61 protein-coding genes (1 of these 61 only partly in view) are annotated in these 54,965 nt (G+C 47.6%); 41 read left to right on the forward strand and 20 right to left on the reverse strand.

From position 1 onward, the window contains the following. The 12 genes in view from QZZ54_RS10950 to QZZ54_RS11005 are tightly spaced (at most 35 nt apart) and all read left to right on the forward strand, a layout consistent with a single transcriptional unit that may run on beyond the window. Positions 1-374, forward strand: partial view of an AMP-binding protein gene (locus QZZ54_RS10950; RefSeq protein ID WP_290702686.1) — the 3' end only. Its footprint begins 1,336 nt before the window's first position; only the last 374 of its 1,710 coding nucleotides appear in the window; the start codon falls outside the window, past its left edge; the stop codon is at positions 372-374. Continuing rightward, positions 352-1,119, forward strand: a complete 768-nt coding sequence (locus QZZ54_RS10955; RefSeq protein ID WP_290702688.1) for a glycosyltransferase family 2 protein — start codon at positions 352-354, stop codon at positions 1,117-1,119. The genes QZZ54_RS10950 and QZZ54_RS10955 overlap by 23 nt, the downstream gene beginning before the upstream one ends. Beyond that, a complete protein-coding gene (locus QZZ54_RS10960) occupies positions 1,112-2,056 on the forward strand; it encodes a lipid A biosynthesis acyltransferase (protein ID WP_290702690.1) in 945 nt (314 codons plus the stop codon). The genes QZZ54_RS10955 and QZZ54_RS10960 overlap by 8 nt, the downstream gene beginning before the upstream one ends. 35 nt (positions 2,057-2,091) lie before the next feature. Further along, positions 2,092-2,499, forward strand: a complete 408-nt coding sequence (locus QZZ54_RS10965; protein WP_290702692.1) for an acyl-CoA thioesterase — start codon at positions 2,092-2,094, stop codon at positions 2,497-2,499. Then, positions 2,496-3,056, forward strand: a complete 561-nt coding sequence (locus tag QZZ54_RS10970; RefSeq protein WP_290702694.1) for an outer membrane lipoprotein carrier protein LolA — start codon at positions 2,496-2,498, stop codon at positions 3,054-3,056. Before QZZ54_RS10965 ends, QZZ54_RS10970 begins: the two co-directional genes overlap by 4 nt. After that, positions 3,053-5,371, forward strand: coding sequence for a hypothetical protein (locus tag QZZ54_RS10975; RefSeq protein ID WP_290702696.1), 2,319 nt, complete (start codon positions 3,053-3,055; stop codon positions 5,369-5,371). The genes QZZ54_RS10970 and QZZ54_RS10975 overlap by 4 nt, the downstream gene beginning before the upstream one ends. After that, complete coding sequence (locus QZZ54_RS10980; RefSeq protein WP_290702698.1) at positions 5,368-6,600, forward strand: NAD(P)/FAD-dependent oxidoreductase; 1,233 nt, start codon at positions 5,368-5,370, stop codon at positions 6,598-6,600. Before QZZ54_RS10975 ends, QZZ54_RS10980 begins: the two co-directional genes overlap by 4 nt. Further along, positions 6,588-7,163 carry a DUF3261 domain-containing protein gene (locus QZZ54_RS10985; protein WP_290702700.1) on the forward strand — a complete coding sequence of 192 codons (576 nt, stop codon included), beginning with the start codon at positions 6,588-6,590 and terminating at the stop codon, positions 7,161-7,163. Before QZZ54_RS10980 ends, QZZ54_RS10985 begins: the two co-directional genes overlap by 13 nt. Then, positions 7,160-8,326 (forward strand): beta-ketoacyl-ACP synthase, encoded by a 1,167-nt coding sequence (locus QZZ54_RS10990; RefSeq protein WP_290702702.1) that lies wholly within the window; start codon positions 7,160-7,162, stop codon positions 8,324-8,326. The genes QZZ54_RS10985 and QZZ54_RS10990 overlap by 4 nt, the downstream gene beginning before the upstream one ends. Then, positions 8,326-8,775 (forward strand): hypothetical protein, encoded by a 450-nt coding sequence (locus QZZ54_RS10995; protein ID WP_290702703.1) that lies wholly within the window; start codon positions 8,326-8,328, stop codon positions 8,773-8,775. Before QZZ54_RS10990 ends, QZZ54_RS10995 begins: the two co-directional genes overlap by 1 nt. Beyond that, a complete protein-coding gene (locus tag QZZ54_RS11000) occupies positions 8,776-9,501 on the forward strand; it encodes a 3-ketoacyl-ACP reductase FabG2 (protein ID WP_290702704.1) in 726 nt (241 codons plus the stop codon). After that, the gene (locus QZZ54_RS11005) at positions 9,501-10,727 is read left to right on the forward strand and encodes a beta-ketoacyl-ACP synthase (protein ID WP_290702705.1); all 1,227 of its coding nucleotides are present in this window, start codon (positions 9,501-9,503) and stop codon (positions 10,725-10,727) included. The genes QZZ54_RS11000 and QZZ54_RS11005 overlap by 1 nt, the downstream gene beginning before the upstream one ends. Positions 10,728-11,008: 281 nt before the next feature. Here QZZ54_RS11005 and QZZ54_RS11010 read toward each other — a convergent pair whose 3' ends face one another. Continuing rightward, positions 11,009-11,866 (reverse strand): alpha/beta hydrolase, encoded by an 858-nt coding sequence (locus QZZ54_RS11010; RefSeq protein WP_290702707.1) that lies wholly within the window; start codon positions 11,864-11,866, stop codon positions 11,009-11,011. 226 nt (positions 11,867-12,092) lie between these two features. Beyond that, the gene (locus QZZ54_RS11015) at positions 12,093-12,854 is read right to left on the reverse strand and encodes an SDR family oxidoreductase (RefSeq protein WP_290702709.1); all 762 of its coding nucleotides are present in this window, start codon (positions 12,852-12,854) and stop codon (positions 12,093-12,095) included. A gap of 421 nt (positions 12,855-13,275) precedes the next feature. Between QZZ54_RS11015 and QZZ54_RS11020 the strand changes: the two genes are divergently transcribed. The 10 genes from QZZ54_RS11020 to QZZ54_RS11065 all read left to right on the forward strand — a co-directional run bounded on the left by QZZ54_RS11020 (position 13,276) and on the right by QZZ54_RS11065 (position 22,829). Beyond that, complete coding sequence (locus QZZ54_RS11020) at positions 13,276-13,758, forward strand: FxsA family protein (RefSeq protein ID WP_290702711.1); 483 nt, start codon at positions 13,276-13,278, stop codon at positions 13,756-13,758. 136 nt (positions 13,759-13,894) lie between these two features. Next, the gene (locus QZZ54_RS11025; RefSeq protein WP_290702712.1) at positions 13,895-14,188 is read left to right on the forward strand and encodes a co-chaperone GroES; all 294 of its coding nucleotides are present in this window, start codon (positions 13,895-13,897) and stop codon (positions 14,186-14,188) included. A 56-nt stretch (positions 14,189-14,244) separates the two neighbouring features. Continuing rightward, entirely contained in the window at positions 14,245-15,894 is a 1,650-nt protein-coding gene (gene groL, locus QZZ54_RS11030; RefSeq protein WP_290702714.1) for a chaperonin GroEL, read from the forward strand. 134 nt (positions 15,895-16,028) lie between these two features. Beyond that, positions 16,029-16,973, forward strand: a complete 945-nt coding sequence (locus tag QZZ54_RS11035; protein WP_290702716.1) for a hypothetical protein — start codon at positions 16,029-16,031, stop codon at positions 16,971-16,973. Positions 16,974-17,007: 34 nt separating this feature from the next. Beyond that, complete coding sequence (locus tag QZZ54_RS11040; protein ID WP_290702717.1) at positions 17,008-17,622, forward strand: glutathione S-transferase family protein; 615 nt, start codon at positions 17,008-17,010, stop codon at positions 17,620-17,622. Between the two features lie 93 nt (positions 17,623-17,715). Beyond that, positions 17,716-18,276, forward strand: a complete 561-nt coding sequence (gene thpR, locus QZZ54_RS11045; protein WP_290702718.1) for an RNA 2',3'-cyclic phosphodiesterase — start codon at positions 17,716-17,718, stop codon at positions 18,274-18,276. Between the two features lie 31 nt (positions 18,277-18,307). Further along, positions 18,308-19,672, forward strand: coding sequence for a tRNA 5-hydroxyuridine modification protein YegQ (gene yegQ, locus QZZ54_RS11050; RefSeq protein WP_290702720.1), 1,365 nt, complete (start codon positions 18,308-18,310; stop codon positions 19,670-19,672). Between the two features lie 85 nt (positions 19,673-19,757). After that, positions 19,758-20,585, forward strand: a complete 828-nt coding sequence (locus tag QZZ54_RS11055) for a prenyltransferase (RefSeq protein WP_290702722.1) — start codon at positions 19,758-19,760, stop codon at positions 20,583-20,585. Between the two features lie 175 nt (positions 20,586-20,760). Next, complete coding sequence (locus QZZ54_RS11060; RefSeq protein WP_290702724.1) at positions 20,761-22,266, forward strand: fumarate hydratase; 1,506 nt, start codon at positions 20,761-20,763, stop codon at positions 22,264-22,266. A 182-nt stretch (positions 22,267-22,448) separates the two neighbouring features. Then, positions 22,449-22,829, forward strand: coding sequence for a c-type cytochrome (locus QZZ54_RS11065; RefSeq protein WP_290702726.1), 381 nt, complete (start codon positions 22,449-22,451; stop codon positions 22,827-22,829). Between the two features lie 106 nt (positions 22,830-22,935). Here QZZ54_RS11065 and QZZ54_RS11070 read toward each other — a convergent pair whose 3' ends face one another. After that, the gene (locus QZZ54_RS11070) at positions 22,936-23,265 is read right to left on the reverse strand and encodes a hypothetical protein (protein ID WP_290702728.1); all 330 of its coding nucleotides are present in this window, start codon (positions 23,263-23,265) and stop codon (positions 22,936-22,938) included. Between the two features lie 164 nt (positions 23,266-23,429). On the opposite strand from QZZ54_RS11070, the gene QZZ54_RS11075 reads away from it, so the two are divergent. Beyond that, positions 23,430-23,873, forward strand: a complete 444-nt coding sequence (locus tag QZZ54_RS11075) for a flavodoxin domain-containing protein (RefSeq protein WP_290702730.1) — start codon at positions 23,430-23,432, stop codon at positions 23,871-23,873. Positions 23,874-24,142: 269 nt separating this feature from the next. On the opposite strand, the gene QZZ54_RS11080 is transcribed toward QZZ54_RS11075, so the two are convergent. Both QZZ54_RS11080 and QZZ54_RS11085 read right to left on the reverse strand, forming a co-directional pair. Next, on the reverse strand, positions 24,143-25,180 hold the full coding sequence (locus QZZ54_RS11080) for an IS110 family transposase (RefSeq protein WP_290702732.1): 1,038 nt from the start codon (positions 25,178-25,180) through the stop codon (positions 24,143-24,145). Between the two features lie 309 nt (positions 25,181-25,489). Continuing rightward, the gene (locus QZZ54_RS11085; RefSeq protein ID WP_290702734.1) at positions 25,490-26,197 is read right to left on the reverse strand and encodes a DUF445 domain-containing protein; all 708 of its coding nucleotides are present in this window, start codon (positions 26,195-26,197) and stop codon (positions 25,490-25,492) included. Between the two features lie 487 nt (positions 26,198-26,684). On the opposite strand from QZZ54_RS11085, the gene QZZ54_RS11090 reads away from it, so the two are divergent. Then, positions 26,685-27,065, forward strand: coding sequence for a hypothetical protein (locus tag QZZ54_RS11090; protein ID WP_290702736.1), 381 nt, complete (start codon positions 26,685-26,687; stop codon positions 27,063-27,065). Positions 27,066-27,113: 48 nt separating this feature from the next. Then, positions 27,114-27,314, forward strand: a complete 201-nt coding sequence (locus QZZ54_RS11095) for a hypothetical protein (RefSeq protein ID WP_290702738.1) — start codon at positions 27,114-27,116, stop codon at positions 27,312-27,314. A 22-nt stretch (positions 27,315-27,336) separates the two neighbouring features. On the opposite strand, the gene nfsA is transcribed toward QZZ54_RS11095, so the two are convergent. The 4 genes from nfsA to QZZ54_RS11115 are packed head-to-tail and all read right to left on the reverse strand — an operon-like array spanning position 27,337 to position 31,084. Next, complete coding sequence (gene nfsA, locus QZZ54_RS11100; protein ID WP_290702739.1) at positions 27,337-28,074, reverse strand: oxygen-insensitive NADPH nitroreductase; 738 nt, start codon at positions 28,072-28,074, stop codon at positions 27,337-27,339. 3 nt (positions 28,075-28,077) lie between these two features. Beyond that, a complete protein-coding gene (locus tag QZZ54_RS11105) occupies positions 28,078-28,677 on the reverse strand; it encodes an alpha-ketoglutarate-dependent dioxygenase AlkB (RefSeq protein ID WP_290702740.1) in 600 nt (199 codons plus the stop codon). Further along, a complete protein-coding gene (locus QZZ54_RS11110) occupies positions 28,674-29,558 on the reverse strand; it encodes a ribose-phosphate diphosphokinase (RefSeq protein WP_290702741.1) in 885 nt (294 codons plus the stop codon). The genes QZZ54_RS11105 and QZZ54_RS11110 overlap by 4 nt, the downstream gene beginning before the upstream one ends. Then, positions 29,555-31,084 carry a thymidine phosphorylase family protein gene (locus QZZ54_RS11115; protein ID WP_290702743.1) on the reverse strand — a complete coding sequence of 510 codons (1,530 nt, stop codon included), beginning with the start codon at positions 31,082-31,084 and terminating at the stop codon, positions 29,555-29,557. Before QZZ54_RS11115 ends, QZZ54_RS11110 begins: the two co-directional genes overlap by 4 nt. 249 nt (positions 31,085-31,333) lie before the next feature. Between QZZ54_RS11115 and purU the strand changes: the two genes are divergently transcribed. From purU to QZZ54_RS11140, 5 genes are all read left to right on the forward strand, one after another. Continuing rightward, positions 31,334-32,188: a formyltetrahydrofolate deformylase gene (gene purU / locus QZZ54_RS11120; RefSeq protein WP_290702744.1), complete on the forward strand. Its 855-nt coding sequence runs from the start codon at positions 31,334-31,336 to the stop codon at positions 32,186-32,188. A 127-nt stretch (positions 32,189-32,315) separates the two neighbouring features. After that, entirely contained in the window at positions 32,316-32,723 is a 408-nt protein-coding gene (locus QZZ54_RS11125; RefSeq protein WP_290702746.1) for a CBS domain-containing protein, read from the forward strand. 130 nt (positions 32,724-32,853) lie between these two features. Beyond that, a complete protein-coding gene (locus QZZ54_RS11130) occupies positions 32,854-33,777 on the forward strand; it encodes a DnaT-like ssDNA-binding domain-containing protein (RefSeq protein ID WP_290702747.1) in 924 nt (307 codons plus the stop codon). After that, positions 33,695-34,495, forward strand: coding sequence for a replication protein P (locus QZZ54_RS11135; protein ID WP_290702749.1), 801 nt, complete (start codon positions 33,695-33,697; stop codon positions 34,493-34,495). Before QZZ54_RS11130 ends, QZZ54_RS11135 begins: the two co-directional genes overlap by 83 nt. Positions 34,496-34,678: 183 nt before the next feature. Then, positions 34,679-35,923 (forward strand): GGDEF domain-containing protein, encoded by a 1,245-nt coding sequence (locus QZZ54_RS11140; protein WP_290702751.1) that lies wholly within the window; start codon positions 34,679-34,681, stop codon positions 35,921-35,923. Positions 35,924-36,034: 111 nt separating this feature from the next. Here the strand turns inward: QZZ54_RS11140 and QZZ54_RS11145 are convergent, their stop codons facing one another. Continuing rightward, positions 36,035-37,117: a DUF3549 family protein gene (locus tag QZZ54_RS11145; RefSeq protein ID WP_290702753.1), complete on the reverse strand. Its 1,083-nt coding sequence runs from the start codon at positions 37,115-37,117 to the stop codon at positions 36,035-36,037. A 384-nt stretch (positions 37,118-37,501) separates the two neighbouring features. Here QZZ54_RS11145 and QZZ54_RS11150 point away from each other — a divergent pair, with 384 nt between their 5' ends. Genes QZZ54_RS11150 through QZZ54_RS11165 form a run of 4 tightly spaced genes read left to right on the forward strand, consistent with a single transcriptional unit; the run spans position 37,502 to position 39,767 of the window. Continuing rightward, positions 37,502-38,203 (forward strand): DUF1538 domain-containing protein, encoded by a 702-nt coding sequence (locus QZZ54_RS11150; RefSeq protein ID WP_290702779.1) that lies wholly within the window; start codon positions 37,502-37,504, stop codon positions 38,201-38,203. Continuing rightward, positions 38,203-39,009 carry a DUF1538 domain-containing protein gene (locus QZZ54_RS11155; protein WP_290702754.1) on the forward strand — a complete coding sequence of 269 codons (807 nt, stop codon included), beginning with the start codon at positions 38,203-38,205 and terminating at the stop codon, positions 39,007-39,009. The genes QZZ54_RS11150 and QZZ54_RS11155 overlap by 1 nt, the downstream gene beginning before the upstream one ends. A 9-nt stretch (positions 39,010-39,018) precedes the next feature. Then, positions 39,019-39,369: a P-II family nitrogen regulator gene (locus tag QZZ54_RS11160; protein ID WP_290702755.1), complete on the forward strand. Its 351-nt coding sequence runs from the start codon at positions 39,019-39,021 to the stop codon at positions 39,367-39,369. Further along, the gene (locus tag QZZ54_RS11165; RefSeq protein ID WP_290702757.1) at positions 39,366-39,767 is read left to right on the forward strand and encodes a CBS domain-containing protein; all 402 of its coding nucleotides are present in this window, start codon (positions 39,366-39,368) and stop codon (positions 39,765-39,767) included. The genes QZZ54_RS11160 and QZZ54_RS11165 overlap by 4 nt, the downstream gene beginning before the upstream one ends. Positions 39,768-39,790: 23 nt before the next feature. Here the strand turns inward: QZZ54_RS11165 and QZZ54_RS19190 are convergent, their stop codons facing one another. Continuing rightward, positions 39,791-40,084, reverse strand: coding sequence for a YqcC family protein (locus QZZ54_RS19190; RefSeq protein ID WP_366645467.1), 294 nt, complete (start codon positions 40,082-40,084; stop codon positions 39,791-39,793). A gap of 31 nt (positions 40,085-40,115) precedes the next feature. Further along, positions 40,116-41,471, reverse strand: coding sequence for a class II 3-deoxy-7-phosphoheptulonate synthase (locus tag QZZ54_RS11170; protein WP_366645468.1), 1,356 nt, complete (start codon positions 41,469-41,471; stop codon positions 40,116-40,118). Between the two features lie 338 nt (positions 41,472-41,809). Here QZZ54_RS11170 and QZZ54_RS11175 point away from each other — a divergent pair, with 338 nt between their 5' ends. Continuing rightward, positions 41,810-42,187: a carboxymuconolactone decarboxylase family protein gene (locus tag QZZ54_RS11175; RefSeq protein WP_290702761.1), complete on the forward strand. Its 378-nt coding sequence runs from the start codon at positions 41,810-41,812 to the stop codon at positions 42,185-42,187. A gap of 2 nt (positions 42,188-42,189) precedes the next feature. Here QZZ54_RS11175 and QZZ54_RS11180 read toward each other — a convergent pair whose 3' ends face one another. The 4 genes from QZZ54_RS11180 to QZZ54_RS11195 all read right to left on the reverse strand — a co-directional run bounded on the left by QZZ54_RS11180 (position 42,190) and on the right by QZZ54_RS11195 (position 45,792). Beyond that, the gene (locus QZZ54_RS11180; RefSeq protein WP_290702763.1) at positions 42,190-42,630 is read right to left on the reverse strand and encodes a hypothetical protein; all 441 of its coding nucleotides are present in this window, start codon (positions 42,628-42,630) and stop codon (positions 42,190-42,192) included. After that, complete coding sequence (locus QZZ54_RS11185) at positions 42,630-43,544, reverse strand: LysR family transcriptional regulator (protein WP_290702765.1); 915 nt, start codon at positions 43,542-43,544, stop codon at positions 42,630-42,632. The genes QZZ54_RS11180 and QZZ54_RS11185 overlap by 1 nt, the downstream gene beginning before the upstream one ends. Positions 43,545-43,660: 116 nt before the next feature. Beyond that, positions 43,661-44,566 (reverse strand): ornithine carbamoyltransferase, encoded by a 906-nt coding sequence (gene argF / locus QZZ54_RS11190; RefSeq protein ID WP_290702766.1) that lies wholly within the window; start codon positions 44,564-44,566, stop codon positions 43,661-43,663. Between the two features lie 41 nt (positions 44,567-44,607). After that, the gene (locus tag QZZ54_RS11195; RefSeq protein WP_290702780.1) at positions 44,608-45,792 is read right to left on the reverse strand and encodes an aspartate aminotransferase family protein; all 1,185 of its coding nucleotides are present in this window, start codon (positions 45,790-45,792) and stop codon (positions 44,608-44,610) included. A gap of 300 nt (positions 45,793-46,092) precedes the next feature. Here QZZ54_RS11195 and grxD point away from each other — a divergent pair, with 300 nt between their 5' ends. Both grxD and QZZ54_RS11205 read left to right on the forward strand, forming a co-directional pair. Then, positions 46,093-46,428, forward strand: a complete 336-nt coding sequence (grxD, locus tag QZZ54_RS11200) for a Grx4 family monothiol glutaredoxin (protein WP_290702767.1) — start codon at positions 46,093-46,095, stop codon at positions 46,426-46,428. A 158-nt stretch (positions 46,429-46,586) separates the two neighbouring features. Then, entirely contained in the window at positions 46,587-47,189 is a 603-nt protein-coding gene (locus QZZ54_RS11205) for a peroxiredoxin (RefSeq protein WP_290702768.1), read from the forward strand. Positions 47,190-47,547: 358 nt separating this feature from the next. Here QZZ54_RS11205 and QZZ54_RS11210 read toward each other — a convergent pair whose 3' ends face one another. Beyond that, on the reverse strand, positions 47,548-48,216 hold the full coding sequence (locus QZZ54_RS11210) for a GGDEF domain-containing protein (RefSeq protein WP_290702769.1): 669 nt from the start codon (positions 48,214-48,216) through the stop codon (positions 47,548-47,550). 217 nt (positions 48,217-48,433) lie between these two features. Here QZZ54_RS11210 and QZZ54_RS11215 point away from each other — a divergent pair, with 217 nt between their 5' ends. Together QZZ54_RS11215 and QZZ54_RS11220 are read left to right on the forward strand one after the other, a co-directional pair. Beyond that, positions 48,434-49,798 carry an ATP-binding protein gene (locus tag QZZ54_RS11215; protein WP_290702770.1) on the forward strand — a complete coding sequence of 455 codons (1,365 nt, stop codon included), beginning with the start codon at positions 48,434-48,436 and terminating at the stop codon, positions 49,796-49,798. A 17-nt stretch (positions 49,799-49,815) separates the two neighbouring features. After that, complete coding sequence (locus QZZ54_RS11220; RefSeq protein ID WP_290702771.1) at positions 49,816-50,505, forward strand: response regulator; 690 nt, start codon at positions 49,816-49,818, stop codon at positions 50,503-50,505. Here QZZ54_RS11220 and QZZ54_RS11225 read toward each other — a convergent pair whose 3' ends face one another. The 3 genes from QZZ54_RS11225 to rnt all read right to left on the reverse strand — a co-directional run bounded on the left by QZZ54_RS11225 (position 50,506) and on the right by rnt (position 53,483). Next, complete coding sequence (locus QZZ54_RS11225; protein WP_290702772.1) at positions 50,506-52,035, reverse strand: DUF1566 domain-containing protein; 1,530 nt, start codon at positions 52,033-52,035, stop codon at positions 50,506-50,508. A gap of 59 nt (positions 52,036-52,094) precedes the next feature. Continuing rightward, positions 52,095-52,535 (reverse strand): hypothetical protein, encoded by a 441-nt coding sequence (locus QZZ54_RS11230; RefSeq protein WP_290702773.1) that lies wholly within the window; start codon positions 52,533-52,535, stop codon positions 52,095-52,097. Positions 52,536-52,862: 327 nt separating this feature from the next. Continuing rightward, positions 52,863-53,483 carry a ribonuclease T gene (gene rnt, locus QZZ54_RS11235; protein ID WP_290702781.1) on the reverse strand — a complete coding sequence of 207 codons (621 nt, stop codon included), beginning with the start codon at positions 53,481-53,483 and terminating at the stop codon, positions 52,863-52,865. Positions 53,484-53,742: 259 nt separating this feature from the next. Between rnt and QZZ54_RS11240 the strand changes: the two genes are divergently transcribed. Further along, complete coding sequence (locus QZZ54_RS11240; protein WP_290702774.1) at positions 53,743-54,591, forward strand: OmpA family protein; 849 nt, start codon at positions 53,743-53,745, stop codon at positions 54,589-54,591. A 147-nt stretch (positions 54,592-54,738) separates the two neighbouring features. Then, positions 54,739-54,965: argininosuccinate synthase domain-containing protein (locus QZZ54_RS11245; protein WP_290702775.1), on the forward strand; the 227-nt coding region annotated here is incomplete at its 3' end.

A 54,965-nucleotide genomic window follows, 5' to 3' on the forward strand; every position in this document is an offset into this window, starting at 1 on the left:
TGGATAGCTTGCAGGCTATGTTTGAACAGGAAGAGGTAAAATGGCCTGAACTAGTGAGTCAGACCGTAGAAGGCCAGGTCGCTGAGCTAGTGTCCCGTATGCCTGCAGATCTGATCTATTTTGACGGACACTTTGCCGGAAATCCTATTTTGCCGGGCATCGCACAAATTCACTGGGCTGAATATTATGGTCGTCAGTTACTGAGCTTGAAAGGACGGTTCGATCGTTTAGAGGTGGTTAAATTTCAACAGGTAATTTTTCCGGAGTCGGTCATCTCTCTCACGCTTAACTATAATCCTGAGAGCGACAAACTGAGCTTTCGTTACCATTCCGATAAAGGAGTCCACTCCAGTGGCCGGATCTGCTTTCGCTGAGAGCGACTTTAAGCCGGCTGTTGTTATTCCGGTCTATAACCATGAGGAAGCTATCGGCGTCACGCTGGTGGATGTACTGAGCTATGGCTATCCGGTATTGCTGGTGGATGATGGAAGTTCTTCCGAGTGCAGGGATCTGCTTGTTCAACTGAGTGAGCAGCATGCCGATTGGGTTAATTTGATTCGTTTGGAGCAAAACGCAGGTAAGGGCGCTGCGGTTAAAGCGGGGCTTAGACAGTTGTTTCAGGAAGGTTATAGCCATGCGGTGCAGGTCGATGCGGATGGGCAACATGATCTGCAAGACCTGCCCCTGTTTATGGCGACCGCGAAAGACGCTCCTGAGGCTTTGGTGATCGGATACCCACGCTACGACAAATCAGTTCCGGCACACCGCTATTATGCTCGCTATTTGACCCATGTCTGGGTTTGGATCAATACGCTTTCTTTAGCGATCAAAGATACTATGTGCGGTTTTCGGGTTTACCCATTGGCGAAGACGGTTGAGATGCTTGAGCAGGAATCCTGTGGCGATCGTATGGATTATGATACCGAGGTGATTGTGCGTTGGGCATGGCGGGGGTTCTCTGTTAGAAACCTGCCTACCCGGGTGATTTATCCGATTGATGGGGTCTCTCATTTCAATGTTGTGAAAGATAATATTCTGATCTCTCGAATGCATGCTCGTCTTTTCTTTGGCATGTTGCTGCGTTTACCTGGGATTCTCCGGAATAAGTTTAATGGCTGAGCCGAAAAAACATTGGTCGGGTATCGGCGAAGCCGGGTCATTGCTCGGGATGAAGTTTCTGCTGTTGGTCTACCGGTTGTTTGGTCGTTGGGGGTTTCGACTGATCCTGCTGCCGGTGATAAGCTATTTTTATCTTACCCGCAAGGCGGCACGACAGGCTTCTGCGGAATATCTGGCTCGATTTTCGGAAACCTACCCTGATTGCGCTCAGGGATTGAACTCACGTCAGCATTTCTGGGCTTTTGGTGAGATATTGCTAGATAAACTGTTGGTCTGGATGGGGCATATTCACCGGAAAGATGTTGTATTTGAAACACCGGGTGCATTTGCTGAAGTGGATAAAAGTACCAAAGGCGGTGTGATTCTTGTGTCTCATTTGGGTAATACCGAGGTATGTAGCGCACTGGCTCATCAGCTTCCTGATATTCGGATTACGATGCTGGTATATACCCAGCATGCTGAGAAATTTAATGCATTGATGAAACAAACGAATAGCAGCGCTTGTATCAACCTGATGCAGGTAACCGATATTACACCTGCGACAGCGATGGTTTTGTCCGAGCGTATTGAAGCAGGAGAGTATGTGGTCATCGCGGCAGATCGTACCCCGGTGAATGGTACGGGCCGCACTTCTGTGGTTGATTTTTTAGGTGCCAAAGCAGGTTTTCCACAAGGCGCATTTATTCTTGCCGGATTACTGCGCTGCCCGGTATACCTGTTGTTCTGTTTGAAACAAGAGCAACGATATCATCTTTATTTAGAACAGTTTGCGTCGCAAATCAGTTTCAATCGACGTAATCGCAGTGAACAGATTCAGGGTGCTGTACAGACTTATGCGAAGCGGCTTGAGCATTATTGTCAGCTTGCCCCTTTACAGTGGTTTAATTTTTTTCCTTTCTGGCAATCAGGGCAGACCTCAGATGAATCCAGAAACTAATTGTTTAATGTAAAATCAGTCGCTTAGGAAGCCGCATGGTCGAAGCTGAGAGTATTATTGAGATCCCTTTCCATGATGTTGATGTGATGCGGGTTGCCTGGCACGGGCACTATGCCAAGTATTTGGAAATTGCCCGCTGTGAGCTATTCGAACAATTTGATTATAACGTCCCACAGATGGAAGCGTCAGGTTATGCCTGGCCGGTGATCGATATGCGTATCCGCTATGCGCAGCCTCTGCATTTTCAGCAGAAAGTTAAGGTTAAGGCGACGCTGGTAGAGTGGGAAAATCGATTGAAGGTTAATTACCTGATTACCGACGCACAAACTGGCAAGCGTCTGACTAAAGCGTATACCGTTCAAGTTGCTGTAGATGTGGCCAGTGGAGAGATGCTCTATGTATCTCCAGATATTCTGTTTCAAAAGCTAGGGCTGAAATCGTGATTCGATGGTTAGTTATACTACTGTTTACCGGGTTATCTGTTGGGAGTCAGGCGGCGGATTTTAAATTTCTGGAATCTCTGACAACTGCTCCTGAATCTCTGCATGGACAGTTCACTCAGGTTAAGCTTGTTAAAGCGTTGGATGCCCGTTTTGAATCATCCGGGAGCTTTGATTATGAGCGAGGTAGCTCCATTCGGTGGCATACTCTTACGCCTATTGATAATCTGTTAACACTCACCCCCCGGACGATCTCCAGTCAACAAGGCGATACTCTGCTTTCAAATCTTGATAGTCAGAATAATCCGGTTGTGGTTATTTTTAGTGATATATTTTTCGGTGTGATGACGGCTGAGTGGCAGACCCTTGCTGAATACTTTGAAATGGATGTTCAGGGCTCGAAAGAACATTGGACAGTTACCCTGCATCCTATCGATAAAAGTGTTGAGCAGGTGGTTACCCGGGTTGAACTCAGCGGCGATGACCTGCTTCGCAAGGTGTTGCTGTTCGAAGCGGCAGGAGACCAGACGCAAATTAAGTTTACCGAACTTCAGCAATGATGATTGCGCGGCAAAAAGGACGCTTGGTTGCTCTGCTATGGCTCATTGTCGTATTGAGTGTGGTGGTGGCTGCAATCAGGCAAGGGCCGTCGTTTGATACCAGCTTGATGGCACTGTTACCTATTACTGAGCAGCGCCCGGAAATTAGTCAGGCGGTCGATAAACTGTCCAGTGATTTTTCCAGACAAGCATTACTGGTTATATCCGCATCGGAACGAGAGGTTGCCCGTAAAGCGGTTGCTATCGCGGTGAAACGATTAGTTTCATTGTCTGATATCGCTCGCATAGACTGGCAGTTGGACGATTCAGCGGTTGTCGGCGATGAGTTGTATCCTTTCCGCTTCAGTGTGCTGAGTGATGCAGTACGCAACCGTTTATTAGCCGGACAAGGTAAGCAGCAGTATCAATTGGCGTTACAGCGATTATTCAGCCCGCTATCGGGTAGTGTTCAGGATCCGATCCGGGATCCTTTTTCGCTTTATGCAGATCTACAGATGTCACAGCAGTCTGGTTTGCCGCTAACCTTGGAGCAGGGGTTGTTTCGACTGACTTCGGCTGAGCAGCCCTCCTATCTTGTTCGTCTTAGCCTGGACAGTGACCCATTCTCTTTGCCTATACAGCAACGGGTACTGGCGGTGGTTGATCCACTCGATCAGGAACTGGGGCCGCTCGGTGCTCAGTTGTATCGCTCCGGTTTAATCTGGCACGCGGCGGCTGGTGCTCAGCAGGCCAAAGCCGAGATATCAACGATAGGGCTGGGATCTTTGCTGGGCATCATATTGCTGATGCTGCTGGTTTTTAAACGTATCAGCTCGTTGGGCTCTGTTTTACTTCCGGTTTTAATTGGCTGTCTGATGGCCAGTGCCGTGACATTGTTGCTCTTTGGAAAGGTTCACCTGATAACTCTGGCCTTTGGAGCCGGGCTGGTGGGGGTGTCTGTCGATTATGCGCTGCATTTCATCTGTGAAAGACAGGTACAGCCTGCAGATAGGGTAGTAAAAAAACTATTTGCAGGCCTGTTATTGGGATTAGTTTCCAGTGTGATTGCCTATGCGGCACTGGCGTTGGCGCCGTTTCCCGGTTTACGCCAGATGGCGGTGTTCTCTGTCACCGGGTTAACGGCTGCCTGGTTGACGGTACTGCTTTGGCTTCCCTTTATCAGCCCCGGGAAAACTGTGAAAGCGCTACCTTCTGCGGCGTTGTTAAACCGGTGGCGAGAAGGTTATCCACGTCTGGAATCCCAGCCACTGTTGATTGTTGGTTTTATCCTTATCTCAGTTATCAGTCTGGTCATTATATGGCAGGGGCAGTCACAGGATGATATTCGCCTTCTGCAGACCTCTTCCACTGAACTTTTGCATGAAGATCGTCAGGTGCAACAACTGTTGGGAAACAGTAGTAGCTCAGAGTTTATCCTGATTACGGGGAGTAGTGTTGAAACGGTACTGCAAACTGAGGAGCGGTTATTACCAGCCCTGCAAGCATTAGTCGAACCGTCTGGATTGCAAGGTTATCAGGCCTTGTCTCAGGTGCTTCCGTCATTGCAGCGGCAATCTGGAAACAATAACTTAATTCGTGATCTGTATCGGCAATACTTGCCGGAGATAGGCTCTGTGCTTCGCCTTTCCGAGTCTCAACTTATGAATATTAAAATAGAGTTTGAGCAGAGTGTTAATCAGTTGATGACACCGACTGAATGGCAGGAATTACAGGTTAGCGAGGGTTGGCGTCAGCTGCTTATTAATGATGTTGAGGGCTCAGTTGCTACTGTTATCCGCTTGAACGGGGTTCTGCACTCAGACCTCAAAGAGCAGCTGCAATTATTGACCGACAACGAGCCTGGGGTTTACTGGGTTGATCGCGTCGAAAGCATTAGTAATCTGTTGTCCGGCTATCGGCAACAGATCATTCAGTGGTTATTGATTGCATATGGCTTAGTAGTAAGTCTTTTGGCGATTCGATATCGCACCGATCTATGGCGTATTATCCTGCCACCACTGACAGCATCACTGATCACTTTTGCGGCGCTGATACTCAGTGATGGTGGTTATAACCTGTTTAACCTGATTGCCTTAATGCTGGTATTGGGTATCGGCCTGGATATGGGGATTTTCCTCTATGAGTCTGGCGATAGTGATCATACCTGGTTGGCTGTCAGCTTGTCGGCTGTGACCAGTCTATTGGCATTTGGGTTACTAACTTTTAGCAAAACCCCCGTACTTTATCATTTTGGCATCATAGTGTTACCCGGGCTCTGTTTGGTCTGGTTGATCGCACCACTGATGCGAAGGTTACAACCGGAGATTAAAACATGACAGCTTCACAGGGATGTTACGACGTCGTTGTTATCGGCGCAGGTCCCTCAGGGGCTGTGGCCTCTTCATTACTTGCAGATTACGGCTACAAGGTCTTAGTCTTGGAAAAAGAGTATTTTCCCCGTTTTTCAATCGGTGAGAGCCTGTTGCCCCAGAGCATGGAGTTTCTCGAGCAGGCGGGTATGCTGCAGGCGGTTATTGAGGCGGGTTTCCAATATAAGAACGGCGCTGCGTTTACCCGCGCAGATGATTATGATTGTTTTGATTTTCGACAAAAGTTTTCGCAGGGCTGGGGTACTACTTTTCAGGTACAAAGAGATCGCTTCGATAAAGTCTTGGCAGATTGCGCCAGTTCCCGTGGGGTTGAAATCCGTTATGGTCAGACTGTGGTTGCAGTAGAAACGGTAGCTGATGCGGTGCAGGTTGACGTTCTCCCTGAGATTGGTGCAGCCTATCAGGTTAGCGCCGCATTTATTCTCGATGGTAGTGGATTTGGTCGGGTTCTCCCGCGTCTGATGCAGTTGGAAAAATCATCAGCTCTTGCTTCGCGAGTTTCGCTGTTTACGCATATAGAAGACAATATCACTGACTCCTCCTTTGATCGGAATAAGATATTGATTACCGTCCACCCAGAACATCCAGCAGTTTGGTATTGGCTAATCCCTTTTAGTAATGGTCGCGCGTCTGCGGGCGTTGTTTTGCCGAGGGAGATGTATGCCGACTTAGAGGGAACAGAGGGCGAAATTCTTCAACGTTTTATTAGTGAAGGGGGCATGTTAAAGAGGGTTCTTGAAAACGCAGCGTTTGATACGCCAGTAGGTATCATTGATGGTTATTCATGTGATGTTGAAACCCTCTATGGTGAGCGCTTTGCGTTACTGGGTAATGCCGGTGAATTTCTTGATCCGGTATTTTCTTCCGGTGTTACTATCGCATTGAAGTCAGCGTCGCTTGCTGCAGAGGTGGTACATCAGCAGCTTCAGGGTCTACAGCCAGACTGGAAGACAGAATATGCGCTTCCTCTGATGCAGGGAGTGAATACCTTTAGAGCTTTTGTTGAAGGTTGGTACGATGGTCGCTTACAAGATGTTATTTTTGCAGAAGACAAAAGTGATCAGATCAAAGAGATGATCAGTTCGATTCTGGCGGGTTATGCCTGGGATATTAAGAACCCTTATGTTCGGGATCCAAGCCGCCTTACTACCTTGGCTGAGTTATGTCGCAACTGAATTCAAAATTGAAGACATCACTGATCAGAACAGGCTGCGCATTACTCCTGCTTTTGCTGGCGGGCTGTAGCAGTTTAGGTACTGTGGAGCGTCCGGCTGAGATGTTGCTACTTAAACCGGCTCAAGGGCCAGTGCCGGTATTGCTGACACAGCGTGTGACCTTAAGCAGTTGGGGGCAGCAAAAGCAGTTTGTTGCGATCGCCCGGTTTACCTATGGACAGTCTAAACTAGTCGCCTTACTGCCAACGGGGCAGCAGTTGCTCTACCTTGAATTTGATGGAGAACAGCTGGTGCAGCGGGCGATGCCCTCGATTGAATTGCCGGGTAAAGATATACTGGCACTGATTCAATTCGCGCTCTGGCCGAGGGATGCTTTGCAGAGTAATTACCGTTCGGAGCAGGGTTGGAAGGTAGATATAACCGATAGACGGCGAGAACTGACGCATAACGATAATCCGTGGTTGGATGTCAGGTACGACGGACAGCAGATCAATATATATAACTACCTGTCTAAATATCGGGTTCTAATTGAGACCCTTGAACAGAAGGACTTGGTACCTTGAAACGATGCTACCTCAATGCAATGGCAATGCTCAGTGCGATGGGAGATTCGCCTGGGCAGGCCTGTGATTTACTTAGATCTGGCCAGCCGGGATTAACCTTGACTGATCAGTTTAGCCCCGGCCAGCAATTTCCTTTGGGACTGTATGACGGAGAGTTACCAGAAATTCCATTTAGTGAGCTGAAATGGCAGAGCCGAAATAATCGCTTTGCCCTAGCTGCGTTGTATCAGATTCGCAGCGAAATCGATGTTGCTGTTAAGCGTTATGGGGCTAATCGTATCGGGGTTATCGTAGGAACGTCGACTTCGGGTATTGGCGATAGTGAAGGCTTTCTTAATCAGCGGGCGGTAACGGGACAAGTTTCTGGCGAGTATGACTATGGTCTTCAGGAGATGGGTGCAACCGCAGCCTTTGTGGCGAAGCAGTTGGATGTTAGCGGGCCTGTTTTCGGCATATCTACGGCCTGCTCTTCCGGCAGTAAAGCGCTGGCATCAGCTCGTAGACTGCTGCGATCAGGCCTCTGTGATGCTGTGATCGCTGGTGGAGTTGATACAATGTGCCACCTGACAGTACAGGGCTTTTCGTCACTGGAAGCGGTCAGCGAGCAGCTTTGTAATCCGTTCAGCGCTAATCGGAATGGTATCAATATCGGTGAAGCCGCAGCGCTATTTCTGGTTACTGCCGAGGCTGAAGGCGTTGAGCTTGTGGGGATTGGCGAAAGCTCCGATGCCCATCATATCTCTGCGCCAGACCCTTCAGGAGCCGGTGCGGTGAGGTGCATGTCCGCGGCATTAGTAGATGCAGGTATCCCAGCAGAAAAGATTAGCTATATTAACCTGCATGGTACAGCGACGCCTCTGAATGATCAGATGGAGTCGAGAGCGGTCGCTGAAGTTTTTGGTACGCAAGTACGTTGTAGTTCAACTAAACCCTTTACCGGGCACACTCTGGGCGCTGCAGGGGCACTTGAAGCGGCTATCGGTTGGTTGGCGTTGCGGGAGGGATTTATACCTCCTCATTACTGGGATGGTGACTCTGACCCTGATCTGCCTGCCATCAACCTTGTGGCTGAATCCACGGCAGATGAGCAGCAGGAATATATGTTGAGTAACTCATTTGCTTTTGGTGGCAATAATATATCTCTTATATTGAGGCGATTGTAATGATATCTGAATACCAGGTAGCTGATCTGGTGCCTCACTCGGGGCGAATGAGCCTGCTAACATCGATCACTGGTCATGGTGAAGACTGGTTGTCTGCACAGGTAGTCATTACTAAAGATTCAATGTTTGCTGATTCTAAAGGTGTACCCGCATGGGTTGGTCTGGAATACCTGGCTCAGGCTATTGGTGCTTTTGCTGGATTGCAGGAGAGGCTCAACGGTGAATCACCCAAACTGGGTTTTTTGTTGGGAACCCGTAAGTATACTTGTAGTGCAGATTATTTTCTGCTTGGTGACCAACTAGAGCTGAAAGTGATTAGGAACATGCAGGCTGACAATGGATTGAGCGCTTTCGAGTGTCATCTGCAAGCAAATAGTTATACCGCCACAGCGAGCTTGAATGTTTTTCAGCCAGAGGATGCGGAACAGTTTTTACGGGGGGGCAAGTGAATGAAGGGAACAGTTCTGATCACCGGTTCAAGTAGAGGTATCGGTAAAGGTATTGCGCTAAGATTGGCCCGGGATGGCTATGATATTGTGCTGCATTGTCGTTCTAATTTTTCGGACGCTGAACAGGTAGCGGCTCAGATACAGGAACTTGGGCAAAAGGTAAGGATTCTGCAGTTTGATATTGCGAATCGTGATCAGACTCGCGAAGTCCTAGAGCAGGATACAGAAGAGTTCGGAGGCTATTACGGTGTTGTCTGCAATGCCGGTGTAGCACGGGATAATGCCTTTCCAGCCATACCCGGAGAGGAGTGGGATGAGGTATTAAGGACCAATTTAGATGGTTTTTATAATGTTCTTCATCCGGTGGTTATGTCAATGATCCGGCGCCGAAAGGCCGGTCGAATTGTCACTCTATCATCGGTATCTGGTGAGATGGGTAACCGTGGACAGGTCAATTACAGCGCGGCAAAAGCAGGTATTATCGGCGCGACAAAGGCTTTGGCCGTGGAATTGGCAAAACGGAAGATCACAGTGAACTGTGTTTCCCCTGGTCTTATTGAAACTGAAATGACAGAGCATCTAGCGCTAGATGAAGCGATGAAGATGATTCCTATGCAACGGGTAGGCAGTATAGATGAGGTGGCCGGTACGGTCAGTTTCCTTATGTCTGAAGATGCTGGATATATTACCCGACAGGTAATATCTGTAAATGGCGGGATGTATTAATGAAGCGTGTTGTTGTAACAGGGATGGCGGGTTTCTCTCCGATCGGAAATGACTGGCAAACGATCAGTGAAAGTCTGAGTGCATTAAAAACGGGTATTGTCAGAATGGATGAATGGGACATCTATGAGGGCCTTAATACCCGTCTGGCGGCGCCTGTTTTAGATTTCACTATGCCTTCCCATTATAAAAGAAAAGACCTTCGCAGTATGGGACGGGTGGCACAGTTTGGTGTTTATAGTACTGAACGAGCACTCGCCGATGCGGGGCTGCTAAATTCTGAAAAATTGGGCCAGGGGCAGGTAGGTATCGCATTCGGCTCTTCGGCGGGAGATACCAAAGCATTTATTGATTTTGGCAATATGTTGATCAACCATTCATCAGACGGTCTGAATGCTAATTCCTATGTGAAGATGATGGCGCATACCGCCCCGGTAAATATTGGCGTCTATTTTGGTATCTGTGGTCGGGTTATCACTACCTCCAGTGCGTGTACCTCGGGTAGTCAGGGGATAGGTTACGCCTACGAGTCGATTAAATACGGTATGCAACAGGTGATGGTGGCGGGGGGCAGCGAAGGCTTGTGTGCTACTGAGGCGGCTGTATTTGATACGTTGTTTGCCACCAGTGTGGTCAATGATACGCCGGAGCTATCACCGCGCCCGTTTGATAAAGATAGGGATGGATTGGTGATCGGAGAGGGTGGCGGAACGCTGATTCTGGAAGAGCTTGAACATGCTTTGAATCGGGGTGCCAACATCTATGCGGAGGTTGTAGGTTTTGGTACAAACTCAGATGGCCAACATGTTACTCAACCTAATGCTGAGACAATGGAAAAGGCGATGCGGCTGGCGCTGACAGATGCAGAGGTATCTGCTACCGATATTGGTTATATCAGTGCTCATGGTACCGCGACAGCTCGTGGCGATATCGCAGAAAGTCATGCAACTGCAGCAATATTTGGTGGCGACACGCCGATTAGTTCACTGAAAAGTTATACAGGACACACCTTAGGTGCTTGCGGTGCGCTCGAGGCCTGGACCGCTATCGAGATGATGAATGACGGATGGTTTTGTCCGACGGCAAATCTTGTGAATGTCGATCCTGAGTGTGCTGAACTTGATTACATAATGCATGAACGACGGAGCATTAATACTGAGTATGTTATGAGCAATAACTTTGCTTTTGGCGGTATTAACACCTCTTTGATTTTTAAACGGTGGGCATAAATTAAGTTGCTAGAACGCCGCTCCGCGGCTGCTAGACGTGGCTTCGCCACTTGCTGGCGGCTCGAAAAAGCGTAAAGGCATTCGTGCGGAGTTTTGGATTTAGGTTGATTGTCTGGGCTGTGTATCAAATACCTCAATAGAGCTCTCGACACTTACAGAATTTCGCGGATTAATCTAACGTTACCTTGCAACGATACATCCCTTAAAAGCCTCCCCATCACCATGAAAGAGAGGCTCTATTAGCCAGAAGCGTGTCTAGCAGGAACACGAAGCTTTCCGTTCTAGCTGCTGCTTTTAGAACTGGTTAAGAACTCTAAAATTTCGCCTCTTTCCCGAATTAGATGCCGGGCTTTCGGCTGATAAATAACAGTGGCATTGGCGACATTGGCTTCAAGTCTTGTTTGGGTTACTTTGGAATCGAGTAGTACATCTTTACCGCCCACGATTGCCAGCACCGATGCCTGGATTTTTTTCAGGTCTTGGTCACTTAACAGTGGAAGCTTTTCGATTCGGGGTTGGAAGTTTTTGGTGATGAGCTCAAGAAACTTTCTGAATTCGAGCATTATTGGCGATGGTTTTTTATCCAGAGGGCCAAAAATCATCTGTCTTATCTTTCGTTTGCCCCAACCGCCCAGTAGCAATAACGGTAGCGCTTTGAACAGGAAGTTACGTTGAGGACCAACACCACCCGGTGCAAGTAGCGCCAGTTTGGTTACTTTATCCGGGCGTCGGGTTGCGTAATCCAACGCCAGCCAGCCACCTAATGATTCGCCAACGATAGCGACTTGAGATAGTCCTAGCTCAGATAGAACATCATCCAGCCAGAGGGCGTAAGCGTCTGAGCCCAGAAGGGGACGAGCACTCGCGCTAAAGCCGGGTTCGCCGATCATGTCGACAGCATAGATTCTGAAATGCTTAGACCAGGCTTCAATATCGAAATACCAGGCGGACGCGTTAGACATAGAACCATGCAATAGCAGCAAAGGAGGTAAGGTTTCATCACCACAGCAAATCAAGTGGGTTTCGCCTTCACAGGTCGAGATTCTTAACTGATTACAGGCTACAGGCCACTGTTTGATAACGCTTTCGTAATGCTCCAGTACGGCCTGCTTACCTTCGGTGGATTTGTATATTGTCATTTTACGTCCCTGAGGGCCTGCTGGAATAAGTTAGGGTCACAGCTTACAGCGTAATGATGATGAAGGTTACTAAAAAGGAATTCAGTCAGCTTTCTCGAGTTATTTTCTGTTGGCGAGTTGGTGTTGAGTAAGCAGCTTAAGAGGGGGAGCGACAATTGAGGGGTGTACAGAAACCAAAAAAACCAGCATTTCTGCTGGCTTTTTTTAGGGCGAATCGAGTTGAGAATTAAACTCGAAGAGCGCCATCAACTTCGATACAGCGACCATTTACATAGTCGTTTTCCAGGATGAAGGCTACAGTGTTAGCGATCTCCTGTGGCTTGCCCAGACGCTTAGCAGGGATGCCAGCTGCGATCTTTTCCAATGCTTCCGGCTTCATGCTCAAAACCATTTCGGTAGCGATGTAGCCTGGAGCGATAGATGCCGCACGGATACCGTAACGAGCCAGTTCTTTAGCCCAGGTAACAGCCATTGCCTGCACGCCTGCTTTAGTCGCAGTGTAGTTGGTCTGGCCCATGTTGCCGTGACGTGAGATTGAAGAGATATTGATGATGCAACCTTCGCAACCCAGTTCAATCATCTTGATAGCCGCTTCACGACCGCAAAGGAAAGTACCGGTTAGGTTTACATCCATAACCAGGTTCCAGTTGTCCAGGCTCATCTTGCCAACAACTTTACCTTCTTTAACTTTTACAAACAGACCGTCGCGGGTTACACCGGCGTTGTTTACCAGGCCGTTCAGTGCGCCAAAATCGGCTGCAACATCAGTGAAGAGTTTTTCAACAGACGCTTCGTCAGCTACGTTTGCGATGTAACCACGGGCTTCAACACCGAATTCCATACACAGACCAATGGTCTCATCCAGACCTTCCTGATCCAGATCAGCTAGTGCCAGTTTTGCGCCTTTTTGCGCAAGTTCTAACGCCATAGCACGACCCAAACCACGACCACCGCCGGTTACAACGATTACTTTATCTTTCAATTCCATCAGTTCTACTACCTTATCTTCTATATTTTAGTTTTTAATATAGCAGTTATTGTGCATTGCAAAATATGCTGAGTAAGAACTTATAACGCTTCTGCACAAATGTCTACCACCTAAAGGTGGTAAACGGCCAAATAGTTAATAAACAAAGACTTATATTGGTATTTATATCCTTTGTACTTATTAAGTAACTGATTAAAAAGAATTTATTTTGCATGGCGGCATGATGTATTTGTTACTTTTTTGCTGAAAATGCTGCGATAGCGCGTTGTCGGGCTGGGGTTGAAAAATCAAAAAATGTCCCTAACTATGTTGATTAACCGGCGTTTTTTCTGTTCGGTGCTCTTTAGTGCTAATTTGAGTCTAAAGATGAACTTATTTTTTAAAAGCCCGGTACGGTCCCGTGGCAGAAGGTTGGAGCACTATGCGTTTTCTTTTTTTACTATTTATTATTGTTCCTGTTATAGAAATTACTCTGCTGATTAACGTAGGGCAGGCAATTGGTGCCTGGTACACCGTGGGTCTGGTTCTGTTATCGGCGTTTGTTGGCGTTAATATGTTGCGTTATCAGGGGCTTTCTACGTTGGGACGGGCTCAGCAACGGATGAACGAAGGTCAGATTCCCGGTAGTGAGATGATTGAAGGTATAGTGCTTGCCGTCGGTGGCGCGCTATTACTGACACCGGGGTTTGTAACTGATGTAATCGGTTTTCTCTGTCTGATTCCTTTTACGCGTAAGCGCTTTACTAAGTTGGTGATGAGCCGCTTTACAATGGTCGCTATGTCACAGCAGCAAAACGGTGAAAATCCTGAAACCCCATTTGTTCATCGTGCTCGTCCTCTGCATCCTCAGGATAAAGGTCAAGAGGGTGATGTTATTGATGGCGATTTTCGTCGTGAAGATTAAATTTTTTTCTACTGGGCGTTGAAATGATTTTTACCGCCCCCATTTATTCAGTCATCTAATGGTACGTAGTGGCTTAGGCCACTGCGCTTTAAAACAAAAATCACTTTTTTGATCAAGAGATCAGGAGATAGATTCAATGAAAATTCGTCCGCTTCACGACCGTGTTGTTGTTCGCCGTAATGAAGAAGAAGCAACTACCGCAAGTGGCATCGTGCTACCAGGTTCTGCTGCAGAAAAACCTAATCAGGGTGAAGTCCTGGCTATCGGTACTGGTCGTATCACCAGCACTGGTGAAGTGCAGCCTTTAGATGTTCAGGTTGGCGACACCGTACTGTTCGGTCAGTACGCAGGTTCTAACACCGTTAAAGTTGATGGTGAAGAGCTGCTAATCATGAATGAAAGCGATATCTACGGTGTACTGGAAAGCTGATTTTAGCTGACTGATTAAACGTATCTGATTGAATTTTTGACACAGGATTTTTCAACATGTCTAAAGAAGTACTGTTTGGTAACGATGCTCGCGTTCGCATGATGGCGGGTGTAAACATTCTGGCAGACGCCGTTAAGATAACTTTGGGGCCAAAGGGTCGTAACGTTGTTTTGGATAAAGCGTTTGGTTCCCCTACCGTAACTAAAGACGGTGTATCTGTAGCGAAAGAGATCGAACTGCAAGATAAGTTCGAGAACATGGGCGCGCAGATGGTTAAAGAAGTTGCTTCCCAGGCGAATGATGTGGCTGGTGATGGAACAACGACTGCTACTGTACTGGCTCAGGCGATTGTTAACGAAGGCCTGAAGTCTGTTGCGGCAGGCATGAACCCAATGGATCTGAAGCGCGGTATCGATAAAGCTTCTGCTGCTGTTGTAGAGCAATTGAAGGCGATGGCTGTTCCTTGTGCGGATGCTAAAGCGATCGCTCAGGTAGGTACTATCTCTGCTAACTCTGACACCCAAGTGGGTGACATCATCGCTGAAGCGATGGACAAAGTAGGCAAAGAGGGTGTTATCACTGTTGAAGAAGGTTCAGGTCTGGAAAATGAGCTGGATGTTGTTGAAGGTATGCAGTTTGACCGCGGTTACCTGTCTCCTTACTTCATCAATAATCAGGAAAGCATGAGCGTTGAGCTGGAAAGCCCACTGATGCTGATCGTTGATAAGAAAGTTTCTAACATCCGTGATCTGCTACCGATTCTGGAGCAGGTTGCTAAAACTTCACGTCCACTGCTGATTATTGCTGAAGATGTTGAAGGTGAGGCGCTGGCGACTCTGGTTGTCAATAACATGCGTGGCATTGTTAAGGTTGCAGCTGTTAAGGCACCTGGCTTCGGTGATCGTCGTAAGGCGATGCTGGAAGATATCGCTACGCTGACTGCTGGTACTGTTATCTCTGAAGAGATTGGTCTGAGTCTTGAAACTGCGACTCTGGAACAGCTGGGTCAGGCGAAGCGTGTGATTATCACTAAAGAAAACACCACGGTTATTGATGGTGTTGGTGAAGCGTCAGTGATCGAAGCACGTGTTGTACAGATCCGTGCTCAGATGGAAGAAACTTCTTCTGACTACGATCGTGAAAAGCTTCAGGAACGTGTTGCAAAGCTGGCTGGTGGTGTTGCGGTTATTAAAGTTGGTGCTGCTACCGAAGTTGAGATGAAAGAGAAAAAAGCCCGTGTTGAAGATGCGTTGCACGCGACTCGCGCTGCGGTTGAAGAGGGTGTTGTGCCTGGTGGCGGTGTTGCACTGATCCGCGCACTGGATAACGTGGGCGCGCTGCAAGGCGACAACCATGATCAGACAGTAGGTATTGAGCTTGCTTTCCGTGCTCTTGAAGCGCCTCTGCGTCAGATCGTTGGTAATGCTGGTGATGAAGGCTCTGTTATCGTTGCTAACATCCGTGAAAAGGGCGAAGGTAATTTCGGTTACAACGCTGCTACCGGCGAGTACGGCGATATGATCGCAATGGGTATCCTTGATCCAGCTAAAGTAACGCGTTCTGCTCTGCAGGCTGCGGCTTCTGTTGCTGGCCTAATGATTACCACTGAAGCGATGATTGCTGATGCTCCTTCTGAAGGTGGTGCTCCAGGCATGCCTGATATGGGCGGCATGGGCGGTATGGGTGGTATGGGCGGTATGATGTAATACCGGCTTAATTAGCCTTAGCTATTTGAAAAGCCCCGTGTTCTGCACGGGGCTTTTCTTTTGGCCAAAAAACGGCTGAATAGTGTAAAATCTGCAATTCTTAACTGAACCCTCTATCTGACTGAGTGATTGACATGCGTGATCAGGATAAAGATCTGGACCTACCTAACTTTGGACCGGCTGAGCGGGAGCCTGAAATAAAAGCTTCTGTTAATGCGCCTGCTGAACCTAAGTCTGCCCCCCCGACGGGTGGGCAGTCTCAGAGTGGTAGTGGTGGTAATCACCAGCAGCCAGACCCGATTCAGAAGAGTGGTTCCGGTGGTAACGGCCTGAGTTTTTTTATCATTCTTTTGCTGGCGGCCTCAGTGGGTGGTTTGGCTTATTGGAACTATCTACAGCATGAGCAGCTATTAAGTCTTGAATCTGAGCGTCAAGGGATGGATGAGAAAGTGCTTGAGTTACAGCAGCTGTTACAGGTTGCTGAAAGTAGTGCAGCCCAGTCCGGTGAAACGTTACAGAGCCAAGTGCAGAAGCAGGCTTCTACTGCGCAACAGGAGTTCACAAAGTTGGGCTCCGATACGACCAAGCTTAACGCTGAAGTCGCTAAACTTTGGGTGGTAGCTCATCAGCGAAACACACCTAAAATTGCCGCGCTGGAAAAACAGCTGAAAGCAACTGAGGCGCTGACAGGTAGTCAGGCTAAGTCGCTTAAAAGTCTGGCCACCGACCTGGTAAAGCTGGGTAAACAGGTTAAATCGGCTGAAGCGAAAGGTAGTGATGCAGTTAGGCAGGTCGCAACCATCAAGCAGAGTGCGGCAACATTGAGTACTGAATTCCAGGTTCTTTCTGAAACTATTGAGACTGATCAGTTGGAGCAGCGAAAAAAGCTGTCAGCTTTTGCTGAACAGATTGTTGCTCTACAGGGTAATCAGAACTCGGCGGCTGGGCTTGAACGTCGAGTTAAAATAAATGAGCAGGCAGTTAAAGCGATCGATGGTTCTCGATTGATGCTTAATAAAGAGTTACTGCAGATCAGGCAGAAACTGAATAACCTGCAGTTGAAAATTGAACAGCTGTAACGCAGAACTGGCTTAGGTCGAAAAGGATGCTTCAATGATTAAGGTTTACGGCGGTGTTTATTCCAGAGCCAGTATGGTGATGTGTGTTCTTGAAACCCTGGGGTTGGAATATGAAAATATTCCGATGCTGCCGCGTAGCGAAGCGACTCAAAGTGAAGAGTACCGGGCTTTGAATCCTACCGGTAAGCTGCCAACACTCGTGGATGGCGATCTGGTGCTGTGGGAAAGTCAGGCGATTCTGTTCTACTTAGCACGAAAATATGGTGAAGCTACGCTTTGGGTTGATACCCTTGAGCAGGAAGCGGATCTGTATCGCTGGAGTTTGTTTATCAGTAATCAGATTGAGGCGCCGGCTCTGGATATGCTGTTGGCGGTTAAATACGCCCAGGGTGAGCCTGATCAGTCAGTTATTGATACTCAGGTTCAAACGCTGGCGCGTTTTCTGCCGGTGTTAGAGAATCATCTTCAGGGTGAGGAGTATTTGGTATCAGGCAAGCTGACAGTGGCGGACTTTCATGGAGCTGCGGTAATGTCCTGGCCAAAAGTTGTAGGGTTTGATTTCACACCATATCCAGCTGTCGAGAGTTGGTTAAGACGAATTCTTGCGTTACCGGTCCAGAAAAAAGTACGCTCGCAGGCCTCAGTCTGAGGTTGTGTGTTTTTTATACAGTTTAGATGTTGCGATCCACTCCCAGTATGGGCAAAATAGTGGGTCTTTTTTGATGAGGAAGACGAAGCTTTAATGGAAATACGTGCGTTTTTTGCGCTGGCCCTGCCGGATGCAGTGGCTCGCTGGCTAGCAGACCATGCTGATACATTGTGCCAGTATGATAAGCATGTGGAAGTAAATTGGGTGGATGCTGAGTCCTACCATCTGACACTCTGTTTTCTCGGTGCGATCTCTTTGGAGCAAGTTGATCGGTTAGAAGCGATTGCGCGGGGTAAGCTGGCTGATGTTAGGTCGTTTCAGGTTCATGTGAATACGGCTGATTACTATCCGATCAGCAAGCAGTTGGCGGTAGTCGCTGCGCTGAGCCCGGGAGATGAAGCTTTGAGTCGCCTTAACCAGCAGATGATGGAAATCGCCTTAGAGGCGGGTATTGAGTTTGAAGAGGAAGACTTTAAACCCCATATTACGTTGGGACGGTTACCTGCCAAAAACCAATTTGTGCCGCCGCAGAATTGGCCGGGACTTGATCTTTTCAGCCTGGCTGACTCGGTGATCTTGTTCCAGAGTAAACCCGGCGAACGCGGTTCGATTTATACGCCGTTGTTTGAAATACCTCTTCAGGACATGGCTTGAGCCAGTCCTTAACTTTTCTACGTTGTGACTAATGTTTAAACCAGAACTCCTTTCGCCAGCGGGTACGCTGCGCAATATGAAATATGCCTTTGCTTACGGTGCTGATGCGGTTTATGCCGGTCAGCCTCGTTATAGTCTACGGGTACGTAATAACGATTTTAATCTGGATAACTTGCACGAGGGGATTAATATCGCCCATGGGCAAGGTAAAAAGTTCTATGTGGCCAGTAACATCATGCCCCATAACAACAAGCTGAAAACCTATATTGATGACTTGCGTCCCGTTATTGAGATGGGGCCTGATGCCCTGATTATGTCGGACCCAGGCTTGATTTTGATGGTGAAAGAAAACTGGCCGGATATCCCTATTCATCTGTCAGTGCAGAGTAATACCATGAACTGGGCCAGTGTTAAGTTTTGGCATCAGGCAGGTATAGAGCGGATTATTATGTCGCGTGAGCTGTCACTGGATGAGATCGCAGAGATGCGTGAAAAGTGTCCTGAGATGGAGCTAGAAGTTTTTGTTCATGGTTCTCTCTGTATCGCCTATTCAGGTCGTTGCCTGCTGTCCGGTTATATTAATCATCGTGACCCTAATCAGGGAACCTGCACTAACTCATGCCGCTGGAAATATGATGCTCATGAAGCGAAGCAGGACGATAATGGTGATCTGATTCCGGTGCAGAACTTTGATCCTAATGAGGCTCCGGTTCAGCCTGCTCTGGGTGAGGGTGAGCCTACGGATAGGAAGTATCTGTTACAGGAAGAGACCCGCCCGGGTGAGTATATGCCTGCTTTTGAAGATGAGCATGGTACCTATATCATGAATTCCAAAGATCTTCGGGCGATTCAGCATGTACAGCGTTTATCGGAGATGGGTATTCACTCATTGAAGATTGAAGGCCGGACTAAGTCTCATTATTACGTAGCTCGGGCGACTCAAGCGTATCGAAAGGCGATTGATGATGCCGCAGCGGGGCGTCCTTTCGATATGAGCCTGATGGATAATCTGGAAAACCTGGCCAACCGGGGGTATACCGAAGGTTTCTATCGTCGCCATGTTCATGATGAATATCAGAACTATGAAACCGGTCATTCCGTGGGTGTTCACCAGCAGTTTGTCGGTGAGGTGATCGGTCGTGATAAGGACAAGGGCACTGTCGATTTCGAGGTGAAGAACCGCTTTATGGTGGGTGATACTCTGGAATTGATGACGCCTACTGGAAATCAGAAATTCAAGCTTGATCAGATGGAAAGCCTGCAGGGTGAGGCGAGAGACTGTGCGCCGGGCTCGGGTCATAAAGTGCGTATACCACTGGATGTCGATGCTGACTTAGAATATGCATTGCTGATGCGTGACCTACCCAATGCACCGGCCTATGGAAGTGGTAACTGATTAGTTTTTATCTATAAAAAAGGTATCTCGAGATACCTTTTTTTATATCTATTTTATCTGTGTTTACGATGAATAAGCGGTAACTATGAAGCATGATAAGTACTCGCTCAGGCGAGCTCTTCGACCTTTCTCTTTTTCAGTGGCGCTGATCACCTGCCTGGTCGGTATTATTAGTGCTGCCGGGCTGCCGATATTTAATTACACTGTGGCTCTGTTGATTCTGTTGGGTGCTTTGGTACTGCAGGCCGGTGTAAATCTAATTAATGATTATGCTGACTTGAAGCAGCTGCGCAATCAAAACGCCCGAGAACAGGTGACGCGTAACTTCAGACTGGGATTGGTGTGCTTTCTGTTGGCGGCGGCCATAGGGATTAGCCTGATCAGCGTTGCCGGGCTAGAACTATTGGTATTGTTGCTGATAGGGCTTGTCGGTGGGTTGGGGTATACCGTTGAACCTATTAACTTCAAACGCCGAGGCTTGGCGGTGGTGTTGGTGTTCTGGCTAATGGGCGTGCTGATGGTCTGCGGCAGTTATTTTATACTCGTTGGCGATCTAAGTTGGTCAATTTTCTATCGGTCGATACCGGTGAGTCTGGTCAGCTCAATTCTGCTGCTGGCTAATGAGATAAGAGATGTTGAAAGCGATGCTGATGCGGGTATCCGTACCCTGACTGTGCGGATAGGTCTAAGGGCTGCTAAGCGTCTATATATAACCCTGCTGTTACTGGTGATCGGTGTCTCTCTATTGCTCTGGGCAACAGGCATATTGCCTGGGTTATGGTGGCTGATTAGTTTGCCGTTGATCTATCTGCTCTATAAACAACAGTTAAGCGAAGCCGGAAGGGCCTCCTTGCCTCCCGCTAGTGGGCGCTTCTTTATGCTATTTGGTTTGCTTTACTGTTTGAGTTTATAACCCGAGCTGGATTTGGTTAAATAGTCAGGCGTCTGAGCTTTGTTTAAGACTAAGGCCGGACAACGCCCGGCGATTAAACTAGTGTATAATATTGCGCAGAACTTAAGGGCTACACAGATAGCCCTCTATTTACCGGTCTTACTTACAATTCTAGCCTGATACCGCGGAGCCAAAAATGAGCGTAATTCGCCAAGACGATTTCATCAGCAGCATTGCTGACTCGCTGCAGTTCATTTCCTACTACCACCCGATCGATTTTATTCAGGGTGTACATGAAGCCTATCAGAAGGAGGAGAACCCAGCGGCGAAAGACGCTATGGCGCAAATCCTGATTAACTCCCGTATGTGTGCCGAGGGTAAACGTCCTATCTGTCAGGATACCGGTATCGTAACCGTCTTCCTGAAAGTGGGTATGAATGTTACTTGGGATGCCAAAATGAACGTGACCGATATGGTTAACGAAGGCGTTCGTCAGGCTTACAATCATCCGGACAATGTTTTGCGTGCGTCGATTCTGGCAGATCCTGCCGGTAAGCGTCAGAACACTAAAGACAACACACCAGCGGTTATTCATTACGAGATCGTTGAAGGTGATGAAGTTGAAGTACATGTTGCAGCAAAAGGCGGCGGCTCTGAGAATAAATCTAAGATGGCGATGTTGAACCCATCTGACAGTATTGTTGATTGGATAGTGAAGACGGTACCTACAATGGGTGCAGGCTGGTGCCCACCGGGTATGCTGGGCATAGGTATTGGTGGTACGGCTGAGAAAGCAGCCGTCATGGCGAAAGAATCCCTGATGGACCCGATTGATATCCATGAGCTGCGTGAACGTGGGCCACAGAACCGTGTTGAAGAACTGCGCATTGAAATTATGGATGCGGTGAATGCCCTGGGTATAGGCGCACAGGGTCTGGGTGGTCTGACGACGGTATTGGATATCAAGATCATGGACTATCCTACCCACGCCGCTTCATTACCGGTGTGTATGATCCCTAACTGTGCGGCAACCCGTCATACTCACTTTACATTGAACGGCAACGGTCCAGCTGTATTGACCCCGCCTAGTCTGGATGAGTGGCCGGAAGTAACATTCGAAGTGGGCTCTAATACCCGTCGTGTTGATCTGAATACAGTCACTCCTGAAGATGTGTTGAGTTGGGAACCAGGTGAAACTGTCTTGCTGAACGGTAAGATGCTGACCGGTCGTGATGCTGCGCATAAGCGCATGGTTGAGATGCTCGACAAGGGCGAAGATCTGCCGGTTGATCTGAAAGGCCGCTTTATCTATTACGTTGGCCCTGTTGATCCGGTTCGTGACGAAGTTGTGGGGCCTGCTGGCCCGACTACCGCGACTCGTATGGATAAATTTACCCGTCAGGTGATCGAGAGCACCGGTCTGCTAGGCATGATAGGTAAGTCTGAGCGAGGCCCTGTGGCGATAGAAGCTATTCGTGATAACAAAGCGGTATATCTGATGGCTGTAGGTGGTGCTGCTTATCTGGTATCTAAGGCGATTACCAATGCTGAAGTGCTGGCATTCCCAGAAATGGGTATGGAAGCGATCTACGAGTTTGAAGTGAAGGATATGCCGGTTACAGTAGCGGTCGATTCTAACGGTGTTTCTGTTCATAACACCGGACCTGCTATGTGGAAAAAGATTATCGCCGAACAGGTGTAACTATTTCTCAGGTAAACATATGAAAACGCGGCTCTTGCCGCGTTTTTTTGTTTTTGTCTCTATGTGTCGTATTGATGTAGGTCATCAGTGCCTACAAAAGGGTACTCAAGTAGTAAATTCCTCGAGCCTGTCAGAAAGTATAATTTTCAGACCCGTATAAATTACGACAAGAGTACTTGAAGATGAAGAAAGTAATGGTTAAGTTGCTGTCTGCGGCCGCACTGGCCGGTATGATGGTTTCGCCTGTACAGGCGGATGAAGCGGCTATGGCTGCAGCTGGAGCAGATGTTTTTAAACGCTGCGAAGCTTGTCATTCTGTTGATAGTAGTAAAAATGCATTTGGTCCTAGCCTGATTGGAGTGGTGGGGCGTCAGGCTGCATCTCTGCCACGTTTCTCTTACTCTGAGGCGCTTCAACAGTCAGGTATTACCTGGACTGAAGATAATCTGCGTCAGTGGGTTGCTGATAATACCAAGCTGGTACCAGGCACCCGTATGCGTCACGTAGCAATTACTGATACCGCTGAGCAGGACTATCTGATCGCCTTCCTGAAGACGCTTTAATCTTCAGTCGGCTGTAAGTATAGGTTTATCAGAGCCTGTCCTCTTAAAACAGTAGGGCTTAAGGGAAGGGGTTATTAGTACCTTCCTTAGCTCTGCTGTTTTTTTTTTAGGCGCACTTAGGCGCTTTGTTGAGTCGGCTTTTTATCGCTATGTAACGTGGCATAGGTCCAATATCTTCGTAAATTGAATCGCCTTCTTCGACACGGATCACTTTCGTCCCAGGTCGGTAAGGCATTTTCTCTTCCATCTCAAGCAGCACTGTATGTAGCAGGTCTGCAACCAGTTTATCTGCGGGCAGGTGAAATAACTCTGCCAGTGCTTCTACTTTTATCTGATCCTCTTGGCTGATAGAAAAGTTACATTCGACTAGTTGGGTTTGCTCAGTGGAGTGTTGCTCTAACTTATTCAGAAGATGACTGACATGATTGTTAGGCATTGGCTATTCCCTTTTTTTGATGGTCATATTTAAGATAGTTGACAAAAACAGTGGGGTAAATAGCGAATCAATATAAAATGACGTTCAACTGGCTGTGTATTTTTATTATTATATGGCCCAATGGTCTGGGATTACGCCAGTTTTCAAAGAACTAAAGGTGAGAAATGGCGGATATACAGGTTTTAGTAGGTTCAACCTACGGTAATGCCAGTCTGATAGCGGATGACTGTACCGAGCAACTTAAAAATTTAGGTCATACAGCTCTATTGTTGAATGAGCCAACCTTTGGGCAGGTGACTAAAAAACTGGATGTGCTACTGATCTGCACAGCGACTATCGGCCAAGGTGAAATACCCACCAATCTGATGCCGTTATACTGTGATTTGAAAGATCGCTCTCCAGATTTTTCTAAAGTTCGCTTTGGCCTTATTGCTCTGGGGGATAGTTCCTATGAGTCCTTCGCAGAAGGCGGCAAGCAGATGAATGAATTGATGCATGACCTGGGTGCGAAGCCGGTTGGTCAGGCGCTGTTTATCGACAGTTGCGAAACTCCCGATCCGGATGAGGCAGCGGCTGAATGGATTGATAATTGGGCAAAGAAGCTGTAAAGGCCGTCGCTCGTTGCTCGAACGTCACAAAGAACGTGACTTGCTCGTTGCTTATGTGGACTCCCCTCTGTCAACAATGAAATGATTTTGACTTAGAATAAATGCACGCTTATGTTCGAGCTCTAGTTGAGTAGCTAACTCTGGCTCACTGATATTTGCGCGAACTACCGGATCACATCTCGAAAACGAGCTTCAACGCTCTTAGCAACGAACTGATTACGGTAGCTGATTTTTATCTAAGTTAAGCATTTCATCGGGACATATAAGGCTCAGGCAGTTATTGCCTGGGCCTGATATTCTGTTCCTTTACTCAGCATCGCAAAGGCAGTTCTAATGGTTTTGTTGGCGAGCGCTACTGCTGCGCAACGTTTTCCACGCCGTTCAATTAATTGTTTCAGCCAGATCTCTTTAGTTGTTTTTGGCAGCCGTTTACTGAGTGCCCCAACGACGGCCATAGCACCACTGATCAACTGACTGCGTAAAATACCCTGTTTTACATAATGCCCAATTGAACCGAGCTTCGCGTTTCCGCCTGTCGAGTGCTGTATAGGGGTCACTCCGACACAGGCAGAGGCCTCTCGTCCATTCTTGAAATGGAGATCATCACTACAACCCAGCAGGATGTATAAGTTGATGGCATTGATAACAGAGACGCCCTCTAATGCCATCAATCGCTGACAGTCAGGATGTTGTTTTACCGCTTGAGCTAAACACTCGTCGTAGGCCTTAATACGATTGATCGTTAGAAGGCAGGCTTGCCAGGTGGCATGCAACGCATCTCTAAAGGGCATACTAAAGCCATTTTCAGCATCTTCTAATGTACGTTGAACAACGCCGTTCAAGCCGCCCTTAGCAGGCGATCCGTTGATATTAAATTCTGCGAGTAGTGCTCGAACCTGATTTAGTAAGGCAATTTTTTGTTTAACGGCTAATTCTCGCATTCTTAACAGGGATTGAAGCTCTTGTTGAGCCACGGACTTACCGTTGATAAATTGAATATCGGCTAGCTGACTTGCTTGAACGATAGCCAAAGCATCGTTGGCGTCAGTCTTCTGTTTTTGACGTATGGCCGAGACTAATTTTGCAGAAATGAGCTTAGCATCATGCCCATACTGTTGAGCAGTCTGTTTCCAATAATTAGAGGTTGAACATGCCTCAAAGACAACGGTCATGGGTTTAGACTTGGCTAACCATTCTTTAAACTGATCGGGTGTCATCTCTTTATTTGAGAGCACAGTATTGCGTTTTACAACGCAAACTTGAATGACCTTTTTTGCCAAATCAACGCCAGCAATGCTAATGTTCATATCACGGACTCCAGCTGGTTGTGTGAGAACTGTCAGCGTACCTCGGTTCCTGTTCAGGGGCGAGGGGAGTCCAATTATCTCGAACGTCACAAAGAACGTGACTTGCTCGTTGTTCGAACAAGCAAAGAAAGAACAGTCGCTAAGCGCAATGCTGGGGTTTAAAGGAGAGCCGTAGTTCGTAGTGCGAATACCTGTGTAGGAGCGCCTTATAGGTGCGATAGGCCTATCGCCCAGCAAAAAAAACGCTGGGCAGGACCTCACTTCGCTCGGCCGCTGCTAAAAGCGTTAGTCGTAACGATATTCGTTAGTTTACATGCGAAGGATCGCTGCCAATAAACCGATTAGGCCACCGAAAACGCCGCCCCAAACCACCAGCCAACCTAGGTGTTCGCGTATCATTCGCTGCACGATCTCTTTTACCAGTTGTGGTGTCAGTTCACTAATACGCTGCTCGACAATGCTTTCTACCTTGGTTTGCATCTCTTCCATGACGTCGGGGCTTTCAAGCTCATCGCGAAGCATGGCGATAAAGTGTTCATCGCGGGTCATCTCTTCAATGGATGTTTTCATCTTCCCAACAAAAGGTTCACGCAGCGGCTCCAGCGCCTGGGTTCCACCGACCATTGCCAGCATGCTGCCTAATGATGAGCCCTGAATTACGTCAATAAGGGCATCAAAGGTCGGTGAAAAGTCTATCTTTTCAATAACAGGAGCCAGGTGTAAATCCGGCTGTTTTCCATTCTCGGCGCTAAGGAAACGTTCGATATTTTCCTTAGTGAAGAACTGCTCCATCATCAAAGCTTTGATGCCGAGTTTGAAATCCTCGAACCGCGCCGGGATAACGCCGGAGCCATACAGCCCGGGGACTCTCTCAAACAACATATACACCGCTAACCAGTTGGTAAGCGCACCGGACAACGCAAACAATCCAATGGTTAATAATATGTCATTATTAGCAATGGCGCCGGCGGAAACAGCGACAAGCGCCGCCAGATTAGTGAGTAGACTTTTGTTCATGAAGAGGTTCTCAAAATATGCTTTGCCGCATCATATAAGGACTGAGTATCGTTTTAAAGTGATTACGCTAAAGCCGTGTAATGAGTGGCTAAAAGTTCTCTTCTTCTAGGGCTTGTTATTCAGCGGTTGATCCGTGCAGGTAATATGATTAAGAGCATGAGAGTTGCTGTGATAGCGCAACGATAGAGAGTTTCAGTGGTAACGAAGAGACTGGATGATTTATAAAGCTTGAAAGGAGGCCAGAGCGGATCCATTTGACTACATTGAGTTGGCAGTTAGTGAAAATATTACAGTGCGCAAATCCCCATCTTCACCCACAGCTTCGATATACTGAGTGATCTGATAAATGTTGTTTATTTATATCTTTATCTTTCAATAAGTTAAGAAAAGTTAGTAATTAATAAATATGAATTGTTGCACTGCACCATAAAGCACTATACCATCTCTCCATCAACTAAATTTCTAAATTCCTATATGGGTATATATCATGTTTAATAACATTCCTGCTGCTGACTTCTCTGCTTTTGGTGCTCCAGTTCAAAAGCTGATCGAGCTAAACACAGCTACCCTTACTAAGGCATTCGAGCTGCAAAAAGCTGCTGCTGAGAAGCAGATTGCTCAAGCACAGGCTGACTTTAAAGCTCTGTCAGCAATCAAAGACGTTGAAGCGCTAACTTCTTTTGTTTCTCTGAAGTCTGAAGAAGCTAAAGCTAACCTTGAAGCACTTAAGACTGACGCTCAAGTATCTGCAGAAAGCACTAAGGCTTACTTTGCTGAAGTTCAGGCTATCCTGACTGAAAGCACTGCTGCTGTAGTTCCTGCTGCTAAAGCTCCAGTTGCTAAAGCGCCTGCAAAAACAGCTGCTTAATGTAAACGGCTTTTAAAAAAGCTCCTATCAGAAATGATAGGAGCTTTTTTGTGCCTGGATGATATCGATAAACCGATGAGTCAGGAAATCAAGGGGTTCAGAGTGATTGCAGGAAGGCTGCTGCAACAATTCATTGAGTCCACAGCCTCAAGAGGATATCCGGACTTGGCGCTTTGTCTGGCAAGTCAGGCAGCAACGTTCTGCTTTTCCCAAGCGGCGCAACCCCGTGCTAGTCACTGGCCGCTTTAAAACTAAGTCTTCACAGAAAAGCTTATTTCAGTAAAAAGCCCTTATCCTTTAAAAATGCCAACATATGCGGTCGCGCTTCTTTTACCAGCATGCCGGACATCTGTTCGCTCCAGGTCATATCTTTATTTCCGCCGGTGCGGGTACGGTAGTATTCGCTGACGGACTTGTCGTACTCAGCGATGGTTGCCTGATCGTTACTGTCGTTATAACTATCTTGCTTAAGTACAACATCGACCGGTAAGCGGGGTTTAACTTCAGGGTTCTGGTCGGGATAGCCCAGGCAGAGACCAAACACCGGGTAGACCAACTCGGGCAGGTCAAGTAATTCTGAAACCCGGGCGATCTGATTGCGGATGCCACCGATATAGACAATGCCTAATCCAAGGGATTCGGCTGCGATCGTCAGATTCTGCGCAAACAGGCCTACGTCGACGGTGGCGGTAATAAACTGCTCAGTAAAGCCTGAATTTATTTCTGCCTCATTCATTTCGCAAGCCAGTTTGTTGCGCTGCATATCAGCACATAGCACCAGAAATACAGGTGCTTCACCGACATAGGCTTGCCCGCCAGAGCATTCTACCAATTGATCCCGTTTCGCCTGATCATTAACCTGGACGACGGTGCATGCCTGGATGAAACTTGAAGTGGCAGCCGATTGTCCGGCCTGAACCAGGGTGTTTATGGTTTCTTGAGGGATTTTCTTATCGGTAAATTTGCGGATTGAACGGTGGCTGTTAAGCAGGTCTATAACGGCGTTCATCGATTATTCCATCTCTATATCTGCGGTGTAAGTCAGTCGGAAGGTCAGGTTGATACGTCCTTCTGATGGCCGACTGGTTTTTGGCACACTATGGTGCCAGTAATGTTGTAACTGGCCTGACATTATCAGTAGGGAACCGCTATTGAGCAAGAGTTCCTGTTGGGATATTTTTTTATCGAATCGGTGGCGCAATAGGAAACGACGTGACTGCCCAAGACTAAGTGAAGCGATAACCGGATTTTTCCCTAATTCTGGTTCATCGTCGCTGTGCCAGCCCATGCTGTCCTGACCATTACGGTACTGATTGATCAGAACTGTGTTAAAACTGCATTGGCTGAGGGTTTCGATCTGCTGTTTTAGTCTTTTAATGGCCGGATGCCAGGGGTCACTAATAAGGTTGAGCCCCGAGTAACGGTAGCTAATTCCAGGGTCCCCCTGAAAGCATTGTAACCGGGGGATGTTAACGGCCTTGCCAAACATTCTAATCTGATCCTGTCGCCAGTTTAACTGCTGTTCCAGCGTCAGATAGAGTCGGTCTGCATCTTCATGGCTGATGAAATGCGGTTCCAGATACAACTCACCCTGAGGGAGGGTTGTTCTCATTCTTTGAGTAGTTCTTTAGTAGCTACAGCGATTGCCGGAGCTATTTCGATCACACTACTGGGATGAACAATGCAGCGACTGGTGGCGACATTAGCGATCGCTTCAAGCTGCTGATATGCATCACCTGCGAAGATACCATGGACTGCGATACAGGTAGCTTTAGGCATACGGGCTTCTTTCAGGTGGATGACCGTTTCCATCATGGTGCGGCCACTGGATATAATATCATCGACCAGTACTGGTGTGTGATTGAGCCAGCGTTCGACGTCCGGCAGAGTGACTTCCACATCATAATCACCCAGCCGGGTTTTGCTGAGTACCTGGAAGGGGGCGTCAGCGAGTTTAGCAACCTCAGAAACCCACTGTTCGCTTTCGCTGTCCGGGCCGATCAGCAGTGGGTTTTGAATATGTTCTTTGATCCAGTTGGCGATCAGCGGTGCGGCATGCACAACTCTGGAAGGGATGTTATAGATCTCATCAAGTTTTTTGTAACGGTGCAGATGAGGGTCGACGGTGACCAGGAAATCGAGATGTTCAGAGATCAGTTTGGCAAAGGGACGGGAGCTAACAGATTCACCATCATGAAACTGCTTATCCTGGCGCATATAGGCAAGATAGGGGGTGATTAGACCGATCTTTTTTGCACCCATCTCGCGCAGGGTAGTGGCCAGTAACAGGAGCCGGAGAATTTTATTATCGGGCTGATAAAGGTTGCACAGAATAACCACGTTGCGGTCTTTGCATTCGGTTATAACCCGCAGATAGGTCTCCTGATCCGGAAAACGGCGAAGCTCCAGTTCCCCTCTGCGAGCGTCGAGTTCATCGCATAGCTGGGCTTCCAGAACAGGATCAGATTCCAGATTGATCAGAATAGTTTTCATGTATCAGATACCTCGGTGGTCAGGCAGATAATCTCCGGATGACTTTCTAAAAAGTCGACCGCATAGTTGAGTTCGCCAGAGCTTTCGGCGTGGATAGTGAATAATGGGTCTTGAGGATGAACCAACTGACCGAGCTTGGCGTGAATTTCGACGCCTGCTGTCAGGTCCATAGGGGCGCCGGCTAATTTGGCTACCTGCGCTAAAAGGCGGTTATCGATCGATGAGACATAACCTTTCTCTTCAGCCATGTGCTTAAACAGATAGGAAGCTTCACCGGGCTGTTTCATGCCGCCCTGAGCGTTACAGATTGCCGCGAACTTTTTCCAGGCTAACCCTGTTTCCAGAATAGTCGTGGCTTTCTCAATGCCTGTTCCTGCGGTTACAGTGCCCGACATCTCTAACATGGCGCCAGCCATGGTCAGAACTCGCTGTTTCAGGTCCTGGGGAGCGTCGGTGTCATTTTGTAATACCGCCATGACATCTTTCGCTTCAAGGGTAGGGCCGATACCGTTACCGACCGGTTGGCTGCCGTCTGTATAGAGAATCTGAACCTTGATTCCCAGTCGTTCACTGACGGTCATAAAAGAGTTTGCCAGTTTGTCCGCGGCTTCCTGCGATCTGACCTTTGCTGTCGGACCGACCGGGATATCTATAAGCACGTGAGTTGCCCCCGCGGCTATTTTTTTTGACAGTACTGAGGCGATTAGCTGGCCTTCGCTATCAATATCCAGCGCCCGTTCAACCTGTATAAGAATGTCATCGGAAGGGCTTAATCGTACGGAACCACCCCAGGCGAGACAGGCTCCTTCCTGTTTGACCACCTGCTTCATCTGTTCCAGTGTCAGGCTGACATCGGTCATCGTCTCCATGGTATCAGCGGTACCGGCGGGTGAGGTAATTGCCCGGGATGATGTTTTAGGCATGGTCAGGCCACTGGCGGCCAGGATAGAGACAACAATAGGGGTGGTGCGATTGCCGGGCAGCCCTCCCACGCAGTGTTTATCAATGACCAGAGGCTGTTCCCAGTCGATACGACTGCCCGAATCTATCATCGCCTGGGTTAGTGCTGTTATCTCTGTGTCGTTGAGCTTGTCGTCACCGCAGGCGGTAATGAAGGCGGCGATATGAACATCAGCATAGCGGCCATCGACGATGTCATTGATGATTTCTTGAAATTGCTGCTTATTGAGTTGGTGCCCGTAAACTTTTGAGCGTACATGGGAGAGTGACTGTACGGGTCTTGGGTGAGATAACCAAACGTGATCGTCGGTGTTCAGATGGAGTCGATGCCAGGCGGATTCAGAAAAACCGATCTGACCACGGCGGAGCATTTCTCCAGTAACTATGTTCAGTGTTGCGATGATCTTATTGTGTTCAGTATGTACTAAGACTCGGGATAGAGCGGAAAACCCTTCTGAACGACAGACTGGGCTGTCTGCCCGTAGGTAGATGATTGGCTCCTGACGGGTATCAATTCCCAGTCTCCGTGCCTGCAGCGTTGTCGCTCGTTCGGGGGTTGAAATCATATCAGCTGTGCTCCCTATCCAGGCGTTTACCTGGCTGCATTCGCTTCTTATTGGTTAGAGCTTACCTTGGTTATAGCAGAGATTATTAGGGCCTGTATATGATCTGAGTACCCAGAGGGGGTGCTAAGGCGCAAAGGACATATTTGTATTTTCTTTAATTCAGGGGCTTCAGAATAAGACAGGTGGCGTGAAACCTGAGAGCTGATAGAATGTTGCCACTTAGTTTATAGACAGATAAAGAAGGACATCATGGAACGCAGATTCAGACTGGTATTGGCTTGCCCTGATCGCTTGGGTATTGTTGCAATGGTAAGTAATTTTATCTCCAGTCATGGCGGCTCTATTGCTGACGCCAATCAGCACTCCGATAGTTCAAATGGTTGGTTTTTCATGCGGGTTGAGATCGTTTCTGCATCGGTGAACTTTAGCCGTGAACAGTTGATCGAGCAGTTCACGCCTATTGCTCAGTCATTCAACATGCAGTGGGAAATAACTGATTCTGAGACGCCTAAAAAAGTGGTGCTGATGGCAAGTAAAGACTCCCATTGTCTGGCTGACTTACTATACCGTTACCATGAAGGTGAACTGGATTGTGAGATTCCTTGTGTGATCTCTAACCATGATGACCTGCGCAGCATGGTGGAATGGCACGGAATTCCTTATCACCATGTGCCAGTGGATAAAGAGGATAAGCAACCTCACTTTGATAAAGTCCATCAGCTGATCGTAGAACATCAGGCTGAAACCATCGTGTTGGCGCGCTATATGCAGATTTTACCTAGTAGTGTTTGCGATCTGTATCGACATAAAATTATTAATATTCACCATAGCTTTTTACCCTCTTTTGCCGGTGCAAAGCCTTACCATCAGGCCCATGATCGAGGCGTGAAGCTTATCGGCGCCACCTGTCACTATGTGACAGAAGAGCTGGATGCCGGGCCGATCATTGATCAGGATGTGGTGCGCGTTAGCCACCGGGACCAGCCTGAAGAGATGGTTCGTCTGGGTAAGGATGTTGAGAAAACCGTTTTGTCCCGCGGATTGCGCTGGCATCTTGATGACCGGGTGTTAGTACATGGGAATAAAACCGTCGTTTTTAACTAATAAACCCTTGTACGCCTAATTGATAGATCTCGGACAGTGTTTTGTGCTGCTTTCCTGGGCTAAGATGATATAAGAACAGGGCCTGCAGGCCTGCAATACTACCTGATGTCCGTTTGGAGGATGCTCAATGCTGCGATCTGTTAAAGCCAGCGATTACATGGCTGAGAAGCTGATAACCTTTACCCCTGAAACTGATCTGTTCGAAGCGATCAATTTACTACTCAAATACCGTATCACCGGTGCTCCTGTTATAAGCAAGGAAGGTGAGCTGGTGGGCTTGTTATCTGAGGCCGATTGCCTGAAAGCAATATTAACGCTGACCTATCATGAGGAAGAGATGGGTGGTCGGGTAGGTGATTACATGTCGCCAGAGGTTTACACCATCGCCCATGATGCCGATATTATTTCTGTGGCTGAGGAATTTATTAACAACGGAAGACGTCGCTTGCCGGTAGTAAAAAATGGTAAACTGATCGGCCAGATCAGTCGCCGTGATGTATTGCGTGCGGTAGAGCAGTTCGCACAAGACGGCTGATCAGCTATCTGTATATATGTGAGTTGAGGGCCACCTCGTAGATTCATCGAATCTTTTTTGAGATATTCTGATGGATTCACTGGGTGGCTTTGTTCTCTTTAGTTTTTACGTTTGATGTTATGGAATCAATATGAGCTTCCGCTTTCCGGAAAAACCCGTACTGTTTTACCCTTCTTTAGCTCGTACGGTAGGCTCCGATGAAGCGATTCTTCTGGCGTTGTATCATGAGTATATTCAGCTGCATGGCCTGCCAGACCGGTCCGGTCACCCTTCAGCGGTGCTTAGCCGTGATGAGTGGTTAGCGCTGGCAAGCTTCTGGGATGAAGATCAGCTGGCAATTGTGACTAATAGTTTGGTTACGCAGGGGTATGTTCATGCGTCCTTTGGTCACGGAGGCGCGATAAAAGTCACCCTGATGAGCTCGCAAACGGCGGCTGAATACCAAGGGGCTTCACAAGGTTATACTCAGGACGGAACCCATGTGCCTGAACATATCGCACCTGTCATCGTTCAGGATCTGCCAGTAGTCGAACAGCCTCCGGAACGGAGTGAGATCAGTCGTCGGGTACATCAGGCTCAACCTAGAAAATTAGGCCCGGCGCCAACCTTTGGCGGCAGTATTGGCTGGTCAAAAAGTCGTCAGATTACGCCTAGTTGTGAGACGACATCGGAAAATGATTTTGCGACACGCCTGAATGAAATTGAGAAGAAAAATCAGAAACTACATGCAATGTTTCTGGGTTGGCGCCCCTCTCAGACGCTGTTAGATATGCTACCCCGTCACAGTATTCCTGCTGACTTTGCTGACCAGTTGCTGGATGAGTTTGTACTCTATTGGCTGGATAAAGACCGCAAAGAGTCGAATTGGGATCAGAAATTCCTTGCTTGGGTAAAGCGGGAGTGGGTTAATAAACAGACACGTGATGCTCGTAAAAAGCGGGCAGACGCAGGTACTAATAAAGGTGTAAGCCATGAAAACGCCCGGCCAGATAATAGGGAAAAGCGCAAGCGGGTTACCGCAGCCATCATGGACATCAAGGACACCGACTGGTAGTCCTGATGCCGCGGCTGAAGCTGCGGTAATCACCACCGAAACTAAAACCCTGGTTAATATGATTTTTGCCCGTTTTATGGCGATTTATGGGCATAAATTTAAGAGCTGTTTTGAAACTCAGGATGAGATCCGTATCGCTAAACGCGAATGGGCTCTGAGTATTCAGGGCTACGGTGAAGCGGAAATGGTGTCAGCGATTAATCGCTGTAAAGAAACGCTGGCGTGGATGCCAACCATCTCTGAATTTCTGACCATCCTCAATGAACAAAGTGGTGACTTCGGACTGCCTCCGGCGAAAATTGCCTACGAAGAGGTTTGCCGTTACGCCGATCATCCAACGCAGCATGACTGGACTCATATAGCGCTTTATCATGCGGGCAAAGCTACTGGCTGGTTCCGTTTACGCAGTGAAAATGAAGATCGGATTTTTCCTGATTTTCGTTATAACTATCAGGTGATCTGCCGTCGGGTGCGTGCCGGGGAAGATCTCTCGGTAGAAGTTCATGTGGCGTTGGAAGACAAGAGTGATAATACCCTGGTGGAGTTTATTCAACGCTGGGGAGAGGCGCAAAAGCTGAGCCCTGAGCATGCCAGTACTCTACTATTTTATCTGACCAAACCCGCAGGAACTGAAGTTCGTGAACGTTTCCGCCAAGCCAGCCAGCAACGGGCTGAAAGCTGGGGCTTGAGTGTAAAGCTACCGGACGATTATCAATAATAAATAGCTCCTGATCTGTAAGTAATTGTCCTTCCGTGTGGCTGTTTACTAGATAAAATAAAAGCTGATGTTTAATACGTGGGCCGTTTTATTCAAGTGTTGAGTCAAACATATGTTATGTCTGTATTGCGCTACTTTGGAAAGCTATGAATTACCATCTTGGCGCACGTTTTGGAGGTCAGCTTGAGTATCGAAATTGACCTGAGAACGCTCAGTCTTACGTTGATTCTCTTCAGTGCGCTTTTTGGTATTGGAATGTTTCTTTTTGGAAGAGCTCATCGCTCTTTCGTGGGAATCAAATTGATGGGGCTGGGTTATCTCACTATAGGTGTAGGGCACTTCTTACTGGGTATGCGTGATGTCTTAAATGATTTCACTACAATCGTAGTTGCCAATCCAATTATTTGTTTGGGGGCTATTTTAATATATAAGGGGCTCTTTGACTTTCTCGATATTGCCCCCAAGCTGGGCTACCACTTAAACCTACTGTTAATACCTGTGTTTGCAGGATTGCTCTATTACTATAAATTTCAAGACCCCGATATAAATGTGCGCATCATATTATTCTCGCTCTTTTATTCCATGACCTGTTTTGTTCCTGCTTTCGGTATATGGAAACGCTACAGAAATAATTCCAGTGTACAAATACATATCCTGTTCTACATGTTCTTTATCATGGGTATCTTCTATCTGTTTCGAACGGTATGGACTAGCTTTGAAGCCCAACATCTCAATTTTATGGATGCAGGTGCTATTCACTCAATAACTGTTATCGTCTCTGAACTTCTCGTTATTATGACTTCCTTCATAACGATATGGATGGCCTCGGACAAGCTTCAAGCAAAGCTATCGATCATGGCAAGGATAGATTCTCTAACACAGCTCTACAATAGAAGAACTTTTGAAGAAAGCAGCGATGCAGAGTTTAGCCGTGCTAGGCGAATGAAATCGACTTTTTCTATCATTATTTGCGACTTAGACTTGTTTAAAAATATTAATGATCAGTATGGCCACCCAATGGGAGATGAAGTACTGAAAATTTTCGCAGACACCCTCAGAGACAACGTTCGTAAGCATGATATTGTGGCACGCTTTGGGGGCGAAGAGTTCGTCATCCTTCTACCTGAAACAGATTCGAAGAGAAGCATAGTCGTAGCCGAAAATATTAGGAACAAAGCTTACTCTTCTAGTGTTCGCAGTCAGGATGGTTCAAGTATATTGTTTTCGGCAAGTTTTGGTGTATCACACTACGAGCGTGATGATAATGACTGGATGACTGTTCTGAAACGTGCGGACAGGGCCTTATACTCTGCGAAACAAAATGGAAGAAATAGAGTGGTCGTATTAGAGAAGGGTGAAGAATCTAGCTCAGAAGCGGTATTGCCGACCTCTACAACAAAGCATAGCTCAAAGCTGATCGTTAATTGATCTGTAAATGAATCAATAGGGTCTGAATCAAGAGTCTATAGGATCAGAGTAATTCGAATCAATAGAGCCAGAGTGGCCCTATTGATTTTATATTTTCAGTTCAGTCCGTCTTCAGAGAAACCCATCCCCAAACATCCCACCAATTGCTTGGCTCAGTGCATCGCTACGTTCCGGTGATCGGAACTGCTGTAGTGTCAGTGCCCGTAAAGTTGGAATAAACATCAGATCTGCCATGACCCGGTTAAAACATTCCTGACCTGTCGGATTGATCGCCAGTTTTTCTAAGAATGGTTGCAATAGCTCGGGGTACTGGAGGCTTGCCCAGCAGCGGCTGGCAAGGGCTGCAATGACTTCCGCTTCGGTACCATAACGGCTGTTAAGCACACTATTCAAAGCGGCGATTTTTTCTTCAGTTTCAGGGCATTGAGAGACTGCCCTGAGTAATGCGCCGATTTGATTGGCAGATACTTTTTCTTCAGATACGGCGGTGTTTAGTTTCAGTAGTATTGATTGAGTCAGTGCTGCACCGGGCTGAATGTGTTCGATAAAAGTAGAAATCGCTTCCAGTGGGGTGTCTGGTAGCTGATTGAATATCGTGGCGAGTTTCTCTTCGTTGCTCGTTTTTCCAGGCTCTTCCTGGCAGCGAATGACATAATCCGCTATTCCTTGGTACCCGAGCGTATTCCAGTCGCTTAGTTCAGATTTTCCATGAAAATAGGATCGGGCAGTATCATAGAAGCTCGATGCTGGTTGACGGGTAGTCAGCGTCGCCGTGGCGTGAAAGGCGGCCATCTTTTCCTGATCAGGGGTAAAGGAGAAGGGGTTGTCCTTCAGTGCATCCCGGTATTCGGTTGCGTCAGTGGGCTGGTCCAGTGGGCCTTTACCCATGCTGTTGCTCAGGTTTTGCAGTAGTCGGTTGAGGAAATCATCCCGTGCAGCCTGTACCAGAAAACCCTGCTCATCAAGTGGTAGCTTGAGAAACCATACGACGTTTTCTTCAGCACGCTTAGGGTTCCACATAAGTACTGCGACCCAGGCTTGATGAAGAAAGGGCTTCGGGTAGGGTATGTGCCCCATCTCCATCTGACGAAAGGTGTCAGGTGATAGCTTGCTGATGCAGCGGCCCATATCGAAAATACGAAATTGTGCTTCAGTTTGCCGGATAAAATCGGTCAGTGTTTCAAAATGTGCCATTCTGGTGCCTGGTAGGAAAAAAACTGCGGCTATTTTAACAGCGTGGGCAGAACAGATACAGTGATCACTTTAGGTTAAAAGTCTCTATCTAAATGATGAGTTTCGTCAGAAGAGTGCGCAGCGGCGGGGAAGAGTCTGACTTTGATGGCACCTAAGTGATATCAAACTTTGATAATCTCTAATTTCACCCATATTGGTACTGAAATTGCTGTAGCTTTAGCGGTATATTTTATATCATATTCTTATTGGTAAAATTTTCACTCTATTGTTTTTTCTTGATGTTTTAATGGCTCTGAACAAGGGCTGTATAAAGCAGCAATGGGAACGATTTATTGGTTGAAGGGAGCTTTTTTGAGTAACGTTTTTGTCGCTTTAGGGCGTTCAATGGCAGGGAGTTTGAGAGACCTTTTGCCAATAGTGGTTGTTATCGGTTTTTTTCAGGTGGTGGTGCTGCAGCAGTCGGTTCCGGACTTGGTCGGCCTGTTAACGGGTCTACTCTGTGTTGTGGCCGGACTGACTTTCTTTATCTATGGTCTCGAAATGGGGCTGTTTCCGATCGGCGAGGTGCTGGCGCATTCGTTTGCGCGTAAGGGTAGTTTGCCCTGGTTGCTTATCTTTGCATTTTCCCTGGGATTTGGTACGACGGTGGCTGAACCGGCCTTGATTGCGGTGGCGGCAGAAGCCGCCCGTGTTGCTGCTGAAGGCGGGATGATTGAGGCGACCGAGCAGTCGATGAAAAGTTATGCTTCCGGGTTGCGTTATACCGTCGCGGTTTCAGTGGGTTTGGCTATAGTAATCGGTGTGATTCGAATCCTTAAAGGCTGGCCGATCCATTATATGATCGCAATCGGTTATGTTTTGGTGGTGATCATGACCTTTTTTGCGCCGGCGGAAATTATCGGTATCGCTTACGACTCCGGCGGTGTTACCACTTCAACTATTACAGTGCCCCTGGTTACCGCGTTAGGTGTTGGGCTTGCGTCTTCAATTGAGGGCCGCAACCCAATGATTGATGGCTTTGGTTTGATCGCTTTTGCGTCATTGACGCCGATGATTTTTGTTATGGCATACGGGATGGTGATCTGATGGAAACATTGTCCCAGTTGTTCGCTATTTTGTTGTCTACGATCAAAGATGTAATTCCAATAGTCGTTATTATCTTTGGTTTTCAACTTTTTGTTATTCGCCGCCCCATTCCGCATCTGAAAAAAGTTTTGTTTGGTTTTGCTTATGTGATTGTTGGCTTGGCGTTATTTCTGCTGGGGCTGGAAAAAGCCCTCTTCCCTGTGGGTCGTTTGATGGCGCAACAGTTGACTGATCCCGAGTTTATTCGAGGAAGCATATCGGTAGTAGGGGAGGCGTTGCACTGGTCTGATTATTACTGGGTTTATATTTTTGCCTTTGCGATTGGAGCCAGCACAACGATTGCTGAGCCTTCGTTGATCGCGGTAGCAATAAAAGCCAATGAGGTATCCGGTGGTGCTATCGGCGTGTGGGGCTTGCGCCTCGCGGTGGCGCTTGGTGTTGCGATCGGTATTAGTTTGGGAACATTTCGGATAGTTACCGGTTACCCAATTCACTGGTTTATTATTACGGGCTACGTTTTTGTAGTGATACAGACTTTTTTCGCACCAAAGCTGATAGTGCCTCTGGCATATGATTCAGGTGGTGTGACCACTTCGACAGTAACGGTGCCACTCGTTGCTGCACTGGGTCTGGGGTTGGCTAGTACTGTGCCTGGGCGTAGTGCTTTGATTGATGGCTTTGGTTTGATCGCTTTTGCCAGTCTGTTTCCGATGATTACGGTGATGGGCTATGCGCAGATTACAGAGAAGGTTGCCGCACGCGCGAGACGCAAGCGGGAGCATGAAGAGATGGAACATGAGGAATAGGACGGGAATATGCACTTCAAACTTTTAGTAGTGTTTGTTGAAGACTCCAAAACCGACAAGGTGATGAAGGCTGCCCGGGAGGCGGGTGCTACTGGTGCTACCGTTATCAACAATGCCCGCGGTGAAGGGGTTACTAAGAACAAAACATTTTTTGGCTTATCTTTGGAAAGTCAGCGGGATGTGTTGTTGTTCATTGTTGAAGAACACCTGAGCCGAAAAATCCTGGAAACAATTTCTATCGTGGCTGATTTTGATGAGAAACCTGGACAGGGCATCGCAATTCAGTTGGATGTAGAAGATGCTGTGGGGGTTGCTCATCAAATAGCAACCCTGACAAATATAGTCGAGGAAGAGTTATGAGCGAACGTAAAGTAGTTCGGGTCAAAGATGTGATGGCACAGGATTACGCCATGGTGGATGGACTGATCACCATTAAAGACGCGATCCGCATTTATAAAGAAGAGAAAGTGTCGGCGTTACTGGTTAATAAACGCCATGATAATGATGAGTATGGCATCTTATTGCTTTCGGATATTGCTAAGAAAGTATTAGCGCAGGACAAAGCACCTGAGCGTATGAACGTCTATGAAATAATGACTAAGCCGGTTATCGGTGTTGATCCTGAAATGGATGTACGCTATTGCGCGCGCTTGTTTGATAACTTCGGTCTGGCTACCGTGCCGGTATTTGATAAAGGTGAAGTGCTAGGTGTTGTAGGGTATAACCAGATCGTTCTGGACGGCTTGCTGACAGACTGATCTTTTAGCGGACGAGAGCCGCTTTAGTTTTGTGTGCTTAGGAGCTGGTCGAGTGCGGAAAAGTATTCGACCAGTTTATCGTTTTTGAGCTTCGTTTTCTGTACTGCTTCTTCTGCCATCGGGGTGATATTACTTCCCTGAGGCAATCTCTGCTTTAGTTCAATCATCTGTTCAAAGCGTGGCAGCATAAGCCATTGTGTCCACTCCCAGAAACTCAGAGTATCTATGCAGAAAGGCTGAGAGCTTTGTAATGCTGCTGCGAAGGCGGAGTTTCGGACCAGAGTGACCTGGCCCGCATCCCTGCTTCTATCTGTAATAACAGCTGATACAGCGCCGCATGCTGATCCACTAAGGCTTACGGGCCTGCTTTAGGGTATCAGCGATCAGGAATGCCAGTTCCAGTGCCTGATCAGCATTCAAACGGGGGTCGCAGTGGGTGTGGTAACGATCTGCCAGACCTTCTTCGGTAATCTTGTATGCACCACCGACACACTCGGTAACGTTCTGTCCGGTCATCTCAAAGTGAACGCCGCCAGCATGAGTACCTTCTGCACGGTGAACTTCAAAGAAGCCTTTCATCTCTTTCAGAATGCTATCGACACTACGGGTCTTGTAACCGCTGCTGGCCTTAATGGTATTGCCGTGCATCGGATCAGAACTCCAGACTACATTACGGCCTTCCTCTTTAACCCGGCGTACTAATGGCGACAACAGTTCAGTGATAGGGTCAGCGCCCATTCGGCTGATCAGGGTTAACCGGCCTGGCAGGTTCTCAGGGTTCAGTGCATCAATCAGTTTGATAAGCTCATCCGGGTTCATAGTCGGACCCACTTTCACCCCGATTGGGTTTTCAACACCGCGCAGGAACTCGATATGGGCGCCATCCAGTTGACGGGTTCGGTCGCCGATCCAGAGCATATGTGCTGAGCAGTCATACCAACGGCTTGTCTGGCTATCCTGACGGGTTAGCGCTTGCTCGTAATTCAGTAGCAGTGCTTCATGAGAGGTGTAAACCGAGGTCTCTTTAAGCTGAGGAACGTTGCTGCTACTGATGCCGCAGGCTTCCATGAATGCGAGGGTGTCATCGATCTGGTCAGCTAGATGCTGGTATTTTTCACCCTGAGGACTTTTCTTAATAAATCCCTGATTCCACTGGTGGACTTTATGTAGGTCTGCAAAGCCGCCCTGAGCAAAAGCGCGCATCAGATTCAGGGTGGATGTTGACTGGTTGTAGGCTTTGATCAGGCGGTATGGGTCGGGCTGGCGGGCAACTGCATCAAAGGCGATATCGTTGATGATATCTCCGCGATAGCTTGGTAATTCTATGCCATTAACGGTCTCTGTTCCCGTTGAGCGAGGCTTAGCATATTGGCCAGCAATACGGGCGACTTTAACAACCGGGCAGCTGCCTGCAAAGGTCATCACGACAGCCATTTGCAGCATTACCTGAAAGGTGTCGCGGATATTATCTGCACTAAATTCAGCAAAGCTTTCAGCGCAGTCGCCACCCTGAAGTAGGAATGCGTTTCCAGCAGAAACTTCAGCTAGTTGTTTGTGTAGCGAACGGACTTCACCAGCAAACACCAGCGGCGGCAGTTGGGTCAGTTCGTTCTCTACCTGTTGAACTGCAGTTGAATCCTGGTATACAGGTTGTTGCAGAATAGGTTTGCTTTTCCAGCTGTCGGGAGACCAATTGTCCATCAGTAAAATACCGCTTTGAAAGTAGAAAGATATAGAGGCGTAGTGTAGCTCTGATCGGCTTTTCAGGTAAGGGTTGAGGGCTAAAAAAAGCACACTTTATAGGGTTTTTATGGTGTTAGAGCCAGGGTAGGTGAGAATAAGTCTAATCGGTTCTCTGCGGGCATGCTAAGTCGTCTGGGGCTTGTGTGCCTTCTTACTCGTTATTGGATTGTTGCTGGGAGATAAGTAATATGTCACTGGGATGAATAATGGCGCGTACTAAAAAATAACGAAAAAGTTCAAGTAATAGTTTTTTCTTAAGCGTTCTTCAACAGCTGGTTTTAATATTATTGAGGAGTTTTATGTCAGAGCAAGATAAGCAAAATGGATTGAAGGTTCGCACTGAGGTGATGGGTGAAGCCTTTGTCCAGAAAGCGATTGATAATACTACTGAGCTGACTCAGCCCGTTCAGGACTGGATCAATGAGCATGCCTGGGGAAGTACCTGGCAACGTGAAGGTTTGCCAAGGAGTACGCGTTCGCTGGTTACTATTGCGATGTTAGCTGCTCTGAAAGCACCGAATGAATTGAAAGGTCATGTTCGGGGAGCGTTGAATAACGGCTGTACCGTTGAAGAGATTCAGGAGGTGTTGCTGCACTCAATTGTCTATTGTGGTGCTCCCGCAGCCCAAGAAGCGTTTCGGGCCGCTAAAGAAGTTCTGGATGAGTGGCAGGGGTAGTCTTAACGAGATGCGTGGATTATAGGTCTGAGTCGTTCGATCAGGTGGTTGGGGAACTGCCGGTAATCTGGATAGGGTGTGAGAATAATATTGCCTTGCTGTAAAAGCCGGTTGCTCTCTTCTAGTGGCAAAAACTGCTCCGGGTCGAGCCCCACTCTTTCCCAACTCGCTTTCCCCGCAACGATATGCAGTTGCTTGCCCGGTAAAAGTTGGTCCCCGAAAATGATGGCTTCACGTTGTCGCAGTAGTTGTTGGTCACGGTAGCTACGCCAGTCTTCATCAGGACATTGTAGCTTTGCAAGTATGATCAGAATTTTACGCCAATGATTGCCGTTCAGTTCGCACAGGGAGGCATAATCCAACGGTTTCATTGCATCAACCGTCGGTGGGGTTGGCAGATAGAGCAGGGTGGAAGCCTGTTTAGTGTTGCCCAGTTGCTGCATCAGGCAGATTTGATACCGCTGAGATTACGGAAGGTGATCTCTTTAGCGGTGTTGAGGAAATCTACCATAAAATCAGCATCTTTCTGATCTTCCCTAATCGCAGCATAGAGTGTGCACCAGACCCCTCGATCACCCAGTGGGCGAGAGGTGATGTAGTCTTGTTCTATATACTGGTGAATCGCCCAGTTAGGCATAGCTGATACGCCCCGGCTACTGGCAACCAGTTGCATAATCATTACCGTCAGTTCTGAGGTACGTACTTCTGCGGGCTCAATATCGGCAGGATCAAGGAAGTGTTTAAATACATCCAGACGCTGCTTATCCACAGGATAGGTGATCAGCGTCTGCTGTTCCAAATCTTGTGGTTGAATCACTTTGCGGGCAACCAACTGATGTTGCTTGCTCATTGCCAGCACTGACTCATAAGAGAACAGCGGGATATAGGTGATGCCATTACGTGGCTCTGGATCAGCTGTAATGACTAGATCGATATCACCCCGTGCAAGTGCTGGTAGAGGCTGGAAACTGAAGCCTGTGGTTAGATCCATTTCCACTTCAGGCCAGTTTTGACGGAAATGATCGATGGTTGGCATTAGCCAGTCGAAGCAGCTGTGGCACTCGATGCAGATATTTAATCGACCGGCTTCACCGCCGGCCAGGCGAGCGATATCGCGCTCGGCATTGCGGATCATCGGTAAAACATCGTCAGCCAGTGTCAATATTCGCTGGCCGGCGCTGGTAAAGCAGATGGGTTTAGTTTTACGGATAAAAAGTGAGCAGTCGAGACGATCTTCAAGATCTTTGATTTGGTGAGAGAGAGCGGATTGGGTTAGATGAATACGTTCGGCAGCTTCTACCAGACTGCCCGAATCCCTCAGTGCAGAAAGTGTTCTAAGATGTCGAAGTTCGATCATGCCGTCATGCCTCAATAAATGTGCGTTTGAAACAGAGTATAGTATGAATTTCACTCATGCGGGATCTTTGAGTGGTATAAGGCCAGCAGGGTTGCTGGCCTTATTGGGAATGCCATCTACTTAACCAGCAGAAATTCCAGTAGCGCTTTCTGAGCGTGCAGACGGTTTTCCGCTTCGTCGAATACAACAGAGCGAGGATCGTCCATCATCTCGGCGCTTACTTCTTCGCCGCGATGTGCCGGTAGGCAATGCATAAAGATAGCGCTTTCATCTGCTTGATCCAACAACTCAGTGGTCACCTGATAGCCTGCAAATGCTTTTTCCCGTTCCTTCTGTTCCTCTTCCTGGCCCATTGAAGCCCAGACGTCCGTAACAATTAGATGGCTTCCCTGAACCGCTTCTTCCGGAGTGCGGAAGATCGTAACTCGGTCACTGTTAGCGGCAACCAGTTCAGGATTAGGATCAAAGCCCACCGGGCAGGCGATCTGGAGATTAAAGTCGAACTGGCGGGCGGCATTAATATAGGAGTGGCACATATTATTTCCATCGCCGATCCAGCTGACTGTTTTTCCTTTGATGTCGCCCCGGTGCTCGAGAAAGGTTTGCATGTCGGCTAACAGCTGGCACGGATGGTAGTCATCGGTGAGCGCGTTGATAACCGGTACTTTCGAGTTAGCTGCAAAGGTGGTCACGGTATCGTGCTCAAAGGTGCGTATCATTACCGCATCGCACATGCTTGAGATTACTTTTGCGCTATCTTCGATCGGTTCACCGCGGCCCAATTGAGTGTCTCGTGAAGAGAGGAATAATGCGTGTCCTCCAAACTGAGCCATGCCAGCCTCAAATGAGACCCGGGTACGGGTAGATGATTTTTCAAAAATCATCGCCAGAACCTGATTCTTTAAAGGTTCGTGGATCTCGCGACTGTTACGGATTTGCTTCAACTCAACAGCCCGGTGTATTAGCTTGTTGAGCTCATCGGGTGTTAAATCAAGTAGTGTCAGAAAGTGTCTTATTGTCATAGTTCAGTAGGCCTGAATAATCAGGCCCTGCTCGGATTTTGTTATTCGTCAGCCATATAGACTTTGATGATGCGGGATACAGTGTTGATCAGTAATTCCGCTTCAGTGTCGCTCATAATAAGAGGGGGCAGCATACGTACAACTTTACCACCGCCGGTGACGTTGAGCAGTACGCCTTTCACTTTTGCCAGAACTGCCAGTTCTGCTCCAGCTTCTGATAGCTCGATAGCGATCATTAAGCCTTTATTGCGGATCTCTTTGACGTAGGACGCATCACCTAACTGAGCGCGGAAACCATCAGCAATCATGTCGCCAAGTTTTCCTGCACGCTGATCCAGTTTCTCATCAGTAATCGTGTTGACTACTGCCAGAGCTGCTGCGCAACAGAGAGGGTTGCCGCCATAGGTAGAGCCGTGGGTGCCAGGCACAAGAATGTCTGCCGCTTTACCCCGGGCCAAACATGCGCCGATAGGTACGCCGTTACCCAATCCTTTTGCTGTAGTAACTACGTCTGGAAGGATGTTGTTCTGCTGGTAGGCAAAGTAACTGCCGGTCCGGCCGTTGCCTGTTTGAACTTCATCGAGCATTAGCAACATATCGTTTGCGTCGCAGAGTTCACGCAGTTGATTCAGGTAATCATCGGCTGGAATGATAACGCCGCCTTCGCCCTGAATAGGTTCAACCAGAATGGCAACCACGTCAGCGTTATTAGCGATAATATTTTTAACGGCGTCAACATCGTTATAAGGCGCGCGAACAAAGCCGCTAACCAGTGGTTCGAAACCTGCCTGAGCAGAGCGGTTACCGGTAGCGCTAAGGGTGGCCATGGTACGCCCGTGAAAGGAGCCTTCCATTACGATAGTGGCGGGCTTATCAATGCCTTTAGAATGCCCGTAACGACGTGCCAGCTTAATAGCGGCTTCGTTCGCCTCAGCACCGGAATTACCGAAGAATACGTTGTCCATACCCGAGACCTTAGTCAGTCGCTCAGCCAGCAGTTCCTGATTGGGTATGGTGTAGAGGTTTGATGTATGTATTAACTGACTGGCTTGCTCGCTAATAGCTGTGGTAACGGCGGGGTGTGCATGACCCAGACCGCATACTGCAATACCGCTGAGTGCATCCAGGTATTTGTTGCCGTCTGTATCGAATAGCCAGCAGCCTTCACCGTGATCAAAAGCTACGGAAAGACGCGAGTAAGTATTCATAATGGGCTGTGTAGACATCATTGTCCCTCTATGCAACGCAAAACGGCAGCTTTTTGAGGCTGCCGAACGGAAAACCAGCCATTCTATGTACTTGCCAGACAATAAGCAAGATAGAGGGTGGAACTTGAGATTTAGTATACTTGTCCCCATATAGTTTCGAATGCAGTTTTTTATCAGCGCTGATTTATAGCGGTGTGTATTAATGCTGATTATTTTCAGGTTATACCCGAGTAAATTGATCGGGTTTATGCTAGAATTTCGACACTAATATTGATGTATGCCAGACCTCTGGCGACTAGTTAAAGCATAGGTAGGTTTATGAGCGTTGTAGATACTATTAAAGAGCAGATCGAATCCAACGATATTCTTTTGTATATGAAGGGTACACCACGTTTCCCGCAGTGCGGTTTCTCTTCCCGCGCTTCTGAAGCGATTATGTCTTGCGGGGCTCGCTTCGCATTTGTGAATATTCTGGAAAGTCCTGAGATTCGTGCAGAGATGCCAAAATATGCCAACTGGCCAACTTTTCCACAGCTGTGGATCAAGGGTGAGTTAATTGGCGGCTGTGACATTATTGCTGAAATGGCAGCCAATGGTGAACTTAAAGAGCTGATCGATACGGTTGTCGTTGAAGACGATGCTGCCGCTGAGTGATCGCGGTAAGTTATAGGTATTGTTTATCAGCAGTATAGTTGTCTTTAATTAGTGTTATAAGGTTGATACAACTAAGCTGTCTGCAGATCTTTCAGCATCATAAATTAGAATTTTTTAGTTGAACGTTTATTAACGCTTTACTTAAATGGAGATAAAAAATGAGCGTATTAGTAGGTAAGCAAGCTCCGGATTTCACTGCAGCAGCAGTGCTGGGTAACGGCGACATCGTAGATTCTTTCACGCTGTCCGAAGCAATTAAAGGTAAGAAGGCTGTTGTCTTCTTCTATCCACTAGATTTCACCTTTGTTTGTCCGTCTGAGCTGCTGGCTTTTGATCACCGTATTGAAGAGTTCAAAAAGCGTAACGTTGAAGTGATCGGTGTTTCTATCGATTCTCACTTCTCTCACAACGCATGGCGTAACACTCCTGTTGATCAGGGTGGTATTGGTCCGGTTAACTACACTCTTGTTGCTGATATGACTCATAGCATCTGCCAGGATTACGATGTTGAATCTGAAGGTGGTATGGCTTACCGTGGTTCTTTCCTGATTGACGAAGATGGTTTGGTTCGTCATCAGGTTGTTAACGATCTGCCACTAGGTCGTAACGTTGATGAGATGCTGCGTATGGTTGATGCTCTTGCATTCCACCAGACCAACGGTGAAGTTTGCCCAGCAGGCTGGACTGAAGGTGATAAAGGTATGGACGCGTCTCCAGCAGGTGTAGCTGCATACCTGAGCGAGAACGCTGACTCTTTGTAATATTGAAGAGTAGTTGCTAGATAAAAAAAACGCGCCATTGGCGCGTTTTTTTATGTCTGGGGAATCATAGTTGCTCGTTGTTCGAGCTTCAACAGCCGTTGTTCGTGGCTCGAACGTTGCAAAAGTCGCAACTTGCTCGTTGCTCGATAAAAGCCTTCTTTATTAGGTAAAGAAAGGCTTGTGAGTTAAATGCTTTGTAAGAAAATTGTTGTATAGGGTTGGTGAAAACCAATAATTCTGAGCAACGAGCAACGAGCAACGAGCAACGAGCAACGAGCAACGAGCAACGAGCAACGAGCAACGAGCAACGAGCAACGAGCAACGAGCAACGAGCAAGTCGCGCAGCGGCGTCTAATTACTAAGCTCGACACACCCGGTTTCTGCCATTGTGCTTTGCCTGGTACAGCGCCCGGTCTGCCTGAGAAAATAAGGTTTCAGCGTTAATGTTTGGACTGAACTGGGAAACACCACAGGAGATTGTTATAAGCTTGTCTCCAGCATTAGTCTGGATCGGTTGCTGAGCTATCTCTTCGCGTAAGCTGTCAGCCCTGGCAAAAGCTTGCTGCTGATCGCAGTCGATGAACAGGGAAATAAATTCCTCACCGCCAATCCGAGCTGTAAAATCACTTTTTCGCATACGACTGTTTAGTTTTTTTGCTACAGCTCTTAATACCTGATCGCCAGTCTGGTGACCGAAATCATCGTTTATCTGTTTGAATAGATCGATATCCCAGATTACTAATGAGAAGACCTTTTGGTTACGCATACAGCGGCTTATTTCCTCGGATAGCTTTTCATCGTAGGCCCTTCGGTTGGCGATACCGGTTAAGGGATCCCGATAAGCTTGTAATCTATGTGATGCAAGCTGCTTTCGAAGTTCAATGTTTTCTGCTTCAAGCTCACGAATACGTTGTTTGGATTGCTCCCCTCCCAGGTCAACGTAGCTTTTATGCTTGTAATATTTTGTGCTAGTTCTCTCTGTTAGCGTGGCGAGGAACTCGGTTATGGGTTGCATAGTGAGTAACATAAACTTTATCCAGAGAATTAGTGGTCGGGGTTTGATACTGTTGAGCTTAAGTAGGAAAAAAGGAGCTGGCGTGAGGAAATTAAGGAGAAAGTGTGAAGATTAGTCTTTCATATTGGCATCGGCATTCGCGAGTCTTCATACTTCTATTATGCGTATAGGTATTACCGGAAAAATGGTTTTAGTGTTATTGGCTACCAGTCTTCTTTTGGTGGGTGCAATGGCGGCTGCAATAAACTGGAGTTTTCAAAAAGGCTTCCTTGACTATCTGTCTGAGATTGAGATGGGGCGTCTTGATCAGACAGAAATAGATCTCGCCAATATCTATCGTCGCGAAGGAGCTTGGGACTTTATTGCAAGTAATCATGCGCTCTGGGTTACTTTTTTGCCGATTGATTCGAGTCAGGAACCGCGTTTAGACAATGATAGCCTGGGGGCCACGGGTTCTGCTGGCTTACGAAGGCCTCCGGTTCTGCCTAATGATCGAACCGGTCTTAGTACGCGTCTCAGATTATTAGATGTAAATAAGAATCGTCTTATTGGCCCTCCTGATACGACGGGTAGAGTCGTTCTCAGGCCGATTGAGCTGGAAGGCGAAATTATTGGCTGGTTAAGTTTAACGCCGCAGACTGTGCCAGCGAATAGTGTGGATAAAAGTTTTCGGGATGAGCAGTTAAAAACACTCTACCCGATAACCGCCGGCGCGTTGTTGTTGGCGTTGGTGGTGGGTGTGCCTTTAGGGCGTTATCTGTTGCGCCCTGTAAAAGCTATTGCAAGAGGGGCGCATAAGCTGACCGGGGGGAAGTTTGAAACGCGGCTTGATGTTCGTAGTCGTGATGAGTTGGGTCAGCTCTCTCAGGACTTTAATACGCTGGCAGAGACTCTACAGCGAAACGAACGGTTACGTCGTCAGGGTATGGCAGATATCTCCCATGAGCTACGTACTCCTCTGGCGCTTTTGCGGGGGGAAATAGAGGCGATGCAAGACGGTATTCGTCCTTTGAATCAGGCTCAGCTAAGTAAGCTCTTAGAATCTAACCTGCAGTTGAGTCGTCTGGTTGATGATCTATATGATCTGGCATTAGCGGATGCGGGCGCTCTTAACTATAAGAAACAGTCGCTGAATTTCGCAGAGCTACTAAATAACGCATGTAGTGCTGCAGAAAACCCAAGTATGAAGCAGGGGTTGACTCTGAAACAGGAAATTCCCGTTCAGATCGATCTTTACGGTGACTCGCGGAGATTACGTCAGGTGTTGGATAATCTGATTAAGAATAGCAGACTCTACACTGATGCTGGTGGAGTCATTAAGCTGTCGGCATGGCAGGATAATGACCAGGCTTTTTTGCGCATTGAAGATACTGCTCCATCAGTTAGTGAAGAAGTACTGGCTCGCTTGTTTGATCGCTTCTACCGCGCGGAAGGGTCACGGAATCGCGCGACGGGAGGAGCAGGACTCGGGTTAGCAATCTGCCGTAATATTATCGAGGCTCATCAGGGGAGTATTACGGCCCGTCCCTCCGATATGGGTGGTTTATGTATTGACGTACAATTGCCTCTGAGTAACGATCTTACTTCTACTTAATCTGATACCGGAAAAATATGTCTTCAGAACACCAGATACTGATAGTTGAGGATGAAACAGGTCTGGCGACGCTGCTTCAGGATTATTTGCTGAATGCTTCTTTTAGTGTTCACGTCTTGCATGAGGGGGGCACTGCCGTTGAGTGGATTAGAGAGCATAAGCCCAGTTTGGTACTGCTTGATCTGATGCTCCCGGGTAAGGATGGCATGGATATTTGTAAAGAGGTCCGGCAATTTAGTCAGCTGCCTATAATCATGACTACCGCCAGAGTGGAGGAAATTGATCGTCTTCTGGGTTTGGAGCTGGGAGCCGATGATTATATCTGTAAGCCTTACAGTCCTCGTGAGGTGGTTGCTCGGGTAAAAGCGGTATTGCGTCGAATAGGTCAGAGAATTGATGAGTCCGAACCGGAGATCGGTTGTATTCAACTGGACGAGGTTAGCTTTAAAGCAATGATCAATGGATCTCTTTTGGAACTGACGCCGGTGGAGTTCAGGCTTTTAAAAACCTTTTTATCTCAGCCGGGAAGGGTGTTTTCCCGTGGGCATCTGTTGGATTATCTGTATACCGATCAACGGGTGGTCAGCGACCGTACCGTTGATACTCATATCAAAAATTTACGGAAAAAAATGCAGGTTTACCTTCCAGATGAAGAAGTTATTCATTCAGTATATGGCGTTGGCTACAAATTGGAGCTCGACGGTTAATTATTGTGTAGGCCGCCTTCTATTGGTTGGTGGTGGCGGTGCTTCATTTGCTGTGAGGAAACTATCGCCATTGCTATCATGGTGATCGAAGCGGTTTGCAGGTCCGTCAAATTCTCTTCGGGAGACCCGGTTATCCCCATCTCTGTCCAATCGTTCGACAAAGTGCACACCAAACTCAGAAGGTGACATTTTCTGAAGTTGTTCACCTGATACTTTCATCTGAATCGCATCTACGCTGAAATTAGTGTGATCGACATTGTAAGGGTAGTGGCTGCTGTCAATGGGTTTGCTGTTCGCCTTAGTTGAGGTTAGGCCTCCACGCACCACCCGAACGTAATTTTGTATCCGTTGAACATCACCCTGGGGGCCATGACCAACCGTGGGCTGACCTGTTTTGGGGTCGCTTCGCTGTGCCCCAGCACCATGAACATCCATTATCTCTCCTCGCATCTGTCCGAGTGCTCGACCAAAGGCGATATACGCCGCATGACTGCCAGGCCGGGGGCCGTCGAGATGGGTGGTTGAAGTCCAGTAGAAAGGATAGTCGGACACCCCTTTTTCGTTGCTAATTAGGCTAGACGTAAATATTGGATCGATAGCGGCGGAGTGAGTGGCGTCCGGCGAGCGTTTGTAGTCGATAATATATTGTAGCTCTTTAGCATTAGGCAGGCGCCAGTCCTGGTGGCCTGCAAGCTGAAGTTGATCCGCATAGTTCAATGCTTGTTCCCAGGATAGTGCTTTCTGACTGTCGATTTTTGCCCATGTGAGCCCGGTTGCCTGATCACTAATTGTACTATCGTTATTATCGATAAAATCATTATGGCCATACTGTTTGCCGCGAACATAGCGCGCGTAAAACTTCTTGTGAGGCCGTTGGCTTCCTGGCTTTTGGTAGCCGTATCCCTTTATACGCCCGTCTGCGAAGTTAACACCGAACAGCGTTTTATCCCCCCTCATGGTGGTAGAGCTATAGCTAGAGCTCGATAGCCATTGAGCATCCATATAGCGTTCGTTAGATGCGCCATAAAGAAAATCGAAATAATCAGTGTTGATAAAAGGGATTGCGTTAGCCGGGATCTTTTCCTGAACACCCGCACGGGAGTTGCTGGAAAAGCCTGCGTAACCTCGAAAGTCAATTAGTGAGTAGAGCTCTTTAATATTGGGCACTCGCCAATCTGTATATCCCCCGAGATCCATGTTAGCGGCAATTTTTTTTGCTTCATTCAGACTGACCTTATCTGTTGAAACTGCTTTCGACCAGATCAGGCCGGTGGTCAGATCAGAGACTGTATTGTTATGGTTGTCTTGATAGGTCGGCATGTTTCCGAAGATCTGAGCATCCTGGCCTGAGAATGCTTCACCGGTCTGGGGGCAGGGTATCGCGCGCGAATTGTTGTAGCAGCGGTTTTGGCCGGTATCGGGAATGCTAACTTGCTCGGTAGCGATGCCTGCAATCCCTGAAAGGGGCGAGCTGGTTAGAAATAGTATTAAGCAGGAGTGTGCTAAGCGGTGCGGGTGATTAACTTTCATCGGTGCTACCTGTTTCAAGGGGTAGGTTTTACTGTTTTTTGAGATGGTTTTAGTCTGTCTTAGCTAATATAACCACCACTCCAAGTATTGTCGCCTGTACGTCGACCTTTATGCTCACGTCGATCTGGATTGTTGAGATTAAAGCGGATCTCGTTACGACGCTCATTAACCCTTCTGCGGTCAGCATTTCTGCGTTCTCTAATCTGTTTTGTGTCACAAAGGCAGTTTTGTTTATCGCAGGCTGTTAGTGGCAGTCGGATATTATCGCTACTGCTGAAGGTAATATTGCTTAATGAGCTGACGGCTGAGCAGCAATCTTTATCCGGAATGAGGATAATGCCGCGAAAATTAGACCTCTTTTTATCGTCAGCTGAGTCGTTTAGTCTCTTATTCTCTGTTGTGCGCACAAGAGAAGGATTGGGTGTGCTGCTTTTTCGCTGAAGTACAAAGTATATAAAGAATGCTGTTATCAGCACTAGCAGGGTCATTAATGTTGGCATTATCTTCTCCTCGATATCATTGAGGGTGCATTGAAAGCAGTTTGGTGATCTGCATGGGTTGTAATATAAGTGAAGAAAATGGAGCGAATGTGGACGAAATGTGGAGAAAGGGTGAAGTTTTTTCTTAGGTTTAGTGTTAAGAGGATAGTCGCTGGGGGTATCGCTTCGCGCTACTTGCTATTAACTAGAAAAAAACGCGCTAATAGCGCGTTTATAAACGTAGAGATAAAAAAGTCTTTACTTAAAAAAGAGCCTGGGCTGCTCTTTCTAGCAAGCGACGCAGTCGCGTCTAGCTACTAGCAAGGTGCGCAGCGCCGTCTGATTCAATTATTCGTACCTATTTTGCATCATTTCCCAGCCGCCCAGATCTTTCCAGCGGTTGACGATAGTACAGAACAGCTCAGCAGTTTTCATTGTGTCGTAAAGAGCGGAGTGGGCCTGGTTACCATCAAAGTCGATGTCGGCAAGGTCGCAAGATTTAGCCAATACAGTATGGCCAACGGCGAGACCGGCCAGGGTGGCGGTGTCGAAAGTTGAAAAAGGATGGAAGGGGTTGCGTTTAGTGTCGCAGCGTTCAGCAGCGGCGGTAACGAAGCCGTGATCAAAAGAGGCGTTGTGTCCTACCAGGATAGCGCGTTTACAGTCATGAGCTTTAACGGCTTTTCGAATAGGTTTAAATATTTTTTCCATCGCTTCTGCTTCTGAAATAGCGCCGCGCAAAGGGTTATACGGATCTATTCCAGTGAAGTCTAACGCGGCTTTTTCAAGATTGGCACCTTCAAAGGGCTCGACGTTAAACTCAAAACTCTGATCGATCATGATGTTGCCATCATCATCCATTGTCAGGGTGACTGCTGCAATTTCCAGCAGTGCATCTGTCTGAGCATTAAATCCGGCGGTTTCTACGTCGATAACAACGGGAAGATAGCCGCGGAAACGGTTAGACATCGGGTGCTGGTACTGTGCGCTTCTGTTCAATGCATGTCCTTAATGGCCGGTTTGATCAGCCAAGATTGGTAATTTAGCTGTGCTCAAGTGTAAAGACTTGAGTGGGTTTTAACAAATACCTAAACCAGTATCAGTCAGCAGATTGATAAAGTGTTAAAATCTAAAGCTTGTATCCTCCGTGCCGATATAGGGTAGGCCTGTAGAGTAAGGTTGAAATGCCCATTAAATTCTCATGATTTCAGATGGATGTCGGTTGTTTATGCGCGTAGCTATTTTATTGTTGCTTTCAGTAATATCCTTGCCGGTTTTTGCGGTTGGTTATGCTGCGTCTATCGAACAGTCTAAATGGGAACTGGAAGCGTCAAAGTTCAGCTGTCGCCTGTCTCAGAGGATTCCCTTGTTTGGTGAAGGAGAGTTTAATCATGAGGCGGGCGAGACAGTACGTTTTATTTTAAAACCGAAACAAGGACATGGCCTTAAAGGCAGTGCTCAGTTATTGGAGGAGGCGTCACCCTGGCAGCCGGGTACACCAACACGGCAGATCGGTAAGGTAACCTTTGCATCAAATGGAACAATTGCGGTACCGACTGGATATTCTCAGCAGATGCTGGCGAGTCTGTTTCGAGGGCGTAAACCCACTTTTTTAGCTCAGAACTGGGCTGATACCGGAGAATCTGTTCGAATCGGACTTTCTGCGGCTAATTTTTCCCCGGCGTATGCTGCTTATTCAGACTGTATTACTGAACTATTACCGGTTAACTATCGGCAAATTGCTCGAACGGCGGTTCTCTTTCCCTCCGCACAATGGAAACTGTCCGACTCCACTAAGGCACGACTAGACCTGATTGCTATTTATGTTAACAACGACGATTCGGTGAATTCGGTTTATGTTGATGGTCACTCCGATGCTCAAGGGCGTCGATTGGCTAATCGGGATCTGTCCAAAAAACGCGCTGAAGTGGTGACCGCTTATCTGGAAAAGAAAGGGATTAATCCCGATCTGATAACGACCCGGTATCACGGTGAACGTTATCCTGTGGCGCAAAAAAGTAATCGTGCTACCCAGGTGCGAAGTCGTCGTGTGACCATTCGCTTAGACCGGGATTGATTTACTCTTCCTTATCTATGAATCCTGTTGTTTAAGCCTCTTTAACTCTGGCGTAATCATGCTACAATTGCGCCCTTTCTTATTTGTGTCCGCTAGAGGCTATGTCGCTCTCTACGGGGCTGATTTTGCGTTTGGAGCCTCTCTAATATGTCTGATATCAAAAAGGTTGTGCTGGCCTATTCCGGCGGCCTTGATACTTCTGTAATCGTGCGTTGGTTACAGGACACTTATAACTGTGAAGTTGTAACTTTTACTGCTGACCTTGGTCAGGGCGAAGAAGTAGAACCTGCTCGTGCTAAAGCTGAAGCGCTGGGCGTTAAAGAGATCTACATTGAAGACTTGCGTGAAGAGTTTGTCCGCGACTTCGTATTCCC

The sequence above is a fragment of the Amphritea sp. genome (assembly GCF_016744155.1).
Lineage (GTDB): Bacteria > Pseudomonadota > Gammaproteobacteria > Pseudomonadales > Balneatricaceae > Amphritea.

Excerpts from the sequence above, each read along its gene's own strand:
- QZZ54_RS10960 (WP_290702690.1), top strand. The coding sequence starts at position 1,112 with ATGGCTGAGCCGAAAAAACATTGGTCGGGTATCGGCGAAGCCGGGTCA.
- QZZ54_RS10965 (WP_290702692.1), top strand. The coding sequence starts at position 2,092 with ATGGTCGAAGCTGAGAGTATTATTGAGATCCCTTTCCATGATGTTGAT.
- QZZ54_RS10975 (WP_290702696.1), top strand. The coding sequence starts at position 3,053 with ATGATGATTGCGCGGCAAAAAGGACGCTTGGTTGCTCTGCTATGGCTC.
- QZZ54_RS10980 (WP_290702698.1), top strand. The coding sequence starts at position 5,368 with ATGACAGCTTCACAGGGATGTTACGACGTCGTTGTTATCGGCGCAGGT.
- QZZ54_RS10985 (WP_290702700.1), top strand. The coding sequence starts at position 6,588 with ATGTCGCAACTGAATTCAAAATTGAAGACATCACTGATCAGAACAGGC.
- QZZ54_RS10995 (WP_290702703.1), top strand. The coding sequence starts at position 8,326 with ATGATATCTGAATACCAGGTAGCTGATCTGGTGCCTCACTCGGGGCGA.
- QZZ54_RS11000 (WP_290702704.1), top strand. The coding sequence starts at position 8,776 with ATGAAGGGAACAGTTCTGATCACCGGTTCAAGTAGAGGTATCGGTAAA.
- QZZ54_RS11005 (WP_290702705.1), top strand. The coding sequence starts at position 9,501 with ATGAAGCGTGTTGTTGTAACAGGGATGGCGGGTTTCTCTCCGATCGGA.
- QZZ54_RS11010 (WP_290702707.1), bottom strand. The coding sequence starts at position 11,866 with ATGACAATATACAAATCCACCGAAGGTAAGCAGGCCGTACTGGAGCAT.
- QZZ54_RS11015 (WP_290702709.1), bottom strand. The coding sequence starts at position 12,854 with ATGGAATTGAAAGATAAAGTAATCGTTGTAACCGGCGGTGGTCGTGGT.
- QZZ54_RS11020 (WP_290702711.1), top strand. The coding sequence starts at position 13,276 with ATGCGTTTTCTTTTTTTACTATTTATTATTGTTCCTGTTATAGAAATT.
- QZZ54_RS11025 (WP_290702712.1), top strand. The coding sequence starts at position 13,895 with ATGAAAATTCGTCCGCTTCACGACCGTGTTGTTGTTCGCCGTAATGAA.
- groL (WP_290702714.1), top strand. The coding sequence starts at position 14,245 with ATGTCTAAAGAAGTACTGTTTGGTAACGATGCTCGCGTTCGCATGATG.
- QZZ54_RS11035 (WP_290702716.1), top strand. The coding sequence starts at position 16,029 with ATGCGTGATCAGGATAAAGATCTGGACCTACCTAACTTTGGACCGGCT.
- QZZ54_RS11040 (WP_290702717.1), top strand. The coding sequence starts at position 17,008 with ATGATTAAGGTTTACGGCGGTGTTTATTCCAGAGCCAGTATGGTGATG.
- thpR (WP_290702718.1), top strand. The coding sequence starts at position 17,716 with ATGGAAATACGTGCGTTTTTTGCGCTGGCCCTGCCGGATGCAGTGGCT.
- yegQ (WP_290702720.1), top strand. The coding sequence starts at position 18,308 with ATGTTTAAACCAGAACTCCTTTCGCCAGCGGGTACGCTGCGCAATATG.
- QZZ54_RS11055 (WP_290702722.1), top strand. The coding sequence starts at position 19,758 with ATGAAGCATGATAAGTACTCGCTCAGGCGAGCTCTTCGACCTTTCTCT.
- QZZ54_RS11060 (WP_290702724.1), top strand. The coding sequence starts at position 20,761 with ATGAGCGTAATTCGCCAAGACGATTTCATCAGCAGCATTGCTGACTCG.
- QZZ54_RS11065 (WP_290702726.1), top strand. The coding sequence starts at position 22,449 with ATGAAGAAAGTAATGGTTAAGTTGCTGTCTGCGGCCGCACTGGCCGGT.
- QZZ54_RS11070 (WP_290702728.1), bottom strand. The coding sequence starts at position 23,265 with ATGCCTAACAATCATGTCAGTCATCTTCTGAATAAGTTAGAGCAACAC.
- QZZ54_RS11075 (WP_290702730.1), top strand. The coding sequence starts at position 23,430 with ATGGCGGATATACAGGTTTTAGTAGGTTCAACCTACGGTAATGCCAGT.
- QZZ54_RS11080 (WP_290702732.1), bottom strand. The coding sequence starts at position 25,180 with ATGAACATTAGCATTGCTGGCGTTGATTTGGCAAAAAAGGTCATTCAA.
- QZZ54_RS11085 (WP_290702734.1), bottom strand. The coding sequence starts at position 26,197 with ATGAACAAAAGTCTACTCACTAATCTGGCGGCGCTTGTCGCTGTTTCC.
- QZZ54_RS11090 (WP_290702736.1), top strand. The coding sequence starts at position 26,685 with ATGTTTAATAACATTCCTGCTGCTGACTTCTCTGCTTTTGGTGCTCCA.
- nfsA (WP_290702739.1), bottom strand. The coding sequence starts at position 28,074 with ATGAACGCCGTTATAGACCTGCTTAACAGCCACCGTTCAATCCGCAAA.
- QZZ54_RS11105 (WP_290702740.1), bottom strand. The coding sequence starts at position 28,677 with ATGAGAACAACCCTCCCTCAGGGTGAGTTGTATCTGGAACCGCATTTC.
- QZZ54_RS11110 (WP_290702741.1), bottom strand. The coding sequence starts at position 29,558 with ATGAAAACTATTCTGATCAATCTGGAATCTGATCCTGTTCTGGAAGCC.
- QZZ54_RS11115 (WP_290702743.1), bottom strand. The coding sequence starts at position 31,084 with ATGATTTCAACCCCCGAACGAGCGACAACGCTGCAGGCACGGAGACTG.
- purU (WP_290702744.1), top strand. The coding sequence starts at position 31,334 with ATGGAACGCAGATTCAGACTGGTATTGGCTTGCCCTGATCGCTTGGGT.
- QZZ54_RS11125 (WP_290702746.1), top strand. The coding sequence starts at position 32,316 with ATGCTGCGATCTGTTAAAGCCAGCGATTACATGGCTGAGAAGCTGATA.
- QZZ54_RS11130 (WP_290702747.1), top strand. The coding sequence starts at position 32,854 with ATGAGCTTCCGCTTTCCGGAAAAACCCGTACTGTTTTACCCTTCTTTA.
- QZZ54_RS11135 (WP_290702749.1), top strand. The coding sequence starts at position 33,695 with ATGAAAACGCCCGGCCAGATAATAGGGAAAAGCGCAAGCGGGTTACCG.
- QZZ54_RS11145 (WP_290702753.1), bottom strand. The coding sequence starts at position 37,117 with ATGGCACATTTTGAAACACTGACCGATTTTATCCGGCAAACTGAAGCA.
- QZZ54_RS11150 (WP_290702779.1), top strand. The coding sequence starts at position 37,502 with ATGGCAGGGAGTTTGAGAGACCTTTTGCCAATAGTGGTTGTTATCGGT.
- QZZ54_RS11155 (WP_290702754.1), top strand. The coding sequence starts at position 38,203 with ATGGAAACATTGTCCCAGTTGTTCGCTATTTTGTTGTCTACGATCAAA.
- QZZ54_RS11160 (WP_290702755.1), top strand. The coding sequence starts at position 39,019 with ATGCACTTCAAACTTTTAGTAGTGTTTGTTGAAGACTCCAAAACCGAC.
- QZZ54_RS11165 (WP_290702757.1), top strand. The coding sequence starts at position 39,366 with ATGAGCGAACGTAAAGTAGTTCGGGTCAAAGATGTGATGGCACAGGAT.
- QZZ54_RS11175 (WP_290702761.1), top strand. The coding sequence starts at position 41,810 with ATGTCAGAGCAAGATAAGCAAAATGGATTGAAGGTTCGCACTGAGGTG.
- QZZ54_RS11180 (WP_290702763.1), bottom strand. The coding sequence starts at position 42,630 with ATGCAGCAACTGGGCAACACTAAACAGGCTTCCACCCTGCTCTATCTG.
- QZZ54_RS11185 (WP_290702765.1), bottom strand. The coding sequence starts at position 43,544 with ATGATCGAACTTCGACATCTTAGAACACTTTCTGCACTGAGGGATTCG.
- argF (WP_290702766.1), bottom strand. The coding sequence starts at position 44,566 with ATGACAATAAGACACTTTCTGACACTACTTGATTTAACACCCGATGAG.
- QZZ54_RS11195 (WP_290702780.1), bottom strand. The coding sequence starts at position 45,792 with ATGTCTACACAGCCCATTATGAATACTTACTCGCGTCTTTCCGTAGCT.
- grxD (WP_290702767.1), top strand. The coding sequence starts at position 46,093 with ATGAGCGTTGTAGATACTATTAAAGAGCAGATCGAATCCAACGATATT.
- QZZ54_RS11205 (WP_290702768.1), top strand. The coding sequence starts at position 46,587 with ATGAGCGTATTAGTAGGTAAGCAAGCTCCGGATTTCACTGCAGCAGCA.
- QZZ54_RS11210 (WP_290702769.1), bottom strand. The coding sequence starts at position 48,216 with ATGTTACTCACTATGCAACCCATAACCGAGTTCCTCGCCACGCTAACA.
- QZZ54_RS11215 (WP_290702770.1), top strand. The coding sequence starts at position 48,434 with ATGGCGGCTGCAATAAACTGGAGTTTTCAAAAAGGCTTCCTTGACTAT.
- QZZ54_RS11220 (WP_290702771.1), top strand. The coding sequence starts at position 49,816 with ATGTCTTCAGAACACCAGATACTGATAGTTGAGGATGAAACAGGTCTG.
- QZZ54_RS11225 (WP_290702772.1), bottom strand. The coding sequence starts at position 52,035 with ATGAAAGTTAATCACCCGCACCGCTTAGCACACTCCTGCTTAATACTA.
- QZZ54_RS11230 (WP_290702773.1), bottom strand. The coding sequence starts at position 52,535 with ATGCCAACATTAATGACCCTGCTAGTGCTGATAACAGCATTCTTTATA.
- rnt (WP_290702781.1), bottom strand. The coding sequence starts at position 53,483 with ATGTCTAACCGTTTCCGCGGCTATCTTCCCGTTGTTATCGACGTAGAA.
- QZZ54_RS11240 (WP_290702774.1), top strand. The coding sequence starts at position 53,743 with ATGCGCGTAGCTATTTTATTGTTGCTTTCAGTAATATCCTTGCCGGTT.